The sequence below is a fragment of the Antribacter sp. NEAU-D49 genome (genome assembly GCF_057158775.1).
Genome location: NZ_JBXTSN010000016.1, coordinates 50,625 through 104,048 on the forward strand (window position 1 = coordinate 50,625; position 53,424 = coordinate 104,048).

At 71.7% G+C, this 53,424-nt stretch carries 60 protein-coding genes and 1 riboswitch (1 of these 61 cut by a window edge); of the genes, 33 read left to right on the forward strand and 27 right to left on the reverse strand.

Features of this window, described 5'->3' with window-relative positions; all coding sequences use genetic code 11:
* Positions 1 to 162: 162 nt before the first annotated feature.
* Positions 163 to 576 (reverse strand): hypothetical protein, encoded by a 414-nt coding sequence (locus tag AC060K_RS13505; RefSeq protein WP_483765911.1) that lies wholly within the window; start codon positions 574 to 576, stop codon positions 163 to 165.
* A 70-nt stretch (positions 577 to 646) separates the two neighbouring features.
* On the opposite strand from AC060K_RS13505, the gene AC060K_RS13510 reads away from it, so the two are divergent.
* The 4 genes from AC060K_RS13510 (at position 647) to AC060K_RS13525 (ending at position 2,561) form a co-directional block, all read left to right on the forward strand.
* Complete coding sequence (locus AC060K_RS13510) at positions 647 to 826, forward strand: hypothetical protein (protein ID WP_483765912.1); 180 nt, start codon at positions 647 to 649, stop codon at positions 824 to 826.
* Between the two features lie 63 nt (positions 827 to 889).
* Positions 890 to 1,078: a hypothetical protein gene (locus AC060K_RS13515; protein ID WP_483765913.1), complete on the forward strand. Its 189-nt coding sequence runs from the start codon at positions 890 to 892 to the stop codon at positions 1,076 to 1,078.
* Between the two features lie 35 nt (positions 1,079 to 1,113).
* Positions 1,114 to 1,320, forward strand: coding sequence for a hypothetical protein (locus AC060K_RS13520; protein WP_483765914.1), 207 nt, complete (start codon positions 1,114 to 1,116; stop codon positions 1,318 to 1,320).
* A complete protein-coding gene (locus AC060K_RS13525; RefSeq protein WP_483765915.1) occupies positions 1,317 to 2,561 on the forward strand; it encodes a M28 family peptidase in 1,245 nt (414 codons plus the stop codon). The genes AC060K_RS13520 and AC060K_RS13525 overlap by 4 nt, the downstream gene beginning before the upstream one ends.
* Here AC060K_RS13525 and AC060K_RS13530 read toward each other — a convergent pair.
* The 11 genes from AC060K_RS13530 to rpmB form a co-directional block, all read right to left on the reverse strand.
* Positions 2,558 to 5,740 carry a choice-of-anchor M domain-containing protein gene (locus tag AC060K_RS13530; protein ID WP_483765916.1) on the reverse strand — a complete coding sequence of 1,061 codons (3,183 nt, stop codon included), beginning with the start codon at positions 5,738 to 5,740 and terminating at the stop codon, positions 2,558 to 2,560. The genes AC060K_RS13525 and AC060K_RS13530 overlap by 4 nt on opposite strands.
* A 90-nt stretch (positions 5,741 to 5,830) precedes the next feature.
* Positions 5,831 to 6,382: a hypothetical protein gene (locus AC060K_RS13535; RefSeq protein WP_483765917.1), complete on the reverse strand. Its 552-nt coding sequence runs from the start codon at positions 6,380 to 6,382 to the stop codon at positions 5,831 to 5,833.
* Between the two features lie 92 nt (positions 6,383 to 6,474).
* A complete protein-coding gene (locus AC060K_RS13540; RefSeq protein ID WP_483765918.1) occupies positions 6,475 to 7,398 on the reverse strand; it encodes an anchored repeat-type ABC transporter permease subunit in 924 nt (307 codons plus the stop codon).
* Positions 7,395 to 8,303, reverse strand: a complete 909-nt coding sequence (locus AC060K_RS13545) for an anchored repeat-type ABC transporter ATP-binding subunit (protein ID WP_483765919.1) — start codon at positions 8,301 to 8,303, stop codon at positions 7,395 to 7,397. The genes AC060K_RS13540 and AC060K_RS13545 overlap by 4 nt, the downstream gene beginning before the upstream one ends.
* On the reverse strand, positions 8,300 to 9,256 hold the full coding sequence (locus tag AC060K_RS13550) for a choice-of-anchor M domain-containing protein (RefSeq protein WP_483765920.1): 957 nt from the start codon (positions 9,254 to 9,256) through the stop codon (positions 8,300 to 8,302). The genes AC060K_RS13545 and AC060K_RS13550 overlap by 4 nt, the downstream gene beginning before the upstream one ends.
* Entirely contained in the window at positions 9,253 to 10,917 is a 1,665-nt protein-coding gene (locus AC060K_RS13555) for an anchored repeat ABC transporter, substrate-binding protein (protein ID WP_483765921.1), read from the reverse strand. The genes AC060K_RS13550 and AC060K_RS13555 overlap by 4 nt, the downstream gene beginning before the upstream one ends.
* Positions 10,918 to 10,928: 11 nt before the next feature.
* On the reverse strand, positions 10,929 to 12,842 hold the full coding sequence (locus AC060K_RS13560) for a TIGR03773 family transporter-associated surface protein (protein WP_483765922.1): 1,914 nt from the start codon (positions 12,840 to 12,842) through the stop codon (positions 10,929 to 10,931).
* A 47-nt stretch (positions 12,843 to 12,889) separates the two neighbouring features.
* Entirely contained in the window at positions 12,890 to 13,057 is a 168-nt protein-coding gene (gene rpmF / locus AC060K_RS13565; RefSeq protein WP_125776148.1) for a 50S ribosomal protein L32, read from the reverse strand.
* 21 nt (positions 13,058 to 13,078) lie between these two features.
* Complete coding sequence (gene ykgO, locus AC060K_RS13570; RefSeq protein WP_069387640.1) at positions 13,079 to 13,201, reverse strand: type B 50S ribosomal protein L36; 123 nt, start codon at positions 13,199 to 13,201, stop codon at positions 13,079 to 13,081.
* Between the two features lie 25 nt (positions 13,202 to 13,226).
* The gene (rpsN, locus tag AC060K_RS13575; protein ID WP_483765923.1) at positions 13,227 to 13,532 is read right to left on the reverse strand and encodes a 30S ribosomal protein S14; all 306 of its coding nucleotides are present in this window, start codon (positions 13,530 to 13,532) and stop codon (positions 13,227 to 13,229) included.
* Positions 13,532 to 13,768 (reverse strand): 50S ribosomal protein L28, encoded by a 237-nt coding sequence (rpmB, locus tag AC060K_RS13580; RefSeq protein WP_483765924.1) that lies wholly within the window; start codon positions 13,766 to 13,768, stop codon positions 13,532 to 13,534. The genes rpsN and rpmB overlap by 1 nt, the downstream gene beginning before the upstream one ends.
* 150 nt (positions 13,769 to 13,918) lie before the next feature.
* Between rpmB and AC060K_RS13585 the strand changes: the two genes are divergently transcribed.
* From AC060K_RS13585 to AC060K_RS13595, 3 genes are all read left to right on the forward strand, one after another.
* Complete coding sequence (locus AC060K_RS13585; protein ID WP_483765925.1) at positions 13,919 to 15,061, forward strand: GTP-binding protein; 1,143 nt, start codon at positions 13,919 to 13,921, stop codon at positions 15,059 to 15,061.
* Positions 15,062 to 15,087: 26 nt separating this feature from the next.
* Complete coding sequence (locus tag AC060K_RS13590; protein WP_483765926.1) at positions 15,088 to 15,516, forward strand: NUDIX hydrolase; 429 nt, start codon at positions 15,088 to 15,090, stop codon at positions 15,514 to 15,516.
* Positions 15,517 to 15,739: 223 nt separating this feature from the next.
* Complete coding sequence (locus AC060K_RS13595) at positions 15,740 to 16,387, forward strand: HNH endonuclease family protein (RefSeq protein ID WP_483765927.1); 648 nt, start codon at positions 15,740 to 15,742, stop codon at positions 16,385 to 16,387.
* A 62-nt stretch (positions 16,388 to 16,449) separates the two neighbouring features.
* On the opposite strand, the gene AC060K_RS13600 is transcribed toward AC060K_RS13595, so the two are convergent.
* The gene (locus AC060K_RS13600; protein ID WP_483765928.1) at positions 16,450 to 16,887 is read right to left on the reverse strand and encodes an AAA family ATPase; all 438 of its coding nucleotides are present in this window, start codon (positions 16,885 to 16,887) and stop codon (positions 16,450 to 16,452) included.
* A 69-nt stretch (positions 16,888 to 16,956) separates the two neighbouring features.
* Between AC060K_RS13600 and AC060K_RS13605 the strand changes: the two genes are divergently transcribed.
* Together AC060K_RS13605 and AC060K_RS13610 are read left to right on the forward strand one after the other, a co-directional pair.
* Positions 16,957 to 17,463: a VOC family protein gene (locus AC060K_RS13605; RefSeq protein WP_483765929.1), complete on the forward strand. Its 507-nt coding sequence runs from the start codon at positions 16,957 to 16,959 to the stop codon at positions 17,461 to 17,463.
* 10 nt (positions 17,464 to 17,473) lie between these two features.
* Complete coding sequence (locus AC060K_RS13610; RefSeq protein ID WP_483765930.1) at positions 17,474 to 18,322, forward strand: MerR family transcriptional regulator; 849 nt, start codon at positions 17,474 to 17,476, stop codon at positions 18,320 to 18,322.
* 28 nt (positions 18,323 to 18,350) lie between these two features.
* Here the strand turns inward: AC060K_RS13610 and AC060K_RS13615 are convergent, their stop codons facing one another.
* Entirely contained in the window at positions 18,351 to 18,953 is a 603-nt protein-coding gene (locus AC060K_RS13615; RefSeq protein WP_483765931.1) for a TetR/AcrR family transcriptional regulator, read from the reverse strand.
* A 95-nt stretch (positions 18,954 to 19,048) separates the two neighbouring features.
* Between AC060K_RS13615 and AC060K_RS13620 the strand changes: the two genes are divergently transcribed.
* Both AC060K_RS13620 and AC060K_RS13625 read left to right on the forward strand, forming a co-directional pair.
* Positions 19,049 to 19,801 carry an SDR family oxidoreductase gene (locus AC060K_RS13620; protein ID WP_483765932.1) on the forward strand — a complete coding sequence of 251 codons (753 nt, stop codon included), beginning with the start codon at positions 19,049 to 19,051 and terminating at the stop codon, positions 19,799 to 19,801.
* 171 nt (positions 19,802 to 19,972) lie between these two features.
* On the forward strand, positions 19,973 to 20,974 hold the full coding sequence (locus AC060K_RS13625) for an IS481 family transposase (RefSeq protein WP_483765933.1): 1,002 nt from the start codon (positions 19,973 to 19,975) through the stop codon (positions 20,972 to 20,974).
* Here the strand turns inward: AC060K_RS13625 and AC060K_RS13630 are convergent.
* Both AC060K_RS13630 and AC060K_RS13635 read right to left on the reverse strand, forming a co-directional pair.
* The gene (locus tag AC060K_RS13630) at positions 20,971 to 21,858 is read right to left on the reverse strand and encodes an SDR family NAD(P)-dependent oxidoreductase (protein WP_483765934.1); all 888 of its coding nucleotides are present in this window, start codon (positions 21,856 to 21,858) and stop codon (positions 20,971 to 20,973) included. The genes AC060K_RS13625 and AC060K_RS13630 overlap by 4 nt on opposite strands.
* 106 nt (positions 21,859 to 21,964) lie before the next feature.
* The gene (locus AC060K_RS13635; protein ID WP_483765935.1) at positions 21,965 to 22,804 is read right to left on the reverse strand and encodes a helix-turn-helix transcriptional regulator; all 840 of its coding nucleotides are present in this window, start codon (positions 22,802 to 22,804) and stop codon (positions 21,965 to 21,967) included.
* Positions 22,805 to 23,024: 220 nt separating this feature from the next.
* On the opposite strand from AC060K_RS13635, the gene AC060K_RS13640 reads away from it, so the two are divergent.
* From AC060K_RS13640 to AC060K_RS13650, 3 genes are all read left to right on the forward strand, one after another.
* A complete protein-coding gene (locus tag AC060K_RS13640) occupies positions 23,025 to 23,969 on the forward strand; it encodes an SDR family oxidoreductase (RefSeq protein WP_483765936.1) in 945 nt (314 codons plus the stop codon).
* Between the two features lie 84 nt (positions 23,970 to 24,053).
* The gene (locus tag AC060K_RS13645; protein ID WP_483765937.1) at positions 24,054 to 25,445 is read left to right on the forward strand and encodes an MFS transporter; all 1,392 of its coding nucleotides are present in this window, start codon (positions 24,054 to 24,056) and stop codon (positions 25,443 to 25,445) included.
* 55 nt (positions 25,446 to 25,500) lie between these two features.
* Entirely contained in the window at positions 25,501 to 26,445 is a 945-nt protein-coding gene (locus AC060K_RS13650; protein WP_483765938.1) for an SDR family oxidoreductase, read from the forward strand.
* Positions 26,446 to 26,584: 139 nt separating this feature from the next.
* Here AC060K_RS13650 and AC060K_RS13655 read toward each other — a convergent pair whose 3' ends face one another.
* Both AC060K_RS13655 and AC060K_RS13660 read right to left on the reverse strand, forming a co-directional pair.
* Positions 26,585 to 27,769 (reverse strand): oxygenase MpaB family protein, encoded by a 1,185-nt coding sequence (locus tag AC060K_RS13655; RefSeq protein ID WP_483765939.1) that lies wholly within the window; start codon positions 27,767 to 27,769, stop codon positions 26,585 to 26,587.
* Positions 27,770 to 28,004: 235 nt separating this feature from the next.
* Positions 28,005 to 28,427, reverse strand: a complete 423-nt coding sequence (locus tag AC060K_RS13660) for a winged helix-turn-helix transcriptional regulator (RefSeq protein WP_483765940.1) — start codon at positions 28,425 to 28,427, stop codon at positions 28,005 to 28,007.
* Positions 28,428 to 28,439: 12 nt separating this feature from the next.
* Here AC060K_RS13660 and AC060K_RS13665 point away from each other — a divergent pair, with 12 nt between their 5' ends.
* Positions 28,440 to 29,327 carry a Rossmann-fold NAD(P)-binding domain-containing protein gene (locus tag AC060K_RS13665; protein ID WP_483765941.1) on the forward strand — a complete coding sequence of 296 codons (888 nt, stop codon included), beginning with the start codon at positions 28,440 to 28,442 and terminating at the stop codon, positions 29,325 to 29,327.
* Here the strand turns inward: AC060K_RS13665 and AC060K_RS13670 are convergent.
* Positions 29,266 to 30,357, reverse strand: coding sequence for a S41 family peptidase (locus AC060K_RS13670; RefSeq protein WP_483765942.1), 1,092 nt, complete (start codon positions 30,355 to 30,357; stop codon positions 29,266 to 29,268). The two genes, AC060K_RS13665 and AC060K_RS13670, sit on opposite strands and share 62 nt — an antisense overlap.
* A 57-nt stretch (positions 30,358 to 30,414) precedes the next feature.
* Between AC060K_RS13670 and AC060K_RS13675 the strand changes: the two genes are divergently transcribed.
* A complete protein-coding gene (locus AC060K_RS13675) occupies positions 30,415 to 30,888 on the forward strand; it encodes an ArsR/SmtB family transcription factor (RefSeq protein WP_483765943.1) in 474 nt (157 codons plus the stop codon).
* A 34-nt stretch (positions 30,889 to 30,922) separates the two neighbouring features.
* Positions 30,923 to 31,693, forward strand: coding sequence for a formylglycine-generating enzyme family protein (locus AC060K_RS13680; RefSeq protein WP_483765944.1), 771 nt, complete (start codon positions 30,923 to 30,925; stop codon positions 31,691 to 31,693).
* Positions 31,694 to 31,780: 87 nt separating this feature from the next.
* Here AC060K_RS13680 and AC060K_RS13685 read toward each other — a convergent pair whose 3' ends face one another.
* A complete protein-coding gene (locus AC060K_RS13685; protein WP_483765945.1) occupies positions 31,781 to 32,398 on the reverse strand; it encodes a TetR/AcrR family transcriptional regulator in 618 nt (205 codons plus the stop codon).
* 100 nt (positions 32,399 to 32,498) lie between these two features.
* Here AC060K_RS13685 and AC060K_RS13690 point away from each other — a divergent pair, with 100 nt between their 5' ends.
* From AC060K_RS13690 to AC060K_RS13700, 3 genes are read left to right on the forward strand one after another with little or no spacing between them, the layout of a single operon-like run.
* A complete protein-coding gene (locus tag AC060K_RS13690) occupies positions 32,499 to 33,944 on the forward strand; it encodes an MFS transporter (protein WP_483765946.1) in 1,446 nt (481 codons plus the stop codon).
* A 9-nt stretch (positions 33,945 to 33,953) separates the two neighbouring features.
* Positions 33,954 to 34,385: a hypothetical protein gene (locus AC060K_RS13695; RefSeq protein ID WP_483765947.1), complete on the forward strand. Its 432-nt coding sequence runs from the start codon at positions 33,954 to 33,956 to the stop codon at positions 34,383 to 34,385.
* On the forward strand, positions 34,382 to 35,386 hold the full coding sequence (locus AC060K_RS13700) for a hypothetical protein (protein ID WP_483765948.1): 1,005 nt from the start codon (positions 34,382 to 34,384) through the stop codon (positions 35,384 to 35,386). The genes AC060K_RS13695 and AC060K_RS13700 overlap by 4 nt, the downstream gene beginning before the upstream one ends.
* Positions 35,387 to 35,862: 476 nt before the next feature.
* Here AC060K_RS13700 and AC060K_RS13705 read toward each other — a convergent pair whose 3' ends face one another.
* Positions 35,863 to 36,924 carry a flavin-containing monooxygenase gene (locus tag AC060K_RS13705; RefSeq protein WP_483765982.1) on the reverse strand — a complete coding sequence of 354 codons (1,062 nt, stop codon included), beginning with the start codon at positions 36,922 to 36,924 and terminating at the stop codon, positions 35,863 to 35,865.
* Positions 36,925 to 36,972: 48 nt separating this feature from the next.
* On the opposite strand from AC060K_RS13705, the gene AC060K_RS13710 reads away from it, so the two are divergent.
* From AC060K_RS13710 to AC060K_RS13720, 3 genes are all read left to right on the forward strand, one after another.
* Positions 36,973 to 37,317 carry an ArsR/SmtB family transcription factor gene (locus tag AC060K_RS13710; RefSeq protein ID WP_240644043.1) on the forward strand — a complete coding sequence of 115 codons (345 nt, stop codon included), beginning with the start codon at positions 36,973 to 36,975 and terminating at the stop codon, positions 37,315 to 37,317.
* A complete protein-coding gene (locus tag AC060K_RS13715; protein WP_483765949.1) occupies positions 37,314 to 38,027 on the forward strand; it encodes a cation efflux transmembrane domain-containing protein in 714 nt (237 codons plus the stop codon). The genes AC060K_RS13710 and AC060K_RS13715 overlap by 4 nt, the downstream gene beginning before the upstream one ends.
* Before the next feature lie 91 nt (positions 38,028 to 38,118).
* Positions 38,119 to 38,862 carry a DsbA family protein gene (locus AC060K_RS13720; protein ID WP_483765950.1) on the forward strand — a complete coding sequence of 248 codons (744 nt, stop codon included), beginning with the start codon at positions 38,119 to 38,121 and terminating at the stop codon, positions 38,860 to 38,862.
* A 173-nt stretch (positions 38,863 to 39,035) separates the two neighbouring features.
* Here AC060K_RS13720 and AC060K_RS13725 read toward each other — a convergent pair whose 3' ends face one another.
* The gene (locus tag AC060K_RS13725; protein WP_483765951.1) at positions 39,036 to 40,382 is read right to left on the reverse strand and encodes an NsdA family TPR-like regulatory protein; all 1,347 of its coding nucleotides are present in this window, start codon (positions 40,380 to 40,382) and stop codon (positions 39,036 to 39,038) included.
* Positions 40,383 to 40,595: 213 nt separating this feature from the next.
* On the opposite strand from AC060K_RS13725, the gene AC060K_RS13730 reads away from it, so the two are divergent.
* The 3 genes from AC060K_RS13730 to AC060K_RS13740 all read left to right on the forward strand — a co-directional run bounded on the left by AC060K_RS13730 (position 40,596) and on the right by AC060K_RS13740 (position 42,447).
* On the forward strand, positions 40,596 to 41,015 hold the full coding sequence (locus AC060K_RS13730; RefSeq protein ID WP_483765952.1) for a hypothetical protein: 420 nt from the start codon (positions 40,596 to 40,598) through the stop codon (positions 41,013 to 41,015).
* A gap of 101 nt (positions 41,016 to 41,116) precedes the next feature.
* On the forward strand, positions 41,117 to 41,692 hold the full coding sequence (locus AC060K_RS13735) for a DUF305 domain-containing protein (RefSeq protein ID WP_206074513.1): 576 nt from the start codon (positions 41,117 to 41,119) through the stop codon (positions 41,690 to 41,692).
* Between the two features lie 434 nt (positions 41,693 to 42,126).
* Positions 42,127 to 42,447 carry a C40 family peptidase gene (locus AC060K_RS13740; RefSeq protein WP_483765953.1) on the forward strand — a complete coding sequence of 107 codons (321 nt, stop codon included), beginning with the start codon at positions 42,127 to 42,129 and terminating at the stop codon, positions 42,445 to 42,447.
* A 66-nt stretch (positions 42,448 to 42,513) separates the two neighbouring features.
* Here the strand turns inward: AC060K_RS13740 and AC060K_RS13745 are convergent, their stop codons facing one another.
* Complete coding sequence (locus AC060K_RS13745; RefSeq protein ID WP_483765954.1) at positions 42,514 to 43,434, reverse strand: F510_1955 family glycosylhydrolase; 921 nt, start codon at positions 43,432 to 43,434, stop codon at positions 42,514 to 42,516.
* A gap of 317 nt (positions 43,435 to 43,751) precedes the next feature.
* Between AC060K_RS13745 and AC060K_RS13750 the strand changes: the two genes are divergently transcribed.
* Positions 43,752 to 45,917, forward strand: coding sequence for a heavy metal translocating P-type ATPase (locus tag AC060K_RS13750; RefSeq protein ID WP_483765955.1), 2,166 nt, complete (start codon positions 43,752 to 43,754; stop codon positions 45,915 to 45,917).
* Between the two features lie 49 nt (positions 45,918 to 45,966).
* Here AC060K_RS13750 and AC060K_RS13755 read toward each other — a convergent pair whose 3' ends face one another.
* Positions 45,967 to 46,512: a DUF305 domain-containing protein gene (locus AC060K_RS13755; RefSeq protein ID WP_483765956.1), complete on the reverse strand. Its 546-nt coding sequence runs from the start codon at positions 46,510 to 46,512 to the stop codon at positions 45,967 to 45,969.
* A gap of 1,190 nt (positions 46,513 to 47,702) precedes the next feature.
* Between AC060K_RS13755 and AC060K_RS13760 the strand changes: the two genes are divergently transcribed.
* On the forward strand, positions 47,703 to 49,058 hold the full coding sequence (locus AC060K_RS13760) for a copper resistance CopC/CopD family protein (protein WP_483765957.1): 1,356 nt from the start codon (positions 47,703 to 47,705) through the stop codon (positions 49,056 to 49,058).
* A gap of 75 nt (positions 49,059 to 49,133) precedes the next feature.
* Here the strand turns inward: AC060K_RS13760 and AC060K_RS13765 are convergent, their stop codons facing one another.
* The gene (locus AC060K_RS13765) at positions 49,134 to 49,334 is read right to left on the reverse strand and encodes a heavy-metal-associated domain-containing protein (protein ID WP_125776170.1); all 201 of its coding nucleotides are present in this window, start codon (positions 49,332 to 49,334) and stop codon (positions 49,134 to 49,136) included.
* 321 nt (positions 49,335 to 49,655) lie between these two features.
* Positions 49,656 to 49,825, forward strand: a riboswitch (cyclic di-AMP (ydaO/yuaA leader).
* Here AC060K_RS13765 and AC060K_RS13770 point away from each other — a divergent pair.
* Positions 49,824 to 50,588 (forward strand): C40 family peptidase, encoded by a 765-nt coding sequence (locus AC060K_RS13770; protein ID WP_483765958.1) that lies wholly within the window; start codon positions 49,824 to 49,826, stop codon positions 50,586 to 50,588. Its footprint overlaps the riboswitch before it by 2 nt.
* Before the next feature lie 134 nt (positions 50,589 to 50,722).
* Here AC060K_RS13770 and AC060K_RS13775 read toward each other — a convergent pair whose 3' ends face one another.
* Together AC060K_RS13775 and AC060K_RS13780 are read right to left on the reverse strand one after the other, a co-directional pair.
* Entirely contained in the window at positions 50,723 to 51,223 is a 501-nt protein-coding gene (locus tag AC060K_RS13775; protein ID WP_483765959.1) for a DUF2269 domain-containing protein, read from the reverse strand.
* Between the two features lie 5 nt (positions 51,224 to 51,228).
* Complete coding sequence (locus tag AC060K_RS13780; protein ID WP_483765960.1) at positions 51,229 to 51,396, reverse strand: hypothetical protein; 168 nt, start codon at positions 51,394 to 51,396, stop codon at positions 51,229 to 51,231.
* 103 nt (positions 51,397 to 51,499) lie between these two features.
* Here AC060K_RS13780 and AC060K_RS13785 point away from each other — a divergent pair, with 103 nt between their 5' ends.
* The 4 genes from AC060K_RS13785 to AC060K_RS13800 all read left to right on the forward strand — a co-directional run.
* Positions 51,500 to 52,183 (forward strand): TetR/AcrR family transcriptional regulator, encoded by a 684-nt coding sequence (locus tag AC060K_RS13785; RefSeq protein WP_483765961.1) that lies wholly within the window; start codon positions 51,500 to 51,502, stop codon positions 52,181 to 52,183.
* Between the two features lie 100 nt (positions 52,184 to 52,283).
* Positions 52,284 to 52,430, forward strand: a complete 147-nt coding sequence (locus tag AC060K_RS13790; protein ID WP_483765962.1) for a hypothetical protein — start codon at positions 52,284 to 52,286, stop codon at positions 52,428 to 52,430.
* A 192-nt stretch (positions 52,431 to 52,622) separates the two neighbouring features.
* Positions 52,623 to 53,024 (forward strand): four-helix bundle copper-binding protein, encoded by a 402-nt coding sequence (locus AC060K_RS13795; protein WP_483765963.1) that lies wholly within the window; start codon positions 52,623 to 52,625, stop codon positions 53,022 to 53,024.
* 96 nt (positions 53,025 to 53,120) lie between these two features.
* On the forward strand, positions 53,121 to 53,424 hold the 5' portion of the coding sequence (locus AC060K_RS13800; protein ID WP_483765964.1) for a DUF305 domain-containing protein. It continues 290 nt past the right edge of the window; only the first 304 of its 594 coding nucleotides appear in the window; it begins with the start codon at positions 53,121 to 53,123; the stop codon falls past the right edge of the window.

Consider the following 53,424-nt stretch of genomic DNA (forward strand, 5'->3'; position numbering starts at 1 on the left):
GGGGGCCCGGCCCCCCCCTCACCCCCCCCCACCCCTGCCCCGCGGGCGCGGGGGGCGGGGGGGGGGGCGCCCCCCCCCCACGACTCAGCCGAGCAAGAACCCCACCACGCTCTTGCCTGAGCGAGCACGTCGCCAGGACTCGCTGCTGAGCCGCAGGTCACCTCAGCCGCGGAGCTCGTCGTACTCCGCGAGCGCCACGATGCCCTCCGCCGCCGCCGCGATGCGCTGGTCCCCCGCGACGAGGACGTCCGCCTGGAGGCTGGCGACGGCCAGGTACTCGGCCGGCATCGTGTCGTCCCAGTCGAGGCGGCGGGCGAGCTTCCAGGCGACGGCGCGGGACACCCGGTCCCCGAGCAGGCGGATCTTGAGGGTGGCGAGGTCCTCGAGCTGGCGACGGGCAGCTTTCTCGTCCAGCAGCCCCTCCCGGACCTCGTGGTGCAGGAGCGACAGGACGTGGCTGCGCAGCACCGCAGGACCGACGAGCGGGCGACGGGAGCCGAGGCTCGGGTCGTCGCGCACGATACGGAGCGCCGTGACCGCGTCGATCGCGAAGCGCGTGCCGTCGCCGGAGCTCATCGGACTCCCTCTCGCTCAGCCGGTATCAGTCCTCAAGACATTGATACCGGCTGAGCGACCGGGCGGCGAGGTGCAGCCTGGACCACCGGGTGCGACCCGGCTGGGACACCTCGGCGAGGTCGACGTCGCGGAGCAGTGCACGCTGCTCATGCTCCCGGTGGTCGAGCGGATGCGCCTCCTGTTCGGCACGGTGTCGACCCGTGGCCGACGTCCGCACGAGCCCGTACAGAGGCCCAACCCGACGTATTGACACTTGTCGATCTGGATGCCAACCTTCATGCATCGACATCCTTCGATACGACGAGAGTTGGCCATGAGAAGCATGCTTGACAAGGGACGACGTACGCGGGCGACACTCGCCCGGCTGTTCGGCGGGCGACACGCGGAGGTCCTCACCTACTGCGACCGGTGCGCGGAGCTCTGCGACCGACGGTGCCGCGGTGAGGCGGCCCGGGAGCAGGCGCGAACCCAGGCGGCACACCTCCTCATGCGCCCGTTCTGACCCGCACGCACCGACACACCACAGAAGGAGAAGTCATGACTGAGACGACGACCACGGGCGGTTTCGACGGCAGCCCGCTGGAGGCGCTGACCCCGGTGGCAGAGACCGGCGGCTGTTGCGGCGGAGCCTCCGCCTCCGCCGAGGACTCCGCGCAGCCCGCGTCCGGCGGGTGCTGCGGCACGGCCGCACCCGAGACGGCGGCGCCGTCGTCGGCCCCCGCGAGCGGCGGATGCTGCGGGTGACCCAGCCGGACCCGGCGCGGCTGCGCGCCGTCGTCGACGCCCTCGCTGCCGGCCCGTTCGCGGGCCGGCGCGTGGGGACCGACGGCGGCCGCGCGGCCGCCGGCTACCTGGCCGGCGTCCTCGGCTCGGCGGGCGCCGAGGTGTCGTCCCAGGAGCTGGCCGTCGCGGGCGCGGTCCGCGAGCTGTACGGCGTTCCGGCCCTGTCGTGGTGGGCCGGCGGCACCCGGCGGGACCTGGCCTTCCGCCGGGAGTTCTGCGAGCACCTGGCCTCCGCCGACCAGCCCGCGCTCGTCACGGGGCCGGTGGCCGAGACACCCGGGACTGCAGGGTCCTGGACCCTGCACGACGCCTGCTCCCCCGACGCGGTGACCGCCGCCGCTGCGGCCGGCGCAGCAGGGGTGCTCGTCCCGCGCGGCACCGACGCCGCCGGCTGGATGCCCAAGATGATCGCCGCGCGCACGAGCGCGCCGCTGCCGGTGCTGGCCCTGCGCCAGGACCTGCACGACCTGCTCCGCGGGTCGCGCGGAACCACCGTCAGCGCGTCCGTCCCGCTGCGGACCGTCGACGTGCACGGCCGCAACGTGCTCGGCACGTTCCGCACCCCGCGGCGCGGCCGCCCGGCCTTCCTCCTCACCGCGCACTACGACGGCGTCGGCGACGACCCGGCGGGTCGCGACCCCGCGGCCGCCCGCTTCCCCGCGGCCTGCGACAACGCGTCCGGGGTCGCCTCCGTCATCGAGGCCGCCCGCCTGCTGCACTCCCTCCTGCCGCCCGACGTCGGCCTCACCGTCGCGCTGCTCGACGGCGAGGAGGCCGGCGCGCACGGTTCCGCCGCCCACGCCCCGACCGTGCCCGCCGGGACGCAGGTGATCAACCTCGACGGGGCCGCCGCGCTCAGCGAGGCGCACGTCGAGGCCGGTGGCCCGGCCGAGGGCCTGCTCGCGGCGCTCGACGGCGCCGCACGGCAGCTGGGTGTTCCCCTGCGGGCGCGCGCCATGCCGTCGGACAACCGCCGGTACGCCGCGGCCGGTCTCGCCACGGCCGGGATCGGCATGGGTATGCCGGGGTACCAGACGCCGCTCGAGACGCCGGACCGGGTAGAGACGGCGACCCTCGTCACGGCGACGTCGCTCCTGGTCGGCACCGTCGAGCGTCTCGCAGGACCGCCGCGCCCGACGACCAGGCAGCTGTTCCCCGTCTCAGCGTCGGACGGGGAACAGCTGCCTGGCCGGCGCTCCTAGCGCTGCGCCCGCGCGGCACGCCGCCGCGACACCAGCACCGTCAGCCCGGCGGCCACCAGGGACAGCGCCGTGAGGACGGCCCCCGCCGGCCCGAACCCGGTCGAGGCGAGCGTCCCGCCCGGTCCCGTGAAGGCTCGCGGGCCGCCTGCACCAGGGCCGGCCCCGCCCGGGCCGCCCGCCCCGGGCCCGTTGCCGAGGTTCGGCCCCCCGGCCGACGGCGCCCCCGACGCCCCCGGCCCGCCCGCGGTGCCCGGCGTGGACGACGGCGACGCCGTCGGCGACGCCGTCGGTGACGGTCCACCACCTCCGAGGACGGCGCCCACCTCCTCCGCCGTGAGACCGCAGTGCTCCTCCGTCACACGCCCGGCGTCGACCCCGACCGCGAAGAGCAGCGTCGCGGCGTCGGCCACGCCCGGCACGGCCTGTCCCCCGGCGTCCACGGCCGCGATCCCCAGGTCCAGGCAGTAGACGCCCGCGGCGCCGAACGCCCACGAGCCGTGGCCGTGCTCGTCGAACGTGAAGGAGGCCGCGTCCTTCCCGAGGAGCACGCGGGGCGCACCCCAGGCGTCACCGCCGCTGTCGAACAACGCGAACCCACCCGGTCCGTCGAGCTCGCGCAGCGTCCACCGGACCGCTGGAGCCCGGGCCCCGGCTGCCGCCTCGAGGCTCCAGCCCGGCCACACCATCCCGCTGACCTGGGTCTCCGGCAGCACCCACACGGGCGTGCCCGCCTCCCCGAGGAACCCGTACGCCCGGTCGGCCGGGACGGTGACCCGTGCGGCCGGTGGCACGTCGAACGTCACGTCGGACGCGTCGTGCTCCGTGGCGGGCACGGTGCGGTCGTCCCGCACCACCACGTCGAGGGAGCCTGCGCCCACGCGCGCCAGCACGTCGACGTGGCCGCGGTCGAGCACGGCCCGGCCCGACGTGCCGGGCCCCGGTTCCGACGGCGTCGGGCTGGGGCCGGCCGTCGGTGTGGGCGTCGGCTCGCCGGAGCGTGTGCACGGCTGCACGTCCGCCGGGTCCACCCCGGCGGCGATCGTGAGGGTCGTCGCGGCGGACAGCGTCTCGCCGTCCGCCGTCGTGCCCGAGAGCGTCGTGCGCACGCAGTACCGGCCGGGGGCGGTGAACCACCAGCCGAGGTGGTTCGCGCCGCCCGGCGCGACCGCCGTGCTCCGCGGGGCCGCGGCGAGCGTGCTGAGCAGGGTCGTCGGCCGCCCGTCGGTCAGCCGGTGGCGGTCCTGCACGACGACCCCGCCCGGCCCGTCGACGGCGTCGAGGGTCCAGGTGAGGTCGCCGCGCCAGGCGGCCGGGTCGAGCCCCGTGAGGTTCAGGTTGAGCGCGTCGTGGGCGCCGTTGGTAGGCAGGAAGGCGTGCGCCGGCGAGCCGCCCGCGAGGCCCGGGTCCGTCAGGGTGGCGGCCCCGGTCGCGAGGACCAGGTCTGCCGCGGCGTAGCGGGTACCGTGCCCGCGCTGGTCGCCGCGCAGCAGGTCCAGCCGCAGGTCGCCGTCGGCCAGGCGCGGCGCGAGGTCGGTGAAGCCGACCCGCTTGCCCGGGTCGGGAGCCTCGGCGCGCGAGACCACCCCGGCGGGCGCCTGCTGCGGCGCGGCCGCGTGGCTGCGGGCACGGGCCACGTCGCGCTGGGCGCAGGTGGGGGCGCTGGCCGGGTCGTACCTCGCGCCGCCCACGACGAACGTCAGCACGAGGTCGTCGTCCGCGCGCTGCCCCGTCGTGGTGGTCGCGAGGGAGGCGAACCGGACGCAGTAGGTCCCCTGTGCGGTGAAGTCCCACGTGAGGTGCGAGTGTCCGAACGACGCCATGGGGTACGCCTGGGGCAGCCCCTGCCGGGTGGAGAACCAGGGCGCGCCGCCGATGCCGGGCACCGGTGGCTGCTGGGAGGCGCCGAGCAGGAAGTGGCCGGGGGCCGGGCTGCCGTCCGGGGCGGTGACGCTCTCCAGCCGGAGGGACGGCAGGTGGGCGTAGCGGGACGGCGTGAACGACTCCGAGGAGACGCCGAGGTAGACGTTGCCGTCGGCGTTGCGGGGCAGCCGCCAGACGGTGGACCCGGCAGGAGCGATGAACGTGTAGTCCAGGCCGGCGGGCGGTGGCACCGTGGTGCGGACCGCGTCGGACACGTGGATCACGAGGTTCTCGGAGGCGTGCCAGCGGTCCACCGTCCCGTGCTTCTCGTGCACGCCCAGCTCGAGCCGGCCCGCGACCTCGCGGAGCGCCACGTCGGTGTGCTCCGGCGGCAGCAGCACGTTGTTGCGGGGGTCGGTGAGGTCGCCCGGGACGGGCTCGCCGGTCGGGTCCGGGGTCGGTGCCGGGCTGGCGATGGGATCCGGCGTCGGTTCGGCGGACGGCGTCGGGCTCGGCGTCGGCTCCCCGCCCGCGGGCGTGCCGCACGGAGCGTTCGCCGGGTCGGCGACGTCACCGACGGCAAGGCGGAGCTCGGCGGTCGCCGGCCCGACGGGCGTCTCGACCGGGTCTCCCCCGCCCAGGAGGTCGAGGTCGACGCGGGTCCCGGACACCGTCACCGTGAGGCAGTGCAGCCCCGGCTCGGTGACGTACCAGTCCCGGACCGGCCGCGTGCCCTCGACGAGCTGCTGCGAGTACCCCGGCTCGGACCGCAGGCCCGCCCCGGCGAACCAGGTCATCACCCGAGGTCCGGTGGCGTGGTCGTAGCGCTCGACCGCCCCGACCCGGCCGGGCCCCTCGTGGGCCAGGGCGAGGTCGAAGGAGTGGGACACCACGCCGTCGAACGGGTTCTCGTCGAGCGGGAAGTCGCTCAGCGACACGCCGAGCCGCAGACCGGCGCCGGTGGCGGGCAGGCCGAGCAGCGTGTCGCCGGGGTCGGCGATCGGCTGCCAGCTCGCATGGTCGCCCACGAGGAGCTCAGCGGGTTCGGGCACGGACAGGACGACGTCGTCCAGCGTGTACCGGGTGCCCGCCGCGTCGGCGGGCTCGCCCGGCGCGACGGCGTCGAGCGCGAGGCCGAGACCGCCCTCCTGGGTGAGGGCGACGTACGCGGTGCCCGCGTCGATCACGGTGCGGCCGGAAGCGGCCGACGACACTGCCGGTACGGACGACGCCGCCGCGGACAGCCCGGCCGGCACGACGGCGGGCACGGCGGCGAGGGCGAGAGCGGCGAGGAGCACGCCCTGGCGGGAGGGGTTCATGTGGGGAGTCCCTGGGGTGGGGTCTGCTGGGGAAGGGGACCGCGCCCGGCCGAGGAGTTCCGGTCCCGGCCGGGCGCGGTGGTCAGGTGGTCAGGACCGCTTGAAGGGCACGGCGGCGGAGGTGACCGTCCCGTAGCCGGCGACCGTCACGTCGAACGGCAGCAGGTACGTGCCCGTCGAGGAGAAGCCCCACGACACGTCCTCGTGGCCCGCGGAGGCCAGCGTGACGCTGCCCGACGCCGACGTCTTGCTCGACGTGAGCCAGCCGCCCGAGCTCACGCCCGCCATGGTGCCGCCGGTGCTGGTGGAGAGGAGCCGCTTGGGCTTGAACTGGACCGACACCGGGTCGCAGCCGTCGGCCTCGACGGCGAAGCCGACCGCGGGGCCGGAGCCGCTCGAGTAGGCGAGCCAGTCACCCGCCGGGAGCTCGACGTGGTTGCCGTTCACGTGCTCGTGGACGCCCACCTCGACGTCGACGACGTTGCCGTTCATGTCGCAGGTGATCTCGGCGGCGACGTCGAAGTGCCCCGAGGTCCGGTCGGCCGCGGCCGCCGGGCCGGCGAGCGCCGTGGTGACGCCCGCGGCGAGGACCAGCGTGCCGAGCGTGGCCGCTACGCGGCGGGTCGTTCGGATGGTGCGCATGCGTGTCTCCTCCTTGTCGGCCCGCCACCATGGCGAGTCGTAATGATAATCATTCTCATTCTGTCGGAGCACAAGGCTTCGGCGAACATTTCTCACGATCCGGACACAAGGGCGGGCCGCGGGCGGGGGCGCGGGCGTGCGCCCGGGCGAGGGCGCGCTCCCCGGGCACGCACGAGCGACCGGAGCACCCCGTGCCGCGGCGCGAACAACCAGGCCAGGAGGAACGCCACGGTGGCGACCAGCACGATCGTGCCGCCCACGGGGAGGTCCAGGCTCCAGGAGAGATAGAGCCCCACGAGGGCCGACCCCCCGCCGATCGCGGGCGCGACGAGCATCATCGGCACCAGCCGGTCGGTCAGCAGCCGCGCGGCGGCGGCCGGGGTGATCAGCAGCGCGAGCACCAGCACGTTGCCGATGGTCTGCACCGAGATCACGATCGCCACCGTGACCAGTACGTACAGCAGCAGGTCGAGGAAGAGCACCGGCAGCCCGGCAGCCCGGGCCGACTCCCGGTCCAGGCTCACCGCGACGAGCTCCTTGTGCACCAGGAGCAGCACGGCCAGCAGCCCGAGACCCACGTAGGCCGTCAGGGCGACGTCCTCGTCCGGGATGCCGACGATGGACCCGAACAGGAAGTCCTGCAGCGACCCGCTGTACCCCGGCGCCGCGGAGATGATGACGATGCCCAGCGCGAAGGCCGCCACGAAGAACACCCCGATCACGGAGTCCTCGCGCAGCCGGCGGTGCTGGGAGAACAGCGCCACGAGGACCGCCGTGACCACGCCCCCGACGAGGCCGCCCAGCACGAGCGACCCCTGCAGCACGAACGCCACGGCCAGCCCGGGGAACACGGCGTGCGCCACGGCGTCCCCGATGAACGCCATGCCGCGCAGCACCACGTGGCACCCGATCACCCCGCACACCACCGCCGACATCACGGCCACCAGCAGCGCCTTGGGCAGGAACGCCAGGTCCGGGTTGACCAAGTCGGAGAAGAAGTCCACCGGGGAGATCACGCGTCGTCCTCCGTCGTCGTACGGGCGATGGCCGGGCCACCGCTGGGCACGCCCGCCGCGGCCGCCTGGCCTGCGGTCGAGGTCGCCTGGCCTGCAGTCGAGGCGGCGGCGGCCGCCGCGAGCGCCGCCAGGAGCGGCGACCCCTCGGAGATGCGGAACGCCCGCTGCCAGGGCTCGGGACCGGACAGCTCGGCCGGCGTCCCCGAGGCCACCACGGTGCGGTCGAGCAGGTAGAGCCGGTCGCAGCCGTGGACGGCCCCGACGAGGTCGTGGGTCGTCATCAGTACCGCGGCCCCGTCGCGGGCCAGCCCGGTGAAGAGGTCCATGAGCAGCTCCTGGCTGGGTACGTCGAGGCCGGTGAACGGCTCGTCGAGGAGCAGCACGGCGGGCTCGGTGACGAGGGCGCGGGCCACGAGGACCCGCTGCCGCTGCCCGCCGGAGAGCTCGCCGACGGGCCGGTCGCGCAGGTCGGCCATCGAGACGCGGTCGAGCGCCCGACGCACGGCCCTGTAGTCGGCGACGGCGGGTCGCCGGAACCAGCCGACGGCGCGCACCCGGGCCGCGAGCACCGCCTCGCTCACCGTGACCGGGAAGTCCCAGGCGAACTCGTGCCGTTGCGGCACGTACCCGATGCGGGACCGGGCGCGGGGGGCGGGACGCCCCGCCACCTCGACCCGTCCCCCGGCGTGCGGCACGAGGCCGAGCACGGTCCGCAGGAGCGTGGTCTTGCCGGCTCCGTTGGGCCCCACGAGCCCGACGAGCTCGCCCGGGGCGGCACGCAGGTCGACGTCGTGCAGCACCTGGCGTCCGCCCAGCTCGACGACGAGGCCGCCCACCTCGAGGCCCTTCCCCGCCTCGGCAGGGATCGCGTCCGTCCCGGGCGGCCGGGTCGCCGTGGCGGTCATCGTCCGGCCTCCGGCTCGTCGCGCTCGGCCTCGGCCCGGGCGCGCCGGGAGCGCAGCGTCCCCATCACCGCGACGGCGGCGAGCAGCAGCGCGAGCGGCACGGCCCAGAGCGCCGGCCCGAAGGATGCGGCTGCGCCGGTCTCGCCCGCGCTGCCCGACGACGGCGCGGCCGCCGGGGCGTCGCTCGTCTCGTCCGCGGGCTCGCCGGAGGGCTGCGCCTCGGCGTCGGCCTCGGTCTCGGCGGCCTGGGCACCCGCGGCGAGCACGTCGGCCGGGTCGGTGCCCTCCCCCACGGCGAACAGCAGCCGGGCGGTGTCCTCGACGGCCTCGCCGTCGGCCAGGTCGGCGACCATGGCGACGTCGAGCACGTACGTGCCGGGCTCGGTGAACACCCAGTTGGCGTGCACGTGGGTGTTGGTCTCCATGAAGAGCTCCTGCGGCAGCGCCTCGCCCGACCGCCACAGCACGTTCGGCGGCCCGGACACGCCCTCCTGGAGGAAGACCACCAGGTCGCCCGGCCCGTCGACGGCGTCCAGGCGCAGCCGCGCGCCGTCGGCCAGCCGCTCCACGACGCCGGGGTGCTGGGTGTTCCACCCGAGCCACGGCACGCCTGTTGCCTGCGTCTGCGGGACCACGTGCAGCGGGGTCCCCGGGTTCACGCCCAGGAACGCGTAGTCGGGGCTGTCCGGCGCCGCGAGCACCGACGTCTCCCCGAGCTGGAAGACCACGTCCTCCGGCGCACGCCACACGGGCGGGTACGCACGGTCGTCGCGGGCGAGCATGGTCCACTCCCCCTCGACGAACCGTGGGCCGACGTCGACGTGGCCGTCGGTCACGACCGTCTGCTCGTCGACGATCTCCTCGCCCTCGGTCACCGCGGGCGCGGTCACGAGCGGGACGGCGGCCAGCAGAGCCGCGATCAGGACGCGCGCGGCACGGGTACGGGTGCTCATGGGGTGCTCCTCTCTCGGGTCAGGCACCGGCGGAGCGAGTCCGCGTTGGCGCGCATCAGGTCGACATAGGTGGTGACGCGGTCGTCGAAGGCGTCCGACCAGATGGGGCAGACCGCAACCTCGTTCTCGGCCGCCACCTCCGCGAGCACCTGCGAGCGCGCCGCGACGGACGGCTCGAGGAACACGGCGGGCAGGTCGAGCGACCGGATGGTCCGGGTGAGCCGGACCCGGTCCGCCACGCTGGGCTCGGTGGCGGGGTTGGGCGCCACGAAGCCGGCGATCTCGACGTCGTACGCGCGGCCGAGGTAGGCGAACGCGTCGTGGGTCGTCACCAGGTAGCGGCTCGTCCGCGGGATCTCCGCGATCGTCCTGGCCACGTAGGCGTCGGTCTCGTCCAGCAGCGCCAGGTACCGCCGCGCGTTCGCGTGGTACTCGGCCGACCCCTCCGGGTCCGCGTCGGCCAGGGTGTCGCGGATGACCTGGACGTAGGCCTTGGCGTTGCGCACGTCGTGCCAGAGGTGAGGGTCGATCTCGCCGTGCACGTGCTTGCCGAGCACCGCCTGCGGGAGCAGGTAGACGGGGTCGCCCGCCCGGCCCAGGAACCCGAAGCCGTTCCCGGCAGGCACGGGCGCCAGCGCCTTCGCCGGCACGGACACGACGGTCCTGGCCGGGTCGAGGGCGTGCGAGTGGGGGTGCCCGACGGCGCCCGGGTCGCCCTCTGCGGGGTCGCCGCCGTGGCCCGGGTCGCCTGTGGCGTCGGCCTGGATCACCAGGTCCTGGTCGTCGAGCCGGACGGTGAGGTCGGCGTGCCCGGCGTCGAGCACCTCGACGTCGGTGCCGTCGCCGAGGCCGGCGGCCAGGTCGGCCGCGACCCCGTGCGGGTCCACGCCGACTGCGAACGTGAACGTCTCCCGGCCCAGCTGCGCGGGCGCGCCGAGGTCGTCCGTGAGGAGCTCCGCCGCCAGCTCCAGCCGGTAGACGCCGGGCTCGGTGAAGCCCCAGCTCATGTGCGTGTGCGCGTCCACGGGCAGGGTGACGCTGTCCCGGTCGCCCGCCTGGATGCCGTCGGACGAGTCGAAGTAGGCCCGCGGGTTGCCGAACGTCTCGGTGAGGAAGCCGGACAGGTCGCCCGGGCCCTCGATCGACGTGGCGCTGAGCCGCACCTCGGAGGCGCGGGTGGCACCGAGGTCGTCGCCCGTGCCCGACACCCGCAGCCCCAGCCACACGGTGTCGAGGTTCAGGTTCTCCACCAGCGGGATCACCTCGGCGGCGTACTTGGTCGCCGCCTCCGCGAGGGAGACGTTCGTGGCGTGGTCCGGCAGGTTCGCGTCGAGCATCTTCACCACCGCGTGCTCCTCGAGCAGCAGGTAGTTGCTCAGTGCGACGTCGGCGTAGACCACGTCGCGGACGTCGCGCAGCGTCGGCTCGTACGAGTGGGGGTCCGCGCCGTCGGGCACGATCTGGGTGACGTCCGCGCGGTCCCCCGCCACGTTGCGGGCGAGGTCGGCCAGGATGCCCGTGGTCGCGACCACCTGCACGCGCCCGTCGCCGGGGCCGCCGGCCGGGCCGGGTGCGGCACACCCGGCCGGTACGACGGCCACGACCAGGGCGACGCACGCGGCCCGCCGCGCGCGGCTGCCGTTCGCCCGGCTGCCCGTCACGCCGCCGCCCGTCACGCCGCTGCCGAGACGGCGCGGCGCCGCCGGACGAGGAGCAGGAGGGCTGCGCCGAGGGTGGCCGTGACGACCGCACCCGCCCCCAGCCCCCAGGCGTCCGCGCCGGTGCTCGCCAGCGGACCGCCCGGCGGCTGGTACGTACCACCCTTCTCCTTGATCTCGCTGACCTGGTCGGGGGCCAGCGCGCACTCCGCGCCGTCGGCCGTGCGGCCCACCCACACCTTCTCGGTCGTGGTGGCGTCACCCACGGAGAACTTCAGGGAGGCGGTCGCGCTCAGCGTGCCGCCGCCCTTGACGGGGGCCGACTGCGTGATCGTCACCGTGTACACGCCCGGCTCCGTGAAGACCCAGTTGCCGTGCACGTGCTGGTTGAGCGGCACGTCCATCGACCGCGGGAAGCCCGCCATGGTGCCGAGGTACTTGGTACCCACCCCGCCGAACGTCCCGTTCGCGTACACGCCGAGGGTCCCCGGACCGCTCACGTCGTCGAGCCGGAAGGTGACCGGGCCGGTCGCGCGCTCCAGCAGCGTCGGGTGCTGGGTGTTCCACCCCAGCCACGGCACGCCGTCCTCCTGGACCTGGCCGATCGACCAGATCGGGTTCCCCGGCGTACCGAGGAAGGAGAACGCGCCGTCGGCCGGGACCTCGCGCTTCGCGGCGTCGCTGAGCCGGAGCGTGAGCCCCGCCGGATCCACCCAGGCGGGAGGCTGCGTCCGGTCGTCCTTCACGCGGGCCACGAGCGTGTCGCCCTCGACCATCGCGCCGAAGTCGAGATGGCCGGACGAGATGCCGTCAGCCGGGGCTGCGGGAACCTTGCGGTCGACCTCCGTCGGCGTGCACTGCGGCGCGGTGGGCCCGGGGTTCGTCCCGGGGCCGGGCGGCGTGGTGGGGCCGGGCGTGGTGGGGCCGGGCGTGGTGGGGTCTGGCGTCGTGGTGGGGTCTGGCGTCGCCGGGCCAGCGGCCGACGGCGACGGGTTCGCCCGCGTGGGGGTCGGCGTCGGCGCGCCGGAGGTCGGGGTGGCCGACGGGCTCGAGGTCCGGCTGGGCGTCGGGGTCGGAGTCGGCGTCGGGCTCGGCTCCGGCGTGGGCTCCGGTGTCGGCGTGGGCTCCGCCGACGGCGTCGGGCTCGGCTCCGGCGTGGGCTCCGGCTCCGGCGTCGGGCTCGGTTCCGGCGTGGGCGCCGCGCGCTCGCCGACCCGGACGTGATAGGTCGCCGTCGGGCCGCCGAGGGTGCCGTGCCCGACCGTGGCGAGCGAGGGCGTGACCTCGAACGTGTAGTCGCCCTCGGCGGTGAAGACCCAGTTGGTGTGGACGTGGGCGTTCGCGGCCACGGGGATGGTCCCGCCGTCGGACGTGGTGGTGTCGACGTAGCGGTTGACGGGCTGCCCGAACGAGTTGTTCTGGAAGGTCAGGACGTCGCCGGGCCCGTCCACGACGACGTCGAGCGTCACCGGCTGCCCGGCGGCCGGCTGGATGCCCGTGCCCGCCAGCGAGGCGGTGAGCCGCTCGGTGCTCCACCCCACCCAGGGCAGGTACTCCTGCTCGCTCCCGGTCTGCGTCGCGATCCACGCCTCCGTGCCGCCGTGCTCGCCGAGGAACGCCCAGGCGCCCGTCGCGGGCGGTAGCACCTGGACCGCGCGCTCGTCCTCGTAGGCGAAGGTGGTGCTCTCGGGCCGGTGGAGCATCGTGGCGTCCCCGTAGATGCGGGTGTCGTCCTTGACGGAGAGGACCAGCGCGCCCGACGCGGCGTCGTACGTGGTCTCGAACCCGTCGACGTGGCCGCGGGTGAGGACGATCTCGCGGTCGGCCGGCACCGCGGGGGCCGGCACCGCGAGGGCCGGCACCGCGGGGGTCTGGCCGGCGGGCGGCTGCGCGGCGACCGTCAGCGCCGAGGTCACCACTGCGGCCACGCTCCCGAGCGTGGCCGCAGCGATCCTCCAGCTGGTCCGTCGTCGCATCACTCGGGCACCACCAGGCCGCGGCGCACAGCCGGGACCAGTCGCGCGGGGACGCGCACCTCGCGACCGTCGACCGTCACCGGGACCAGCTGCGGCACCTCGGCCTTCCACTGTGCGCGGCGCGACCGCGTGCGGGACCGGGACATCTTGCGCTTGGGGACCGCCATGTCGGTCTCCTTCCTTCGTCGTCAGCCCTGCCGCGCCTTCCAGCGCGGGTTGAGCTTGTTGATCACGTACGTCTTGCCCCGCCGGCGCACGACCTTCGCGCCGGGCTTGTCCTTCAGGGACCGCAGCGATGCGCGGACCTTCATGGCGTTCCTCCTTCGGTACGGCTGGTCACCAGCTCGACGTGGTCACGCCGGGCAGCTCACCCCGGTGCGCCAGCTCGCGCAGCCGGATGCGGGAGAGCCCGAACTTGCGCAGGTAGGCCCGCGGTCGGCCGTCGACGGCGTCGCGGTTGCGCAGGCGCGTCGGGCTCGCATCGCGGGGCAGGGCAGCAAGATCGCGGACGGCGCGCTCACGGTCGGCCGGGTCCGTCCCCGGGCTCCTGACCAGTGCCTTGAGCTCGGCACGGCGCTCGGCGTACCGCTCGACGACGCGACGTCGGCGCTCGTCCGCGGCGATCTTCGACTTCTTGGCCATCAGACCTTCTCCCCGCGCGCCAGGATCTCGGCCACGACGACCTCGATGCCGCGGCGGTCGATGGTCTTGATCCCCTTGGCGCTGACCCACAGCGTGACGTGGCGTCCGAGCGACCCCACCCAGTAGCGCTTCTTCTGGATGTTGGGGTCCCACCGCCGCTTGGTCCTGCGGTGCGAGTGGGAGATCGAGTTCCCGAACCCCGGCTTGGTGCCGAGTACCTGGCAGTGGGCCGACATACCTGCTCCTCTCAGGGCGCGTCCAGGGCTGTACCGAGGGCGCGAATATGACTATCGTTCTCATCTGGTGCGTTACAGTACACAGGTCTGAGAATGGCTATCAATACTGATCCCGGCCCTCCGGCCGCTCCAGCCCCTCAGGGAGGCCCCATGTCCCGCCCGCACCCCGACAGCCCGAGCTTCCCCGTCGCGGTCCTCGCGTCCACCGACCGGGTGCTCCGCGAATCGTTCGCGTTCGGCCTGGTCATGGAGGCGCCCGGGGTCGTCGTCGTCCGCCACGACGTGCTCGCCGACCAGGGCGTGGTGCGGCGCGTGGTGATGGACGCCTCCGGCGTCGTGGAGGACGAGCGGATCCCGCTGGAGCACGCCTGCCTCTCCTGCGCGGTGCGTGAGGACGCGCTCCCCACGCTCGCGCGCGTGGCGGCCGACGGCCGCTGGACCGGGGCGGTGCTCGCCCTGCCGCTCAGCGCGGAGAGCCTCCCCGCCACGCGCGCGATCGCCGCCGCGACCCGGCCCGGCGGGCTCCTCGCGCACGCCCACGTCGCAACGGTCGCCGCCATCGTCGACGTCGCGACGTTCGAGACCGACCTGCTCGACGCCGACACTCTCGCCGAGCGCGGCCTCGCCCTCACCGACGACGACGAACGATCGGTCGGCGAGGCCCTGGCCGCCCAGGTCGAGCACGCCGACCTCGTCGTCACCGTCGGGGAGGTCGCCGCGTCGCCCACCGGCTCCGGGCTGCTCGACCGCCTCCGGGCAGCCGACTCCCACCGGCTCGACGGGCTCCACGGGCTCACCGCGGCGCACCTCCTGGAGCACCGGCACGACGTCGTGCGCGGGGAGCGCCGCGCGAACCCTTTCGGCGCCCGCGGTGCGATCCGCGGCCCGCTGCTGCCGGGTGACCGGAGCTGGACCCTGGTGCTCACGTCGCGCCGGCCGCTGCACCCCGGGCGGCTCCTCGAGCAGATCGAAGGGCTCGGCACGGGACGGGTCCGCAGCCGGGGCGTGTTCCAGGTCGCGGACCGCCTGGGCACCGCGTGCCACTGGGACGGCGCCGGCGGCCAGCTCTACATCGGCGAGCTCGGCCCGTGGGACGAGGCGTGCGCAGGGGCCCCCGAGCAGAGCCGTCTGGTCTTCGTCGGCTCCGCCGACGCCGAGGACCCGCGCCCCCGCCTGCGCACCGCGTTCGAGGCAGCGCTCCTGACCGACGCGGAGGTGGCCGACGGCGCGCTCGTCTGGCTCGGGCGCGAGGACGCTCTCGCGCCGTGGCTGGGGGAACGGGCGGTCCGCTGAGGCGGGTCTGACGGCAGGATGTGCGCATGGACCTGCGCGTAGCTGCCTATGCCGTGATCACCGACACCGAGGGGCGCATGCTCCTCCCGCACTGGAGCGAGGGCGGCCAGTCCGGCTGGACCCTGCCGGGCGGCGGCATCGACCCGGGTGAGGACCCTGCCGACGCGGCGGTCCGTGAGGTATTCGAGGAGACGGGCTACCACGCGGAGCTCGACGAGCTCCTGGGGATCGACAGCATCGTCATCCCGCTGGAGCGCCGGTTCCTCGGCCGGTCGTCCTCGCTGCACGGGATCCGGATCGTCTACCGCGCCCACATCGTCGGCGGTGAGCTCACCGTCGAGCGCGACGGCAGCACCGACGGCGTGGCGTGGCACTCGCCCGAGGAGGTCGACGCCCTGGACCGTGTGGAGCTCGTCGACATCGCGCGGCGGATGGCGGGGCTGCTACCGGGCTGACCCTTCGGCACGCGAGTCCGCTTCGAGAACGTCATCAGGTGCCGTTACTTCCGCGGTAACAGCACCTGATGACGTTCTCGAAGCGGACCGGGGGCCCGTCGTCCCGAGAGTGTCGGGTTCGCCCTGATTTCACCCCCGCGCAACGGCCGGGTCATGGACAGGCATAAATATGGGCATATCGGTCATTCGACCGGTCGCAGATCCCTCCCCAGGAAGGACCTCCATGCCCACCACCCTCACCCGGCCCACGCTGCGCGCACTGCTCGCCGCCCTCGCCGTGATGCTCCTGCTGACCGCCCAGACGCCCACCGCCCACGCCTACCCGCCGGACGTGCCGTCGAAGTCCCAGGTCCAGTCCGAGCTGAACGCCCTCACCGTCCGCGCCGAGGGCACGACGTCCGGCTACTCGCGCGACCTGTTCCCCCACTGGACCACCGCCAACGGCTGCACCACGCGCGAGACCGTCCTCAAGCGCGACGGGAGCAACGTCCGCGTCGGCTCGGACTGCTACCCCACGTCCGGCTCATGGTTCAGCGAGTACGACGGCGTCACCCGCACCGACCCGTCCACGATCAGCATCGACCACATCGTCCCGCTCGCCGAGGCGTGGCGTTCCGGAGCAGCGTCGTGGACGACGTCGCGCCGCCAGTCCTTCGCGAACGACCTCACCGGGCCGCAGCTCATCGCGGTGACCACGGAGATCAACTCGGCCAAGGGCGACAAGGACCCCTCGGCGTGGAAGCCGCCGCTCACCAGCAAGTGGTGCGCCTACTCGAAGTTCTGGATCCACACGAAGTACCGGTGGGGGCTGTCGCTCCAGGCGTCGGAGAAGACCGCGCTGCAGTCGATGCTCGACCGCTGCACGTACTGACGCGGGGCTGTCGCGTGCTGCGCCCTGCCGCCGGGTAGTGGCGGCAGGGCGTGGTGCGGCGGTCACATGAGCCCTTCGACGACGTCCGCCAGCTCAGCGACCGGGCGGCGGCCGTCGAGCTCGATGGTGGCGCCACGACGGAGCAGGGGCTCGATCTCGATAACGTACCCACGGATCTCGGCCTGCTGGTCCGCCGAGCGCCCGTACGGGTTGTTCGTCCGGGTCGCCACACGCTCCAGCAGCACCTCGACCGGGGCGCTCAACAGCACGACCTGTTCGAACCGGTCGTAGAAGCGGCCCTGGTTCTCGACCGTGCCCGAGACCACCACGTCGTCGTGCCGGGCAAGGAGCTCGCTCATCCGAACCTCGTCCCACACGGAGCCCGGCAGCTCCCAGCCGTCGTAGTCCGTGTCGACAGTTCGGTACCCGCGCCGGGCGAGCTCTGCCAGGAGCGTCGACTTCCCGGCGCCCGACATGCCGGTGACGAGGATGCGAGCCATGGCCCGAGCGTACGCAGCGTCGGCGTTCGGGCTTGAACCTCACGCGGCGTGAGGACACATGCTGGCGTCATGACAGACACATTCCCCGCCTTCGACCGGGGCCCGGTTCCCCTGCCCGCCCTCGACGCCGAGCCCGCTGAGCTGTTCCGCGGCCTCTACGGCATGCCGATGTTCGTGACTCTGCCCACTCGCGACATGGCCGCCTCCGTCGAGTTCTGGACGCACGGGCTCGGCTTCTTCGAGCTCTTCTCGGCACCGGATCGGGTGACCCATCTGCGGCGGTGGGCGTTCCAGGACGTCCTGCTCGTCCCGACGGACTCACCGGACGCCCCGCCGGCCGTCTCCGTGAACTTCGCCTGCGTGCTGAAGCAGGTGGACCAGATCGCCGCGGCCTGCGAGAAGCTGCTCCCCGGCAGCGCCACCGGTCCGCACCGGACGCTCTGGAACACCGTCGACGTGGAGGTGGTCACTCCGGAGAACGCACGCGTGATCATGACCGCGGCGCGGCCGTACGACCCTGCGAGCGTGGAGGCCCAGAACCTGCGTGACCTGGGCATTGAGGGACCCCCGGCGTGAGGTCGCCCCGGTGACCAGCACGGCTGCAAGACTGGTGGTGATGGCACGCCCGGGAGCGACCGACGCGGTGCCGCCGGACGGGCTGACCGTCGGCGGCGCCGCGTCCGCCGTGGGCGTCACGGTCCGCACCTTGCACCACTGGGACCAGGTGGGCCTCGCCCGCCCGTCCCAGCGCACCTCCGGCGGGCACCGGCTCTACGACGCGGCCGACGTCGCCCGGCTCCACCGCGTCCGGCTCTACCGCGAGCTCGGTGTGCCGCTCGCCGAGATCGCAGGGCTGCTGGACGCCCCGGCCGACTCCGCCGAGGCCTCCCTGCGCCGACAGCGCGACCAGGTCCGCGAGCACGTCCGGCGCCTGGAACGGTCCGCGGATGCGCTGGACCGGCTGCTCGAGGCCCGCAGGTCCGGCATCCTGCTCTCCCCGGAGGAGCAGGCGGAGATCTTCGGTGAGAGCTGGGAGCCGTCCCGGCAGGCTGAGGCGCGGGAACGGTGGGGTGACACCGCGCAGTGGGCGCAGTACGCCGAACGTGCGGCAGGACGGAGCCCCGAGGACTGGCGCCGCGTCATGGCGAGCGTGGAGGAGCTGCACACCGACCTGGCCGCCGCCCTCCACGAGGGCGTGCTCCCGGGGAGCGACCGGGCCGCCGCTCTGGCGGAGCGGCACCGAGCGTCCATGGGCGCCTACTTCGACTGCACCCACGCGATGCACGTCTGCCTGGCACGCACCTACGTCGACGATCCCGGCTACCGAGCGTTCTACGACGGGCTCACGCCAGGCCTCGCCACCTGGCTCCGAGACGTCATCGAGGCCAACGCTCGCTCCCACGGGGTGGACCCTGAGACGGCGACGTGGGCGTGAGGCGTGAGACGTGAGACGTGACGATCCGTCACTCGCCGGCCGTCCCGGGCCAGGCCTCCATCGCCACCTCGGCTACCGCCGCCAGCTGCGCCCGCGTCGCGCCGTCTCGCGCGGACTGCGACATCCCCTGCAGCACGGTCGCCGCGTAGCGGGCCAGCGCGTCCGCGTCGGTGCCGGCCGGCAGTACGCCGCCGGCGATGTCGGCGCGGACCCGGGCAGCGAAGCGGTCGACGTTGGCGTTGCGAAGGTCGCGCAGCAGCGCCTCCACCTCGGCGTTGGTGGTGTTGGTACCGGCGCTGATCACCAGGCAACCCCATGGGTGCGCGGGTCGCGTGTACTCGACCGCGGCCTCGCGCAGCATCCGGGCGATCGCCCGCTCCGCGGTGGGCTCTTCCTCGAGCGCTCGGCGGATGAACTCGCCGTAGCGTGCGCCGTAGACCTCCACCGCCTCGGCGAAGAGCTGCTCCTTGCTCCCGAAGGCGGCGTAGAGGCTGGGGGCGGCGACCCCCATCGCGGCGGTCAGGCCGCTGATCGAGGTTGCCTCGTAGCCCTGCTGCCAGAACAGCCGGATCGCCCGGTCGAGCGCGGCGTCACGGTCGAACGAGCGGGGACGACCTCGGACGGTAGGCATGTCACCCACTCTACCGTCTTTCTGTAGCGCTCACTAGGTAATGGGTGCTACGTTGCGTCCGATCTTTAGCGATCCCTACAGAAAGGACTCGAATGATGGGACAGCTGGCAGGCCGGACGGCCCTCGTCACGGGCGGCAGCCGAGGGCTCGGCCGCGCGATCGCACGACGCCTCGCGGCCGACGGCGCACGGGTGGGTGTTCACTTCCACGCCGACGAGGCAGCCGCGAAGGAGACGGTCTCGGCGATCGAGGCCGACGGCGGCGCCGCGTTCACCGTCAGGGCGACGCTGGGCGAGCCCGGCGACGCAGAGCGGCTGTGGACGGCGTTCGACACGGAGGCCGACGCCCTCGACATCCTGGTCAACAACGCCGGGGTCGCCGACGTCCGGGTACCTATCGAGGCGACCAGCCGGGCCGACTTCGAGCGCCTGGTCGCCATCAACGTGGCCGCGCCGTTCTTCGTCACCCAGCTCGCCCTGGAGCGGCTGCGCGACGGCGGCCGCATCATCAACCTCTCGACCGGCCTGACAAAGGGCGCGGCTGCTCCCGACCTGATCGCTTACAGCATGACCAAAGGCGCGATCGACGTGTTCACCACCACGTTGGCCAAGCAGCTCGGCCCGCGCGGCATCACGGTCAACGCCGTCGCGCCGGGGGTCATCGACACCGACATGAACGCGGACTGGCTGCGCAATCCGGACGCCATGACCGCGGTCGCCCAACTTTCACCTCTGGGCCGGGTGGGCCAGCCGGACGACGTCGCCGGCGTCGTCGCCTTCCTGGCCAGCCAGGACTCGGGCTGGGTGACCGGCCAGTGGATCGACGCGACCGGTGGCGCGCTGCTGTGACGCAACCGTCCGATCCGAGCCCGCAGGTCGTCGCGATGCGCTAGGTGTGATGTCCAGGGAGGTTGTTCCGAGCCCGTGATGTCGACACGGGCTCGGGTTACCGGATGAGGAAGGCCTCCGGTTGTGAAGTGGAGCTGTCGAGGAACCGCTTCGCACCAACCGGAGGCCTTCGTGTCACACGCTAACGCCCTGCTCACCCCGAAGACGCGCTTGAGGCTCGCGCGGTTGGTCGTCGAGACCGGCTGGACCTATGCCGCGGCCGCGAAGATGTTCATGGTCTCGCCGCGCACCGCGAAGAAGTGGGCCGACCGGTACCGGGCGCAGGGCGGGGCCGGGATGGTCGATCGCAGCTCGCGCCCGCACCACAGCCCGACTCGGACCCCGCAGCCGGTGGTCAAAGCGATCGTGCGGCTGCGGTGGCGGCACCGCCTCGGCCCGGTCCAGATCGCCGGGATCCTCGGCATGCCGGCCTCCACGGTCCACGCGGTCCTGGTGCGATGCCGGGTGAACCGGCTCTGGCGTATCGACCGGGTCACTGGTGAGCCGTTGCGGCGTTACGAGCACGACCACCCCGGATCGTTGATCCACGTGGACGTGACCAAGTTCGGCAACATCCCTGACGGTGGCGGCTGGCGCTACGTCGGTAAACAGCAGGGCGATCGCAACCGCGCCGCCACCGTCGAGCGCACCGGCGCTCCTCGCAGCCGCTCGCGCGGCCCGCTGGTCGGCCGGGCCTACGTCCACACCGTTATCGATGACCACTCCCGCGCCGCTTACGCCGAGATCTGCGCCGACGAGACCGCAGCGACCGCGATCGGTGTGCTCGAGCGGGCCGTAGCCTGGTTCGCCGAACGCGGCGTGACCGTCGAGCGGGTCTTGTCCGACAACGGCTCTGCCTACAAGTCCCACGCATGGCAGGACGCCTGCAGCAGGCTCGGCATCACGCCGAAGAAGACGCGCCCCTACCGGCCCCAGACCAACGGGAAGATCGAACGGTTCCACCGCACCCTCGGTGACGGATGGGCCTACGCCCGCTTCTACGCCTCAGAGGCCGAGCGCCGCGACACGCTGCCCGGGTGGCTGCACTTCTACAATCACCACAGGCTCCACAGCGCCATCGGAAACCAGCCACCGATCAGCCGACTGACCAACCTCCCTGGACATCACAGCTAGGCCACCTCGGTCGGCTGACCGACCAGGCGGGCGCTCTCCTCCCACAGCCGGTCGCAGCGGGCGACGTCGGTGGTGTGCGGCGCTGTCGTGACTGCCTTGCGCTTCACGAAGAACTGACCCGTCACGCCGTCGACGTCCGGGGATGATGCCAACCAGGTGGGGGTGTCTGCCCCGGCGTCGACGTCGCCGGGCGAGAACAGCAGCTGTGACACCACGGCGAACGCCCGGTTCAGCCCACGGCGCTGGTCTGCCCCGAGACGGGTTCCCCCGATGATGCCGGGGTGCGCGCCGTTGACTGTGATCCCGGTGCCGCGAAGCCGGCTGGCCAGGGCATAGACGAACATCGCGTTCATGTTCTTGGTGCGCGCGTAGGCCACGACCGGCTGAAAGCTGCGCACCATGCCGAGGTCCTGCGTGGTGTTCCGAGCCAGGTCGTCGACGTCCACCGGCATCCGGGCCAGCCCTCGCGGCGAGGCGCCGACCACCACGAAGCGCGCCCGGCGGGCTCCGATGGGCTCGACCAGGGAGCGCAGAAGGAGGTAGGGCGCGAGGTGGTTGGTCGCCAGGGTGCGCTGGTGGCCTTCGGGGGTGCGGTCGGCGATGTCGGCCATGACCGCCGCGTTGGTGACCACGACGTCCGGCGGCAGACCGGCCAGCCGCTCGGCGAGACTGCGGACCTCCCCGAGCAGCGACAGGTCGGCGCGTTCCAGCCTCAGGTCAGCGTCCGGAACGTCGGCCAGGATGCGCCGTCGCGCCTGCTCGAGCCGGTCGTCGCTGCGGCCGACGAGGGTGACGCACATCCCCTCCGCTGCGAGATTGCGGGCGATCGCCTCCCCGATGCCGGACGTCGCTCCGGTGACCACAGCGTTCTTCGTCGGCCGCACGGCTACTCCTCGTCGGCGGTTCGCGAGACAGCACATCAGGTTGACGAGGTCAACCTAGGTCTCGGAGCTCGACGGCGTCAACCGACGGACGCGGCTGCGAAGCAGGTCAGCGCAGCACCTGCGCGCCGATGACGGACAGGACCTGGAGCTTCTCGTAGCTCTCGCTGCCGGGTGCGGCGGTGTAGACCATCAGGGCGTGGGCCTGGCCCGGGTCGATCAGCCGCTGGCAGTTGAGCTCCAGGGCACCGACCTCGGGGTGGACGAAGTGCTTGACCTGGTGCGGGTGTATCCCGATCTCGTGGTCGTCCCACACCCGCCGGAACTCCTCGCTGCAGTCCAGGAGCAGACCGGCCAGGTAGGCAGCACGGGAGTCCGGGCCGCGGAGGGTGACGAGACCACGCAGCCCGGCGGCATACATCCGGGTCATGAACGCGTGCTCCTCCGGGGCGTAGAGGTTCCGGGCGTCCGGGTCGGTGAACCACCGGTAGCCCATGCTGCGGGCCGGCCCGGTGTACCGGGTCGTGTCACCGGTGAGTGCGACGCCCATCGGCGTCTGCCGCAGGGTCTCGCCCAGCTCGTTGACCACCTCGGCGGGGGTGTCCTCCAAGCGGTCGAGGATGCGCAGCAGCCCCGGGCTGATGTGCTCGCTCGAGCTTCCCCGGGGCGGCGGGTTGTGACCGGCCAGCCGGAACAGGTGGTCGCGTTCGTCGATCGACAGGTGCAGCCCCTGGGCGATCGAGGCGAGCATCTGCTGCGACGGCTGTGGCCCGCGCTCCCGCTCCAGGCGGGAGTAGTAGTCGGCCGACATGTTGCACAGCGTCGCGACCTCCTCGCGCCGTAGCCCGCTGGTCCGTCGGCGCTGCCCGCGAGGCATGCCGACGTCCTCCGGCTGCAGCGCCGCACGGCGGTTGCGGAGAAAGCTCGCCAGCCCGGCGCGATCGATCATGACGCTCCCCCCTTCTGGAGTACTGCCTCGTTTCTACCCCGTGCGAGACGCCGTAGCCACGGCCTGCCGATCCCCCCATGAGCGGAACCGTGACCTGGCCAGCCTGTGACCGGGAGGTCCTGGATGGGTCTCCGCCGTCCGCCGATGATCGGTACCAGGCCGAGCGCCCGGGACCAAGTGGCCACCGGCCGGCCCATGATCCGCACAAAGGAGCAGAGCAATGCCACGTACACCGATCGAGATCACCGTCCCCGACCTGTCCGGCAAGCGCGCGCTGGTCACCGGAGCCAGCGACGGCATGGGTCTGAGTATCGCCGGTCGCCTGGCCGCCGCCGGCGCGGAGGTCCTCATGCCCGTACGCAACCCCGCCAAGGGCGCAGCCGCGATCAGGAGGATCAACCAGGCCTCGCCCGGCGCGAACGTCTCGCTGCGCACCCTCGACCTGGCCTCGCTGGCGTCGGTGGAAGCCCTGGGCGACACCCTGCGCGACGAGGGTCGCCCGATCCACCTCCTGATCAACAACGCGGGCGTGATGCGGCCTCCGCAGCGGCTGAGCACGGTCGACGGGTTCGAGGTGCAGCTCGCCACCAACCACCTGGGCCACTTCGCCCTGGTGGCCCATCTGTTGCCGCTCCTGAGCGCCGGACAGGCCCGGGTGACCTCACAGCTCAGCATCGCCTCGGCCAGCGGCTCCATCAACTGGGCTGACCTGAACTGGGAACGCAGCTACTCCGGGATGCGCGCGTACATCCAGTCCAAGATTGCGCTCGGGCTGTTCGGTCTGGAGCTGGAACGGCGCAGCCGGGCCCGCGGCTGGGGCATCACGAGCAACCTCGCGCATCCCGGCATCGCCCCTACCAGCCTGATGGCCGCCCGTCCGGAGATCGGTCGCAGCGAGGACACTCCCAACATCCGCCTGACCCGCGCGCTGTCCGCCCGCGGGATCCTCGTAGGCACCGCCGACTCCGCCGGGCTGCCGGCGCTCATGGCAGCCACAGGGCCTGCCGCCAGGCCCGGCACCCTGTACGGCCCCAGCGGCCCTGGCACCCTGGGCGGACCGCCTGCCGAGCAGCGGATGCACCGGACCCTGCGCAGCCTCACCGAGGCCGCCCGCGTCTGGCAGGTCTCCGAGGAGCTGACCAGCACGGCCTTCCCGACCGCGTGACCCCGTGACCCCGTGACTCCGTGACCGCCTGAACCGCGCCGCCGACGACCGCGAGCCCCCGAGCCGAGCCGCAGGAGAAGCCACATGAGTTCTGTCACCCAGCCCGCCGTCCGACAGCGAAGCCCCTGGTGGGTGGTCGTCGGTGCCGGTACGGCCAACGCCGTCGGCCCGCAGATGTACCTGGCCACGACCGGTCTGTTCGTGCTGCCGATCGTCGAGGACACCGGCTTCAGCCGCACGACCGTCACCGGCGCGTACTCGGTCGCCGCGGTCGGGATGGTCATCGGCCTGATCATCGCCAGCCGGCTCGTGGACCGGTACGCCGCCCGGTACCTCCTTGTGCCGGCGTTCGTCCTGTTCGCCGCGTCGATGGCCACGATCGGTCTGGCGCCTCCCGTCGAGGCCATCTACTTCGTCCCGTGCTTCTTCGTCGGGTTCTTCGGCGGCGGGACCGCGGTCCCCGCCACCCGCGCCGTCGTGAGCTGGTTCGACAACAACCGCGCGCTCGCCGTCGGCATCGTCACGGGCATCATCGGCCTCGGCGCCGCACTCGGCCCCCTGCTGGCCGGCTCGCTCATCGAGAGCGTCGGATGGCGGCAGGCCTACGGCTACCTGGCACTGATCGCCGCCGTCGTCTCCGTCACCATGGCCACCCTGTTCGTGCGGGGGCGTGCCGAGCGGCACGTGCGCGGGCGGCTCGTCCACGAAGCCCACGTCGGGGACCGCGACGTCAGCCTCGAGCTGCCGGGCCTGACCTTCGGCGAGGCGCTGCGCACCCGCCAGTTCTGGGGCATCGCGCTGGGCCTGGGCATGGTCGGGGTCGTGATCATCGGGCTCCAGGTCCACCTCGTCCCGATGATGACCGACCGGGGCCTGAGCAACGACCAGGCGGGCCAGCTGCTCGTCATCTTCGGCTTGGCCTCGCTCGTCGGCCGGGTGGGCGGCGGCCTCATCATCGACCGCGTCCACGGAACGATCGTCGGCCCGATCGTGATGCTCGCCCCCATCGCGGGCATGTTCTTCCTCGAGCCGCCCTTCTCCACCGCCGCCCTCGCGGTCGCCTTCATCGGCGTCGCCTTCGGCGTGGAGGGCGACCTGCTCGCCCTGCTCATCACCCGGTACCTCGGCATGCGCAGCTTCGGCCAGATCATCGGCCCGGTGCAGGCCATGTTCATCCTGGGCAGCGCCGTCGGTCCCCTGCTCCTCGGGCTGGGCTACGACCGGCTGGGCTCCTACGACCCGGTCATCCCGGTCCTGATGGGCATCCTCGTGGTCGGCGCCGTCCTCATCGCGACGCTGGGACGTTACGTGTACCCGGCCGTGGACGGCTTCGACCGGCTGGCCGCGCGGGACGAGCTCGCCGCCGCCGAGGTGCTGAGCGACATCGCCGAGCGCCGCGAAGCCCCTGGCTCGCCGGGCCGCCCCCACGCTCACGCCGACCTCTCCGTCAAGGGGGGATCGTCAGACCCTGAATAACCGGCCTGCGATCCACGAGTGTCGGTCCCACGGACAACATCAAGGAGCGAACCACATGTCCCGCACACCGATCGACATCGTCATTCCCGACCTGACCGGCAGGCGCGCCGTCGTCACCGGGGCGAGCGACGGCATGGGCCTGGTCATGGCCCGCCGGCTCGCCGCAGCCGGGGCCGATGTCGTCATCCCCGTCCGCAACCCGGCCAAGGGCGACGCGGCGGTCGCCACGATCAAGCAGTCCGTGCCCAACGCGGACGTCTCGCTGCGCAGCCTCGACCTGTCCTCCCTCGCGTCCGTCGCCGCCCTCGGCGACACGCTGCGCGCGGAGGGCAACCCGATCCACCTCCTGATCAACAACGCCGGCGTCATGACCCCGCCCGACCACCAGACCACGGCCGACGGGTTCGAGCTCCAGCTCGGCACCAACCACCTGGGCCACTTCGCCCTTGTCGCGCACCTGATGCCGCTCCTGCGCGCGGGACGGGCCCGCGTGAGCTCACAGGTCAGCGTCGCCGCCCGCAGTGGCCGCATCAACTGGGACGACCTGAACTGGGAACGCAGCTACGACGGCATGCGCGCCTACCGGCAGTCCAAGATCGCGTTCGGGCTCTTCGGCCTGGAGCTGGACCGGCGCAGCACGGCGCACGGGTGGGGCATCACCAGCAACCTCTCCCACCCCGGCATCGCCCCCACCAACCTCCTGGCCGCCCGCCCCGAGCTCGGCCGCGCCCAGGAGACCGGCGGACGCCGGATGATCCGCTGGCTCTCGGCCCGCGGCATCCTGGCCGGCACCGTCGAGACCGCGGCGTTGCCCGCGCTCCTGGCGGCCACCGGTCCGCAGGCCAGGCCGAGCGCCCTGTACAGCCCCAGCGGGCTGGGCAACACCAGCGGCGCACCGGCTGAGCAGCGGCTGTATCCCCCGCTGCTCAGTGCCGAAGAGGCCGCACGCGTCTGGGACGTCTCGGAAGAGCTGACCGGAACGACCATCTCGGCGGCCTGACGTCCGGCTGTCTCGGCGCGCGGGGCGGAGGCGAGGTCGACCGCCCCGCCCCCGCCCTCACCGGGCCGCCCCGTCACCGGGTCGCCCCGTCACCGGGCCGCCCCCCACCACCGGGCCGCCCGACGGGGCGGCGAGGACCTCACGGGGTGGCGACGTGTTCCTGGTAGGCGGCGTCTCCACCGGCGGTGACCGCCGCGATCACGCGACGGAACCCGAGGACGCCGTCGTCCACGGCCCGCTCCACGGCTCCGGGAACCTGAAGCTGGTAGGCGCGCGCCCTGGCCTCCCCCGCCGCGAGCAGCGGCAGCATCGGCGTGAAGGGCGACTCCGGGATGCCGAACGCATCGGCGGTGTCACCGTGGTAGCGGCGGGCAAGGGCATCGAGCAGGTCCCGCCAGCCCGAGACGTCCATCGGTGACTGCGGCAGGGCGGCAAGGTTGGCGGTCGCGGCGTCGAACAGAGCGCCGACCAGTGCGCGGCTGTTCTCGTCCGGCGGGGCGGTGGTCGAGTCGAGCAGATCGAGCAGCTCGCGAGCCTGCTCATGGTCCTGGATGCCGAGGAAGAACTGGTCGTCCAGCCCCAGCAGGTGGCCCACGTACCACCAGTACCGGTACAGGCAGGACTGCTCCTCCTCGGTGAGCCGGTAGCCGACGCCCTCCAGGAACGTGAACGGCACGACCGTGAAGTCGAGCCACGTGCGGGCGACATCAGCCTGGTTGATCGGCACACCCCACTGGCCGGTCTCCCAGCCGTGCGCAACGGCGGAAGCCCGGACGCGCGCGTGCAGCAACCGGACCTGCACGGTCTGGACGTAGCCGGGAGCGCCGAGGCGCAGACCTCCGGGAAGGATCGTCGAGGCGTTCCACAGCCCGGTCTCGGCGAGCCTGCGTGGTGCCGTGGACGTCAGCCGGCCGGTTCCCGCAAGCAGTCTCGCGATGGCGGGAGACCGGTACGTGTGGGCCAGCGAGCCGCCGGCAAAGGCCAGCCCGCGCCAGTGCATGGGCACCGCGAGGGACGTCCGGTCGCCCGCGTCCAGCAGGTCCTGCGCGACCCAGGCGGGCACGGTCTCGGCGTGGGCGAGCAGAGCGTCGACGGCGGGCGGAAGGTCCGGCACGCTCGCCCGGCCCTCGGCGAGACCGCTCTGGAGCGCGGTGCGCGCGGGCCGGCCGAGCCTGTCGAGCTCGACGATGACGGCGTCTGCGAGCGGGTCCCCCACCTGCAACATCCGGAGCATGAGGTCGACGCGGTCGCCGTGGCGGGTCCGGGCCTCGGCAAGGTTGACGATTCGCTCGGGCACCGCCGAGGCGTTCTTCGAAAGGGTCATGCCGCCATCCAAGCCGCCTGGCGGGACGGCAACCACGGCCTGCTGATCCCCCTGTCGACTCCTGCCCGCGACAGCGAGAAGCAGTTCGCATCGGTCGACGACGTGATGGGCCGGCTGAGTCGCCGGCCGGGTCCGCCGGTGGCCCGCGTTCCTCGACGTGACCGCCTTGGCTTCGGCGGCAGCGAGGTTCGTGGCAGCGAGCGAGGAAGTCAGCGCGTTCTGACGCTCGCCGAGGTCATCGGCTCTCGTTCTGGGGGTGTCCGGCGTCGTAGGCCTGCCGGGCGCGGGCGATACCGTCCCGGTGCTCGAGCGACCAGTCGGCCAGGGCCTTGACGAGGTGGGTCAGGCTCGTACCGGTCTCGGTGAGCCGGTAGTCCACCTGAGCAGGCACCGTCGGATAGACGGTTCGACGGACCAGCCCGTCGCGTTCCAGCCGGCGCAGGGTCAGGGTCAGCATCCTCTGGGAGATCCCGTCGATCGTGCGCTGAAGCTGCCGGAAGCGGCGTGTGCCGTTCGCGAGCTCGACGATCACGAGGACCGACCACTTGTCGCCCACCCGGTCGAGGACGTCGCGGATCCCGCAGTCGGGGTGGCCAGGCTGTCCGCACGGGTCGAGCTCTGCCGGCCCTGTGGTTACCTCGGTGTGCGTCACTGACATGGAACTGCCTCCTTGTCGGCCGACCTGGACCGGCCGAGACTCATCGTAGTTACTGATGAGAACCACCTAGGAGAGCAAACCTCGATGATCATGGTGACCGGCGCGAACGGACAGCTCGCCTCACTGACGCTGCAAGACCTGGCCGACCGGAACATGCCCGCCCTGGGTGGCAGCCGGGCTCCCGGCGACGGGCAGCGCCGCCTGGACTTCGACGACCCCGCCAGCCTGGACCTGAGCGGCATCTCGACGTTGGTGCTGGTCTCTGCCGGGTACGCGGAGGACGACCGGGTCATTGCCCGGCATCGAGCCCTCCTGGAAGCGGCGGTCCGGGACGGCGTGGTGCACGTGGTCTACACCAGCCTGACCGGTACCGGGGACCATCTCGCGTTCGCGCTGGCCCACCGCGTCACCGAGGAGCTGGTCGTGGCCAGCGGCCTCGGCTGGACGATCCTGCGCAACGGGCTCTACGCCGAGCTCTTCGGTGCGCTGCTGACGTGGACTCCGGACGGTCTGGAGTCAGCCTTCGGCGACGGCGGTCTTTCTGCGGTGGCCCGGGCGGACCTGGCTGCCGCAGCAGCCATCGTCGCCAGCCACCCGGCCGCGCACGTCGGCAAGACCTACGACCTGGTGGGTGAGCCGATCACCGCCGCAGACATCGCCGAGCGCCTCGACGTCGGCCACCGGGGCATCGGGCTCGGCGAGTACCGTTCTCGGCTCCTCGCCGACGGCGCACTGCTGCCGTTTCAGGCGCCGATGCTCATGTCGATCGCTTCCAGCGTGCGCCATGGGCGCCTCGGCGGCTCCCGTCCGGACCTCACCAGCCTGCTCGACCGGCCGCTCACCGACGCGCTGACCGTAGCGGCGGACACGGCGGCCGCGATGCGTCCGGCCGTTCGCTGACCTGGGTTGCGACGGCGTGGCCGCGAGCGTCGGCCGGGGAGACGGCCACCTCGAACCGGAGCACGCCCGTTCCGGCACCGCCTCCAGCACTGTCAGCCGGGCTACGCGGCCACCCGCGATCAGGCGATCGTGCAGCCTCTGCGGCCCATTTCGCTGCACGATCGCCTGATCGTGGTCTCGTCACCGGCCTCTGTCGCGTCGCTACCTCGAGCGCCTGGTCGGCGGGGCACGGCAGGTCGGGGACGACGCCGACGCCCTCCCAGCTCGTCCCCGTCACGGCGTTGACCGGCCGGGCGACCGGAACGCAGAGCTGCAGGGTCGCCGTCAGGGCGAAGCCCTCGCGCGGGTGGGCGCCGCCGACCGTCGTCTCGCCGACGACGGTCGCGCGGCCGAGCGCCTGCAGGGTGTAGGCGAGCGCCTCGCCGCCGCTGAACGTGCGGCCGCCGGTCAGGACCAGCACCGGCGTGGTGAGGGGCAGCCGCGGCGAGACGGACGGCGTCGTCCAGGACGGTTCTGACCGGCCGTCGCGGTGGACCATGTCGAGCAGGTGGACGGGTTCGTCGCCGAGCACGTGGCTGACGACGAGGTCCACGGACTCCGGCACGCCACCGAGACAGCCGCGCACGTCCAGGATGAGGCGATCGACGCCGTCGAGCAGGGCGAACGCGCCCGCGAGGGCGGGCCGGAGGTCGTCGGGCAGCAGGACGACCGGGCCGAGCACGATGAGGCCCGTGTTGTCGGCCAGCCTGCGAACCTCCGTGATGCCGGGGCCGTCCCGGCGCGCCGACGCGGCGAGGTAGGCACGCTGGTCGTCCTCGTCCTCCTCGGGCGGCACGCCGTCGGGGAAGTGGCGCACCCGCAGGTGGCGGTCGCCGTTGACGGACTGCAGCACACTCGTGAGCTGCTCCGCCGCGAGGGCGTCGTCGGCCGGGAGGGGGGCGACGTCGTCGAGCGCCACGACAAGACGCTCGGCGACGTCCGGGAAGATGTAGTGCTCGCGGAGCAGGTCCTGGACCCGGGAGATCGTCATGGGAGGACTTCAGCGGACCTCTTGACGCCGCGTCCACGACTCTTGACGCTTGGCACCGTGACCCGCACCGAGACGGCGACCTCCGACCAGGTACGCGCGTTCGCGCACCCGCTGCGGCACCGGATCTGGCGCGAGCTGCGCCACGAGGGAATGACGGTCAGCCAGCTCACGAACCTCCTCGGCGTCAACAAGGGCAACGTCGCGCACCACCTGCGCGTCCTGGCCGACGTCGGCCTGGTCCGCAAGGACCGGACGCGCACCGTGCGCGGCGGGACCGAGCAGTACTACGTCCGCACCGCCGACCGGCTCGTCGTCGCCGACGACGAGGACGCGACCCGGGCCATGCTCACGTCGGTCACCGAGGAGATCGTCCGGTCCACGGACCCGCTCCTCCACCACCGCACCGTCCACCTCACTCCGCAGCAGGCGGACGCCCTCGCCCAGCACCTCGGCCGCCTTCTGGAGGACCTGCCCACCGGGACCGAGCGGGAGGCCCGGTACGGCCTCCTCGTGAGCCTCTACCGGCGCTGACCGCGCCGCGGCGGCCCCACCGTAGGCTTGAGGGGTGCGTGTTCCCCGTCCCGAGACAGTCCGGGTTCCCGCCGGATCAATGAGCTTGCGGGACGCGAGGACGAGGACGACCCGGCACGTCGAGCTGCGCAGCTTCTCCCTCGCGCGAGATGCGGTGACCTGGGAGCTCTACTCGGCCGTCCGCGGAACTCCCGTCCCCGACGGTGAGAACCCTGACTCACCTGTCCACTCCGTCTCGTGGCTGGACGCGGTCGAGTGGTGCAACGAGGCTTCCCGCGGGTTCGACCTCACCCCGGCATACGTGATCGACGGGACGACGGTCGCCTGGGACGTGAGCGCTGAAGGCTTCCGCCTGCCGACAGAAGCCGAGTGGGAGTGGTCGTGCAGGGCAGGTACGAGCGGTCCCACCTACGGTCCGCTGCCCGACGTCGCCTGGACCGAGGCCGACGACGTGGAGGGTCCGCAGCCCGTCGGGCTCAAGCGGCCCAACGACTTCGGCCTGTACGACATGCTCGGGAACGTGTGGGAGTGGTGCTGGGACTACTCCGACCCTGCCCGCTACGCGGACTACCGGACCCTGCGCGGCGGAGGCTGGGCAGACAGGCACTGGAGCACCCGAGCCTCCGTCCGTCGCGGAAGCATGCCCGGAGCGCGGCTCGACGACGTCGGGTTCCGTCTGGCGGAGGGCGCAACAGGGAACGCTGACGATCATGCTGCGCAGGGCTGGTCCCGCCGGGCTGACCGCGAGCGGGCAGCGATCAGCGGCCCGGTGCCCTTCGGGTGGACGCCGCTGCGCCACACGTAGGGCGCGTCTCGGGAGCGGTTGCCGTGCACGCCCGCTCGCACGCATCGCTCGACGCCGAGGACGGCGTCGGTCAGGACTTCGGTCGGCCTACCCACCCGCCCGCGGGGTGTACGCGGCGAGCAAGGTCTGCACCACGGCCCCGCCGGCCTCGTCCGGGTCCAGGCGGCCGGCCTGGACCTCCTCGGCGGCCGCGTGCATCAGGGCGTATGCCGTGGTGACGAGCCACTGCTCGGGCAGGTCGGTCCGGAAGGCGCCGGTCTCCCGTCCGCGGCGGACCACAGCCCTCATGCGTGCCAGGTGGGCGCCGTGGTGCCCTCGGATGCGCTCCGGGGAGAGCTCGCGTTCCGCGGCGACGAGCAGCGCGCTCGTCGGGTGGACGAGCCGCCACGTCGACTCGACGAGGCGGGTCAGCGCGTCGGCCGGTTCGCCGCCGGTGTCGACGGCGTCCAGCACGGCGGACGCCTCCTCGCTGACCTGCTGGAACACCGCGTCCACCAGGTCGGCCCGCGTGGGGAAGTGCCCGTAGAGCGTGACCCGCCCGACGCCTGCGCGACGGGCGATCTCCGCGACCGTCACCTCCGGGTCGCGCACGAGGCACTCCCTGGCTGCGTCGAGGATCGCGGCGACGTTGCGCTGCGCATCGGCTCGGGGCGCACGGGAGCGGGCGGGCCGCGGGTCGTCGCTGGTGCGAGCTGGTGTGGTCATGGGGGCGAACTCCGATCTTGAACGCACGTGTACACCTTATGCTATCGTCTCGATTAACTCGAACACGCATGTTCAAGTTAATCGAGACAGGAGGACCCTGATGACCACGACGACGCCCGCTCCAGGCCGGACGGAGGACACCGCCCGGCCACCACGCCGGCCGCTGCTCGTCCTGTCCCTGCTGGCGACCGCACAGATGATGCTCGTCCTCGACGTCACGGTGGTGAACGTCGCGCTGCCTGCCATCGGTGCCGCACTGGACCTCAGCCCGGGCATAGTGCCGTGGGTGGTGACCGCCTACATCGTGGCGTTCGGCGGCCTCATGCTGCTGGGCGGTCGGCTGGCCGACCACTTCGGCGCCCGCCGCACCCTGATGATCGGCCTGAGCATCTTCACGGCCGCCTCCGTCGTCTGTGCGCTGTCCGGCAGCGCGACGACCTTGATCGGTGGCCGAGTGGTCCAGGGGATCGGCGCAGCGCTCGTCTCGCCAGCAGCCCTGGCGCTCGTCACCGCCGCCTTCACCGGCGCCCGCAGGACCCGGGCGCTCGGCGTCTGGGGCGCGGTCAGCAGCGGCGCGGCCGCCCTCGGAGTGGCTCTCGGCGGGCTGCTCACCTCGACCGTCGGCTGGCAGTGGATCTTCGCGATCAACGTCCCCATCGGCGTCCTCGTGCTTGTCGCCATCCCGCTGCTGGTTCCGGCTCCTCCCCCGGGACGCACCGCCTCGCGGCCCGACGTTCCCGGAGCCCTGCTGGTCACCGCTGGCACGGCCGGCGTGATCTACGGGCTGATCAACGCCGGCAGCGACGGCTGGGCTGCGCCCGCCACCCTCCTTCCACTGGCTGGCGGGTTCGTGGGATGGACGCTGTTCGCGCTCGCCGAGCGTTCGTCGCCCGCACCGCTGCTGCGGGTCAGCCTCCTGCGCCGAGGCCCCGTCGCTGCTGGGGCGTTCCTCATGGTGGTGACCACCGGACTCATGGTCGGCGGGTTCTTCCTCGGGTCGTTCGCACTGCAGCGCGCGCACGACCTGGGGGCGCTCCAGACCGGGCTGCTGTTCCTCCCTGTCGCGCTTGCCACCCTCGTCGGCTCGCACGCCGCCGGGCGGCTGCTCGGACGCTTCTCGGCCAGATCAGTCGCCGGGACAGGCCTGGCCCTGGCCGCCGCAGGAGAGGCCCTCGCGGCAGCCCTCCCGGTCTCCGCCGCCCTCGTCGCAGGACTCACCGTGGCGGCCCTCGGCATCGGCGCCACCTTCGTCACCGCCTTTACCGCCGCGCTGACCGGGGCGGAGCCCGACGACGCAGGCCTGCGGGCCGCCGTCGTCACGACGTTCCACGAGCTCGGCGGCGCGCTCGGCGTCGCGGCTGTCGCCACGGCGGCGGCCACCGCACTCACCAGCGCGTCGCCCGAGCCAGGTGCCTTCACCGGCGCCCTGACCCTCGCAGCTGTGGCGGCCGCCCTCGCAGCGGTCGTCGCGGTCCGGCTGGTCCCTTCGGCCGCCCATGCACCGTTGCACGGCAACCCTCACGCCCACGCCCACCCGCACCACTGAGGAGTCACCATGTCCCACCCGTTCCTCTACATCACCACTCACAGCGTCGACCGCGAGCGCCGGCCCGACCTCGACGCCCTCACCACGCGGTACACGAACCACGTCCGCGCCCTGGAAGGCGACCTGCTCGCGCACTACGCCTACCTCGACGACAGCCGCTCCGAGCTGTCCCTCGTCCAGGTCCACCGCGACGCGGCCTCCGCGGAGCGCCACATGCAGCTCGCCGGACCGTTGATCCAGGAGGGGCTGGCTCTGACCCGGACCATCCGGATCCAGGTGTACGGCGAGCCGGGCCCGCTGGTCCGCCGGGCCCTGGAGGCGAACGCCGAGGCCGGGGTCCCGGTCGTGGTCGCCCCCGGCCTAGGCGACGGGTTCACGCGCCAGGCGTGGCAGGCGAGCGGCGCTGCGGGCGCCCGGACGGACGAAGGGAGCGCACCATGAACGGCTACGTGTACCGGAGCGTCGGCGCCCGGGTTGCGGTGCTCGGCGCCTACGGGTCTGTCGGCCGGCACGTCCTGGCCGCGGCCGCGCGCCGCGGTTCCGTCACCACGGCAGTCGGCCGCGACGGGCAGCGCCTGCTCGGCACGCTCGCGGACGCGCACGAGGTGGCCGGCGTCGGCGAGGCGGAGGCGATGCGCGGCATCGCCCGGAGGCACGACGTCGTCGTCAACGCGACCGGTGTCGAGTCACCGGAGCTCGCTGAGCTCGTCACAGATGCCGGTGCCGCGTTCGTGGACCTCAGCGCCGACGACGCCTACCTCCGTGCGCTGGCCAGGCTGAGGCCCGCGGCGCCGGTGCTCGCAGGCACGGGGCTCGCGCCGGGGCTGACCAACGTCCTGGCCGACGCCGTCCCTGGCACCGGACCGCTGCAGATCGGCATCGTGGCGGGCGTCGGCGCGGAGCCGGGTGCAGCCGGGCGCGACTGGATCTGGCGGACGGCCGGCGACCGGATGGGCAGCGACACGTCTCAGGTGGTCTACCGGGCCGCGCGCCGGTTCCACCTGCCGGGCCTGGGCCGTCGGACGCTGCTTCGCGCGGCCTTCGGCGAGCAGGTGCAGCTCTCCCGGACCAGCGGACGGGAGGTGACGAGCTGGCTCGGGCTCGACCCGCCCCTCGCCACGTCGGTGCTGCGACTCGCCGGCGCAGCACCGGGCATCGCCCGGCACCTGGACCGCCTCAGCGGGCCGCTCGCCCGGCTCAACCGGTCGCGCGACCGGTGGGTGGTCGTCGTCGTGCACGACGGCGCGACGGTCGCCTGGGCCTCGGGCACCGACCAGGCCGTCGCCACGGCAGCCATGGTGTCTCTGTCGGTCGGTCCGGTTCTCGCCGCCGACCCCGGCGTGTGGGCCGCGCACGAGCTGCTCGGGCTGGACGCCATCGTTCCGGCCCTCAAGACCGAGGGGATCTCGGCGGGGACGGCGTCGTCGATGCCCGTGCGGTGACGCCCGTGGGAGGGCCGGCCGCCGGGGGGCCGAATCGCGACGAAGGCGCCCCCTGAGCAATGCGAAAACCCCGTCTGATCCGGGCTATTTGGCCTGGTCAGACGGGGTTTTCAAGTGTGGAGCTAGGGGGATTCGAACCCCCGACCTTCTCTGGGAGTTCTGAGTCCCGCGCGCTCCTTCCGGACCGTGTGGTTCAAGATCTGATGACGGGCCCGCGACCAGCAGAATCGTTGGAATCCTGCCGTTCGTGAGGCTCGCTGATGAGTCTGGCACCGGTGCGCAACGATGCGCAACCCGGCCCGTTCGTGTCCGTTCTGTGCGTGGCACACGCGTGGCACGAGGCCTAATCCGTGGCACATCCGTGGCACGAACTCGTTCGCAATCTCGGCCTCTCCGGGTCATCTGGCGAGCCCATCCGGATCCGACTGTCGGCCGCTGGCCGTCTCGGCGGGACAGCCGGTAGCGACACAACGCACTCACCAGCGTTCCAGTCTCGCCTCGGCAGTGATCGTGGCCGCCAGGCGCTGTGCGTCGTGGCGGACGTAGCCGAGGAGTGCTGAGCCTCGGCTGCGTTGCCAGGGGCGGCCGAGTGCGTACAGGCCGGGCACGGGTGTGGTCGCGTCGTCCACGATGAGTGCGCCGGTGGTGTCGAGCGCGCCGGGGATAGTGATCCAGCGGTCGTCGTGGCGGTAGCCGGTGGCCCAGACGACGGACGCGGCCCTGGCGTCGGTCCCGTCGGCGAACGTGAGGGTGTTTGCCCGGGCGGCTGTCGTGCGGGGCCGGAACGTCACTCCCGCGCGGCGCAGCCGGACTCTGGTGGTACCGATGACGGGTTCGTTCGCGCGTAGGCGCGCCCCGAGGTGCGAGGTCGCCGGGGCGACGATCGCGCCGGTGATGGTCAGCCACCAGAACAGGTCCCGACCGGCTGGGCGTTGCGGCAGCACGCGCGGGCGCGCGCCCCCGGACAGGTGGACGTCACGGCCGGTCCGGGCGAGCTCGAGCGCGATCTGGATGCCGGAGTTGCCCCCGCCGACCACGACGACAGGGCCGGGCGGGACCTGTGCCGGGTTGCGGTAGTCGTCGGTGTGGACCTGGAGCACGTGCGGGTCCAAGCCTGCGGCGAAGGTGGGTATCCACGGGGTGCCGAACGCTCCGGTAACGACGACGACCTGACGGGCGGCGACCACCCGCCCGTCGGTCAGCCGGACGTCGAACGCGTCCCCGCTCCGGTCCAGCGCGGTGGCCTCGGCACCGGTGAGCACGGGCAGGGAGAACCGGGCCGCGTAGCCGGCGAGGTAGCGGGCCACGTCGTCCTTGCCCGGATAGGACCACGGCGGGCCGGGGAACACCGCGCCGGGCAGGGCGTCGTAGCGGGCCGGGGTGAACAGCCGCAACGAGTCCCAGCGGCGTGCCCAGCTGGTCCCGACCCGGTCGGCACGCTCCAGGATCAGCACGTCCAGGCCCGCGCGGGTCAGGTAGTAGCCCAGGGCGAGCCCGGCCTGCCCCGCGCCGACGACCACCACGTCCCGCTTCCCCATATCGTCCACGACGACGGACAGTACACGCAATCGTGTACTGTCCCTCGCGTGGAGACAACGAGTCAGAAGGTGACGCTGACGCACACCGCGGCGCTGGCGCGGCTGGGGCACGCGCTGTCTGACGAGACCCGGGCGCGGATCATGCTGACCCTGCGCGAGGCGCCCGCGTTCCCGTCCGACCTCGCCGACGCCCTGGGAGTCTCCCGGCAGGTGATGTCCAACCAGCTGGCGTGCCTGCGCGGCTGCGGGCTGGTCGAGGCCGTCCCGGACGGGCGACGGACCTGGTACCGGCTGGCCGACCCGCACCTGTCCCCGGCGCTGGACGACCTGCTCCGCCTCGTCGTGACCGTCGACCCCACGTGCTGCTCACCGGAGGGGTGCACCTGCTCATGACCAGCATCACCCTCGGACCGCGCCCTCCGGCCCCCGACCGCCGTGCCGTGCTGCAGCGCCGCGTGCGGTGGATCGTCGCGGCGACCATCGCCTACAACGTCGTCGAGGCGGTCGTCGCCATCACCGCCGGGCGCATCGCCTCATCGGCCGCCCTGGTCGGCTTCGGCCTCGACTCCATCGTCGAGGTCCTGTCCGCCGCCGCGGTCGCCTGGCAGTTCGCCGCCCCCGACCCGCACCGGCGTGAGCGTGTGGCCCTGCGGGTGATCGCGTTCTCGTTCTTCGCCCTGGCGCTGTTCGTCACGGTCGACGCCGCCCGCACCCTGCTCGGGGCGTCCGAGCCGGACCACTCCACCGTCGGGATCGTGCTCGCGGCGGTAAGCCTGGTCGTCATGCCACTGCTTTCCTGGTTCGAACGACGCACCGGCCGCGAGCTCGGGTCCGCGTCAGCCGTGGCGGACTCCAAGCAGACGATGCTCTGCACCTACCTGTCCGCGGTCCTCCTGGTCGGGCTGCTGCTCAACTCCACCCTCGGCTGGACCTGGGCCGACCCGCTGGCCGCGCTCGTCATCGCGGCCGTCGCGGTCAAGGAAGGCATCGAGGCATGGAAGGGCGACGCCTGCTGCACGCCCGTCAGCGCCCTGGTCTCCACCGACGCCGACCCGGCGGGCGGCTGCGCCGACGGCTGCTGCACGCCCCACCCGTCGGCCTGACAGCTCCCGTCCCGCGCGTGCCACACTGCCGTGGGACTCCCGAGCCCGACCTGTCCTGCTCCGAGACGTTCGCACCGTGTAGAGGAATTCCATGCCCGCCAGCCGTCCGACCCCTCGACCGACTGCCAAGGGCCCGGCACCCCGGCGCCCTGCCAGCAAGGGCCCCACTCCGAAGCGTCCCGCTGGACGGGGCCCCACGGCTCGGCGCCTGCTCCAGCTCGCGCTGGTCGTCGGCGTGCTGGTCCTGCTCGGCCTGCTGGTCTCGGCGATCCTGTCTTCCGAACCCGACACACCGGCGTCCGACGCGCAGGTCGTGCGCGAGAACAGCCACGTCCTGAACCAGGCGACCAACGAGAAGGCCGTCCTGGTCGAGTTCCTGGACCTGGAGTGCGAAGCATGCCGCGCCTACTACCCCACGGTCGAACAGCTGCGCGAGGAGCACGCCGACGAGCTCACCCTCGTCATGCGCTACTTCCCGCTCCCCGGGCACACCAACTCCACCAACGCCGCCGTGGCCGTCGAGGCCGCCGCCGCCCAGGGCCAGCTCAAGCCCATGTACCAGCGGATGTACCAGACCCAGACCGAGTGGGGCGAGGCACAGGAGTCCAAGGCCCACGTGTTCCGCGACTTCGCCCAGGACCTCGGACTGGACATGGACGCCTACGACGCCGCCGTCGCCGACCCGGCCACCACCGCCCGCGTCCAAGCCGACTTCGACGAAGGACGAGCCCTCGGCGTGTCCAGCACTCCCACGTTCTTCCTCGACGGCGAACGGCTGGAAGTCACCAGCCCGGCCCACCTCGCCGAAGCCGTCCAGGCCGCGCTGGAAGAGTGAGCACCGAGGGGCGCCCCTCCCCCCCCGCGGCGCCAGCACGACGGCCCGGCTCACCACGAGGACCACGAGGACCACGAGGACCACGAGCAGCAGCACACCCCGGATGTCCCGCAGATGACCAGGTCGGCCTTGCGGGACTACGCCGGCGAATAAGTTGCCGGATGGTGCGTCAGTCACTCAGTGGCGACCAGGTCCCTCACGCGTTCGTTGAAGTCGGCGACCAGCCGGTGGGCGCCCAGGGTGCGCATGCGTCGTTGGATGTCGTGGACGGCTTCAACCGCGCGGGAGGACTTGACTTGCTTGGTGAGGTTGAGGGTCCGGATCCCGGCGGCGTGCGCAGCTTCGAGGTCGTTGCGCTGGACGTGGGAGGCAGCGAGAGCGGCGTAGGACATCGCGCCGCGGCGGGCGCGGTTCTGGCTCTTGGCGTGCTCGATCGACTTCCGGGCGTGCTCGGCTGCGGCGGTCGGGTCGCCGAGGTCTCGGAACGTGTTGGCGTGCTCGCCGTGGAGGTAGGCCGGGTCGATGAAGGTGGCCCACTCGGGTTCGGCCTCGGGCCGTACTCGGGTGTATGCCTTCTCCGACTCGACGACGGCGTGAGCGGCGCCCTTTGCGTCTCCGAGGAGGGCAAGGGCGCGGCCTTCCAGGCACCAGAGATCTGCCAGGCACGCGGGGGCCTCGACGCGTGACAGTGCGACGCGTCCTGCCTGAGCGAGGCGGCGTCCCTCGTCGGGGTCTCCCAGGAGGGTGGCTTGGTCCGCCATGCCGGCGAGGATGTGCGATCCGAGTGCGGTGTTGCCCGACTCCTCTGCCAGGCGCAGGGACTGGATGAGGTATCTCTGGGCGACGCCGTGCTCGCCGTTGTCGTAGGCCATCCAGCCGAGCAGGTAGGTCTGCTCTGCGGCGGCTTCGCACAGCGCCTGCCGGACCTGAGCGCTGTAGGCCCGCCGGAGCAGCGGGTAGACGTGCATGGTCATGTACTCCGCCAGGACCAGTCGGCCCGACCCGCCGCCTTGCAGGACGTCCATCCGCTGGAACTCCGCGAACATGTTGCGCACCGCGGTGACGTCCTCAAGCCGGACACGTGGGCCGGTCTCCACGGTCTGGTCCAGGACGTTCACGAGCCAGTCGCGTGAAGGGCCGACGCCCGCGAGCACCGCGAACGGCACGCCCGCGATGAAGGTTCGACGATCCACGTCTGCCCTCCCCAGGTCTGAAACCGTCTCGACCGCGTCAGCGAACGACGCGTTGTAGACCAGGCCACGCTCGGCGCTGTTGCTCTCGCCGAATCCTAGGTCGTACGTCGTGACGCGGAACCCAGCACAGTCGGAAAACACCGCCGCGATGATGTCCGGCAACGGCTGACGTGGCATCTGGCCCTCGAGCCAGAACCGGACACGTGTCGTGCTCGTTGCGATGTGCGGTTCGTTCCACGCCGTCGCCTTGGCCTTGACACGCCGCGCCAGCTCGCCACGGCTCATCCCCGTCCTGGCGAGCCAGGACGCGAGCTTCTCGTTCGGCATGTCCGGCCTTCCTGCGGTTCGGAAGTGACACTCAACACCGGCTGGAGGAACACCCTCGCGCCTACCCGGACTGGCCTCCCACGCCCGGACGCGGTTAGCTCATTGGCGTTGACCCGGTCTCGTACACTGTTGCCGCAGGGCCAGGAGACCTGTATCCACCACGGCGACGTCGACCCTCCAGGGCTCTGTGACTCGTGAGGTAGTCTCCCAGCCATGGTTCGCGCGCTGCACGCATTTGTCCGCGCGCCACGGCGAGGAATCGCCGTAGCGCTCGGCGTGCTGGCGCTGGCCCTGGGCGTCGTTCTGATGCACGCGATGAGTGGATCACCCATGGCACATGCCGGTCCGATCGCCGTCCTTGAGGTTGTCGCGCACGAGGCGGTCGGCGCCGAGTCGTTGGGGGGCATGACCGAGGTGCCGCACCCGCCATGTGACGGCTGCCACGCTGACGGACACGACGTCACGGGCGCGATGTGCATGATCGTTCTGACGATGCTGCTCATCTTCTCCCTGCCCGGAGCCGCTGTCCGTGTGCCCTGGCTCGCCAGCTGGCTTACGGCTACCCCCTTGCCGGCACTACGCGCCGCGGGCGCGCGCCCCTCCCTGGACGCTTTGGGAATCAGTCGGACATAGACGTCCCCCGCTGCTGGTGCCATCGGCATCGGCGCTCTTGCAGGCACGTCCCCGACGGGCCTGTGGACGGATGACGTCCCACCGACTGAAAGGCAATTCCCATGTCCAAAGTAGCGATTGCCGCTGCTCTGATACCGATCGCAGCACTGGTATTGACCGCATGCGCGGAGATACCCACTACGGGTGAGGCGCAGCCCTCATCGGCAAGCTCGCCGATCTCGGCTGACACTTCCGACACCGTCGAGTTCTCCAGCGCCGACGTCACGTTCGCGCAGCAGATGCTTGCTCATCACGAACAAGCCGTCGCCATGACCGACGTCATCTTGGCCAAGGACGGCATCGCCGCAGAGGTGACTGACTTCGCCCTCAAGGTGAAGGCAGTCCACGAACCGGAAGCCACCCAGCTCACCGACTGGCTGATCGAGTGGGGCGCTTCCTCACCCGAAGTCGCGACGCAGGAGGGCGCGGCGAGCGCCGCCCTGGTGGCAGCTGACGGCGTCGATGCGTCACGTCTCTTTCTTGACCAGATGATCGCCCACCACAACCGTGCGATCGAGATGGCTAAGACAGAGCGCACCGAAGGAGTCGACACTGACGCAGTGTTCCTGGCTCGCTGGATCGTCGAGAGCCGGGCTAGCGACATCCTGACGATGCAGCGACTTCTGGAGGCGATGTGAGCTTCCAGACAAGCGCCAGCCTCGGCTGGGGCCGGCACCGGGCGGCACGCCGTCCGGGCACGGCCGCAATGGTCGCTGTCCGCACGGTAGCCCAGGGACTGGAGGGGTCCGCCCGGCGGGGGGCTGTTGTTGTGGCCGCCTCTGGGGTGCTGCTGTCGACTCTGGCCTCCCCCGCTGGAGCCGAGACCTCGGCCGAGGTAGGGGCCCAGCGGTTGTCGACCGTCGACCTCAACGCTCTGGCCAACGCAGCCCGCGAGTCCCTTCGTGCTGCGCCCGTTGTCACTGTCGCGCCCGACGCCCAACTGGTCGTGGAGCAGGCTGCTGTGGCAGTCACTCCTGCACCAGAGCCGGAGCCCGCGCCCGTGGTGCAACGAAGCTCCACCGCTTCCCGGACCACCGTGCGTGATGCTCCGGCGTTCACCTCAGGATCGTCCGTGGTGTCCATCGCGTACCGCTACCTGGGGGTGCCCTACCTGTGGGGAGGGTCCACACCCGCGGGGTTCGACTGCTCCGGTTTCACGTCCTACGTCTACGCGCAGGTGGGGATCGACCTGCCACGCACGTCGTCGCAGCAGCGCTACGCCGGTACTGTCGTCTCCCGCTCTGCAGCCCAGCCGGGAGATCTCATCTGGAGCCCAGGGCATATCGCGATCTACGTCGGTGACGGAATGCAGATCGAGGCACCGGTACCGGGGTCCACCGTGCGGTACAGCCGGATCTGGCAGTCCAGCCCGACGTTCATCCGAGTCGGCTGACGCTTACGGGCCGGGGTCGTCCCGCGGCCCCGGCCCGTACGTCAGGCCCTGCCGCCACATCGTTCGTCAGTGGCTTGCCGTGGCCACGTCCTCCCACGTGGCACCAAGGTCGCTGGTCGCACTCACTCCAGCTTCGCCGGCCACCAGGAGCCAGCCGGCCGATCCATCGGGGTCGTCGGCGAGATAGGCCATCGCTTGCGGCTTGCCGGGCGCCATGCCGTGGCGCTTCCAGCTGTCGAAGACCTCCGATCCGGTCCACACCAGCCCGGAGGCGTCGATCCCGACGAGCGTACCGCCGGGACCAGGGTCGACGAACAGCAAAGAGGGCGCGTCAATGACCGGCGCGAACGTATAACCCGCGTCGTCGCTGACGTGGAGGCCGTCCTGTGTGGTTGCCAGGATGATGTCAGGCTCCTGCCTGTTCATGAGCAGGTCGATGGCACCGAGCGTCGCGCCAGCAGACCAGCTCGCCCCCTGGTCGTCGCTGACCAGCACTGTCGAGGTCCCTGAGTCGAGGCCGACGATCCGCACGCCCTCACCGAGCGGGGCGGCGTCCAACGCATGGAAGTCGACCTGGCCGAGTAGAGAGACGCTCTGCCATGTCTCGGCTCCGTCGTCGCTTCGCAGCAGTCCGAGGTTGGGCGCTGGCAGATCGGCCTGGTCGCCGGGAGCGGGGTGGCCGGAGGCGTAGAGCCCGCCGTCAGGGGACGCCGTCATGCCCATCGTGTCCTGGAGCCCAGCCCCTACGAGGCTTGGGCCCCGGTCGTCCGTCCGGACGCCTGGTTTCGGCAGGCGCCAGACACCTGCGTGGGTGGCCGCCAGCACCGCCTCGCCTTCGGGGTCGGACGCCAGGGCGTGGATGTGGCTGAAGCCGTCCACCGGCCGATCGACCGCCGGACCTCCATCCCCCGATCCGCTGCAGGACCCCAGCAGCAGCAGCCCTGCGGTCAGGGCAGCAAGGCGAAAGCGCTTGTCAGTGATGTTCATCGGCGAGTTCCTGGGGCGATCGGCGGCATGGGCGCGGTGACGGGCGCACAAGCTGTCACCGCTTGACGAGCATACCCCGGACGGGTATACATTAGCCGTCAAACCGGTACCCCGGGGGGGTATGATTCGAGGGAGTGGCTCATGAACGTCAGCCAGTGCTCGGCTGCGACACCCGTGGTCCGCCTTCGACGCCGACCGAGTCAAGTAGGCCCGTACGGCGTAGCGGCAACCACCGCGTGGTGCCCGCCGGTCTCCGGTCGGCGGACACCACGCCAAGCCAGCGCACACGCATCGAGAGTCGACCCTGGAGCGACATCATGAACGAGTCGCACGACCACCACGCACAGCACGCCGCGACAAACGGGCACACGAGCTCGACCGAGCCACACCGGCACGAGCATGATGTCGGGCATCAGCACGGCGTGGCCTCAGATGCACGTCCTGATGGGCACGACACCGGCGCGAGCCACAGCGGCCACAGGGCCTCCATCACTCATGACCACGGCGACCACGGGGGGCACGTCGAGCAGTTCCGGCGGCTGTTCTGGATCATGCTCGCCTCCGCGGTTCCCGTGGTCGCGTTCTCCGGCATGTTCGCGATGATCGTGGGCTACAAACTGCCAGACAGCCCGTGGCTGGGTGCCGTCTCACCCCTACTTGGCACGGTCATGTACTTCTGGGGTGGATGGCCCTTCCTCAAGGGCGCGCTCGGAGAGCTTCGTTCCCGCAGACCAGGAATGATGCTCCTGATCGGGCTCGCTATCACCGTTGCGTTCCTCGCCTCGCTCGGTGCCAGCGTCGGACTGCTCGATCACCAGCTCGACTTCTGGTGGGAGCTGGCACTCCTGATCGTCATCATGCTGCTCGGCCATTGGATCGAGATGCGGTCCCTTGCCCAGACCACCTCAGCCCTGGATTCTCTCGCTGCGCTCCTGCCCGACGAGGCAGAGCGGGTCGACGCTGGACAGATCGTCAAGATCGCGCCTGCCGACCTCCGGGTCGGCGACGTCGTCGTCGTCCGTCCCGGCGGAAGCGTCCCCGCTGACGGTCGCGTCGTCGACGGACGTGCCGAGATGGACGAGTCGATGGTCACCGGCGAGTCGCGCACCGTGTCCCGCGGCCCCGGGGAGCCGGTCACCGCCGGGACCGTCGCCACCGACTCCGGACTGCGGATCGAGGTGACCGCAATCGGGGACGACACAGCCCTTGCGGGTATCCAGCGACTTGTGACCGAAGCCCAGGGCTCCTCCTCCCGCGCGCAGCGCCTGGCGGACGTCGCGGCTGGCTGGCTGTTCTGGTTCGCGTTGATCACAGCGGCGGTCACGGCGCTCGTCTGGGCCCTTGTGGGGTTGCCCGACGCGGCCGTCGTCCGCACCGTCACGGTATTGGTCATCGCTTGCCCGCACGCTCTCGGGCTCGCGATCCCCCTCGTCGTGTCGATCGCCACCGAGCGGGCTGCACGTGGGGGTGTCCTTGTGAAGGACCGGCTTGCGCTCGAGACCATGCGCACGGTGGACACCGTGCTCTTCGACAAGACGGGCACGCTGACCAAGGGCGAGCCCGTGGTCATCGCCACGCACCGGGAGCCGGACCTTGACGACGACGCGCTGATCGCCCTTGCCGCCGCTGCCGAGTCAGACAGCGAGCATCCGCTTGCCCGGGCAATTGTCCGCGCCGCCCACGAACGTGGCGTCAACGTCCCGAGCGCCGACAACTTCTCCTCGTCACCCGCAGTCGGGGTCACCGCGACGGTGGACGGCCACCAGATCCGGGTGGGCGGTCCTCGCCTGCTGGAACAGACGGGCAGGACTGAGCTCCCCGTTGCGGACGAGTGGCGGCGGGACGGAGCCATCATCCTGCACGTGCTGCGTGACGGCGACGTGATCGGCGCCGTCAAGCTGGCCGACGAAGTCCGCACAGAGTCCAGAGACGCCGTCCGCGCCCTCCATGACCTTGGCATCGGCGTCGTCATGATCACCGGTGACGCGGAGGCGGTCGCACGCGCCGTCGCCGACGAGCTCGGCGTCGACCGCTACTTCGCGGGTGTGCGGCCCGAGGACAAGTCCGCCAAAGTGGTGCAACTCCAGCACGAGGGCCGGAAGGTCGCCATGGTGGGCGACGGCGTCAATGACGCTCCGGCGCTGGCACAGGCGGACGTCGGCATCGCGATCGGCGCCGGAACCGATGTAGCCATCGCCTCAGCCGGAGTCATCCTTGCCAGCGACGACCCTCGATCCGTCCTGTCGGTCATCGAGCTGTCGCGCGCCAGCTATCGCAAGATGAAGCAGAACCTCTGGTGGGCGGCCGGGTACAACCTCATCTCGGTGCCACTCGCTGCGGGGGTCCTGGCGCCGATCGGGTTCGTGATGCCCATGTCCGTCGGCGCGGTCCTGATGTCACTCTCCACTGTCGTGGTCGCCCTGAATGCCCAGCTCTTGCGGCGGCTCGACCTGCGGCCGGGACACTGGAGAGGGCAGGCCTAGGCATTCGTGGACGGTCCCGGCCGCCTGAGGCGGCCGGGCTCCACGCAGGTCACTTGGTCAGGAGGCTTTGCATCTTCTCGATCTCGGCCGTCTGGCTCTCGATGATCGACTCCGCCATCGCGATCGCCTCGGCGTTGGCGCCGTCGGCGACCTCCGTCTCGGCCATGTCCACCGCGCCCTCGTGGTGGTCGATCATCTGCTCGAGGAACAGGTCGCCTGCCGTGGCGCCGTCGGCGTCGGCAAGGGCCTTCAGGTCGTCCTCGTTCATCATGCCGTCCATGCCATGGTCCATGCCGTCCATGTCCCCGGCGGCGGCGCCCCACTCCTCGAGCCAGGCGTTGAGCTTGTCGATCTCCGGTGCCTGCGCGGCCTTGACCTGCTCGGCCAGGGCCGCAATCTCCGGGTCCAGCCCTGACTTGCTCCCGACCAGGTCCGACATCTCGATCGCCTGCTCGTGGTGGGGGATCATCATCTGAGCGAACATCACGTCTGCGTCGTTGAACTCGCCGGACCCGCCCGTGTCTGCGGACGCGCCGCAGGCGGCCAGCCCCAGCACGGTTGTGAACGAGATGAGGGACGCGAAAATGCGCTTCATGGAATTGCCTCTCGGTAGTACGTCGTAGGTCACCGCCCAGTCGGTGGGCGCGCTGCAACTGCCGATGCGTCAGAGGGGCACCGGCAGGCGGCGGACTCCTACGTCCGGCTGATCCCGAGGGCGATCAGGGACGGCCCTGCGACGAGTGCGAGCCGAGGAGAGACCGGCGGCACGAGCGTGCCCCGGGCGAGGGTGGGGACGCCCCACGGAAGCGGTCGGCGGTGCAGGCACGCCCCCCGGACGACCGTGACGAGAATCATCAGGCACATCGCCGTCAGCAGGGAGTCCGCGCTACAGCCGTCGTCGCACCATTGGCTGGGGACCGGGTGGGCCTCTGCCGTCTCCGGCGGGAGCACCAGGGGCTGGATGGTGGAGGCGACAGGTGCAGGATGCGCCGGAGCCGGTGCGCTGTGGTGCGACGAACCGTTCATCGCATGCATGACGATCACACCGAGGACCAGGCACGCAACCAGTGCCACGAGAGCGGCACGGTGCGATTGCACCGTGCCGGCCATAGGCCAGGTTCCGTGGATGTGCGCCCGCCTCGATGTCACCCGCTCGCCCTTTTCCATCTGTCGTCGCCGGTGATACTAGCGGGTTCTCGGCACCACCCGGCCGTACCGGCCTAGTGACAGTGCAACGGCTACGCTGCGCACGACATGCCGACACTGACCGCGCTTCGATCATTCCTCCCCGCACCGCAGCGAGGAATCATCCGCGCGCTCATCGTCGCCGTCGTGGTCGCAGGTGCAGTCTCCATGCACGCCATGGCCGGGCACGCATCGGTTTCGTCCGCTTCGCCAGGAGCCGTCGATCTGCCAGAACGCGTTCAGGCCCCGCGGGGACCGGTGATCGAACCGCTCTCGCAGCTCCGCGGGGACGGGTCAGGGCATTGCATTCAGGCTTGCGAGTGCCACGAGTCGACGGTGACGTGCCTGATGGCACTGACGGCCGGCCCCTTGTCCCCGGCCCGCCCGCCCGGCGGTGCCCCCGGCCGGGTCCTGCCCCGGCTCGTCCAGGTCTGTTGTCCGGTGGGGACGTCAACAAGGGCGCGGTGTGAACCGTCGTTGGACGCCCTGGGGATCAGCCGCACGTAGTGACGCCGCGGACCACCCCGACAGCGCCTGGTTCGCCGTCCCGCGGGGATGCCGCTGTGTGTTCATCACTACGAGACGGAAGGCCGCTCGGCCATGCCAAGTACCCTCGCGCTGAGACTCGTCCGCACTCTGCTCGTGGCGACCGCTCTGACGATCTGCTGCGCCACGCCTGCTTTTGCCCATACGAAGCTGTCCTCGTCCGATCCTGCGGACGGGTCGACGTCGACGGGACCGGTCGCCACCGTGACCCTGACCTTCACGCTCCCAGTGACCCCCATCGGCGAGGCGGTCGAGATCGCCGGACCCGAAGGCACCATCGAGACCGAAGTCACCCAAGCCCAGGACGGCGTCCTCGTCGTCGCTACGCCGGGCACGCCATTGGCTGACGGCAGCTACACCGTGGTCTGGTCCGTCGCGGCGCAGGACGGTCACACGATCGAAGGGCGCCTGGCTTTCACCGTCGGCGAACCGACAGCCACGGCGGGCGGCTCCAACGACAGCCCTTCGACGTCGCACTCGGGACACACCATGGCGTCGATGCAGGATCACCCCGTGCCGCCCTTCATCGATGCGGTAGGGAGGTCCGGCAACGCGGCGACGCTCTGGGGGTGGCTCGTTGCAGCAGGCGGCCTAGCGTTCGCCGGTCTCGTTCTGCGCGGACGCGACGCGGAGGACATCCCCGTCGCGCTCTCCACCGTGCGCTGGACCGGTGCGGTGATCCTGGTCGGGCTGATCCTGCGTGTCGCCTCTCGGGCGATGACGCTCGCCCACGGTGGCACCACGGCCGCCGTCTCGCCGTCCGCCGTCGCCGACTCGCTCACGGGCTCGACAGGTTGGGTGATCGGGCTGCAAGCGGCCGGAGCCTTCGCCGTCCTGGCCGGAGCTCGCCGCAGCCTGCGCACCTCGGCCGTCGCCATGGTCGGCGTCGTCCTGGCCGCCGCAGGCATCGTCCTCGACGGTCATAGCAACACCGCAGATCCACGCTGGCTCGTTCTGACCGCCGACGTCGCCCACCTGGCGGGTGCGGCGACCTGGCTCGGAGGTGTGGTCATGCTCACCGTGATCCTCCGCCGCCGACAGCAGGAAGGACGACACCTCGACGTCGGGCTGATAGCTGCCAGGTTCTCGGTGATCGCTGGAGCCTCCCTTGCGGTCGTCGGCATAGCCGGCGTCCTTCTCACGGCGACAATCCTCGACCGTGTGCCCCAGCTGTGGGAGACGGACTGGGGACTTGCTCTGCTCGCCAAGGTCGCGGTCGTGGCTGTGGTCGGCCTCATCGGCGCCTACAACCACTTCCACACGCTGCCGCTCTTGAGCGCGACCAACGGACGCCGGCACGGACGCCCTTCCGGGGAGGCTCTGCACCGCAGCGCTACACCCGAAACCGCACTCATGGTGGCTGTCGTGCTGATCACTGGTTGGCTCGTGGGTGCGGCGACCACTGCATGACGGTGGTCGCGGGCCCGTACGGCCGCCGTCGGCGAGTCACGACTTCGCCGACGGCGGCGGTGCTCCCTCGGCGGCTCAGGCGACCTGGTAGCCGAGCTGGGTGATGGCCGCACGGACGGCGTCGTGGTCGGCGCCGGGGCCAACCACCGTGACGGTGCCGGCCGCGAGGTCGACCGACGTGTCCTCGACTCCGTCGACCTGCTTGACGACGCCGGTGACCTTGGCGGCGCAGCCGCCACACGTCATTCCCTGGACCGAGTACGTCGTGGTGCTCATATTGCGTCCTCTCGTATGCGGCGGCGCCTGGTCGGCGACTGCCTCGTGAACGCCCGTGGTGCCGGACGGTGGTTCAGCTGCGCCGCGGGCCCGCTCAGGTCGGCTGGACATATGGAGCGGCGTCCCCGGGAGCACCTTGGGCTGCACTGAGGATACCCCCGCCGGGTATGTCTGGGCTCGGGCCATGCACAAGCCGGATACTTCGGTCACGTCGCAAGAGCGGGACTAGGGGGTCGTGACCTGACTGTGACATCTCGGCGATCCTGGGTTACGGTCGATCCACCTCGCGGAGAATCCGCGGGCGCCCGAGGCGGACGCCGAGCCCTGTCACCGCCCCCAGGTTCGTACGACCAGATGACAGGGACGGGGGACCCATGCAAGTGGGCACCACCGGTGTCCTTGGGGTGAAGCCGCACAGGTAGGAGTGCGGCCGGGTCTGTCTCCGACCCGAACCCGACAGCTCACCTCGCAGGCGGTAGGAGAACCGACGTGACCTCATGCTCGCCCGGGCGCCATCGTGCTGCCCGTAGCCCCATCACCCCGCTGACCCCCCTGTCGCGCGCCGCTGCGCGCAGCGTCGGCGCCGCCGCCCGCCGGGGCGCTGTCGTCGCCGCCGGCTCCGGCCTGATCATGGGGATGTTCAGCGCCCCCGCGAACGCGAACGACCGAACCGTGTCGACCGTCGACTTCCACGCGCTGACCGCGGACGCCCGCCAGTCGCTGGCCTCAGCCCCTGTGGTGACGGTCGCCGCCAACACCGAGTTCATCGTCGAGACCGGCACGATCGCCGTGACCCCGGCGCCGGAGCCGGAGCCGGCCCCCGAGCCGGAGCCCGTCGTCGAGGTCGCCTCGCGCACCGAGACGCGTACCCCCGTCGCGGCGGCGGACGCCCCGGAGGAGGCCGCACCCGTCCGCGCCGGCACCAACTCGGACGTTGTCGCCATCGGCATGCAGTACCTCGGAGTGCCGTACCTCTGGGGCGGCTCGACCCCCGCCGGGTTCGACTGCTCCGGCTTCACCTCGTACGTCTACGCCAAGGTCGGCATCACCCTGCCCCGCACCTCGTCGCAGCAGCGCTACGCCGGCACCGTGGTCTCGCGCGCCGAGGCACAGCCCGGCGACCTGATCTGGAGCCCCGGCCACATCGCCATCTACGCCGGTGACGGCATGCAGATCGAGGCCCCCGTCCCAGGTCAGACCGTGCGCTACAGCAGGCTCTGGCAGGACAGCCCGACCTTCATCCGCGTCGGCTGAGCCCTGCTCCGCAGGCCTCGACACCCCGTCGACAGTCTGAACTCCAGGGTGACATCCCGGTGCGCCCGGTCCCTTGTGGACCAGGCGCACCGGCGTGTGGGCTGCTAGAGCGGTCATGACTCACTCGCTACACGTCATCCAGCAGGAGGTCGCTGAGCGCGGCGCCAGCCGTACCGCGTCATCCCGCGCGGCTTGTAGATGTTGAGAGCCAACGGGACGAGCAGCACGACCATCCCACCGACCGCGTGGAACAGATCCCCGCCGAGCTGGTCGACATCGCCGGCGGGGTCCGCCGCGACTGCGGCGATCGCCTCGACCGCGGGCAGGTGGAGCACCAGGATCACGAACGCGAAGGCCGTCAGTACCAGGCTGATCACCACCCAGTAGTGTCGCAACAATCCCCAGGGTGTACCGAGGGCCTGGACCATCCCGGTCACGAGCGCTATCGCGGCGAGCGGGATCAACGCATACCGCAACACTGGTTCCATCATCACGTACGCAGCCCGCACGATCTGCTGGTCGTCACTTGCATAGATGGGCACGTTCAGGGCGATGTAGGCGACGATGGCGCCGAGCCAGCCCACTGAGCTGGCGATGTGAACCGTCAGCATCAGTTTCCGGATCGCCGGAGACATCGGCATCAGCCGTGCACACCAGGGCCGTGCTCGCCGCCCACGAGCAGCATGACCAGCACGAGCGCGACAGCTGCTGTCGCAGCGCCTATCGCCAGCAACTTGACCCAGCGGGGCAGCCCCGGATGGGGCTCTCGAGGCTTGCCGGGCGCCGCGTCCGATGTGTTCTCCGTCATGGTCGTCTCCTCGTGTCAGCTGCCGGGCAGATCAGATCCTGTATACAAAGTGTATTGGCTACTGTCAGAGTGTCACGACGACGACGAGCCGTACTATTGGCTGATGCCGAAGCTGTGGGAGGAATCGATCGACGGCCATCGCCGATCAGTGCGGGACGCCATCACGGAGGCGGCCTGGCGTCTGGCCGAAGAACAAGGCCCGTTCTCGCTGACCATGTCGCAGGTGGCAAAGGCTGCTGGGATCGGTCGCGCGACCCTCTACAAGTACTTCGCAGACATCGAGTCGATCCTCGTGGCGCACCATACGCGGCACGTCGAGGACCACCTCCGGACCCTCGAGGACCTGTGCGATGCAGCGGAGCCGACGGGCGCTCGGCTTGTGGCCGTCGCCACCACCTACGCGTCGATCTGCTTCCACCGCGGAAAGCACTCGTCCGCCGATGTCAGCCCGCTCGTTCATCGCGGCCCCGAGGTCGCGGATGCTGAGCGTCGTCTACACAGCGTGTTCGCCGGCCTCATCGCGCAGGCCGCGGCCGAGGGCCTTGTCCGCACAGACCTCGACCCGGACGACCTCGCTGAGTACTGCCGCCGGGCCCTGGAATCGTCCAGCAGTGCCAAGGACCTCGCCGGGGTTGCCGCATTCACGTGCGTGGTTCTGGACGGACTCGCATACTCACCGCAGGCCCGGGACGGCAAACCGAGCGCAACGACCCCGACTCATCACGAGCCTCAACGCAACCATGGTGACCGCCAACAGTTGCCCAGACGCGTCGGCAAGGACGAGTAGCGCGCGGTTTTGACCTGCACGTATGGTTCGTGTGGCACGGTGCTGCGCATGACCCGCGTGAGACCGCCCGCCAGGCCACGCACCGCGACCCGCCGCGCGCATGGCGTCCCTCCTGGCGGGCGAGGTCATGGGCGCGTTGTTCGATGAGTTCGGCGCGGGCGTGGAGGGCTTCGCGGAGGTCGCCCGGAACCGGCCCGAGAGCTTCGGCGACCAGCACGGCGACCAGGCGTGGCCGGTGGGTTGCTGAGCCGGTGGTGGCGTGCTCGGTTTCCGTGCAGGACGGCGGCGACGTCGTAACCGCAGGCGAGGCCACGATATACGGGTCGTTGTACTGGCCGACGGCCCAGACGTGGTGCGAGCACCGGTCTTCGCTCCTAGCGTCGAGTGGGCATGCCCACGACCGGAACGGTCGCGCGACCCCGTCGATGCTGGAGGAATCATGAAGACCGCCGAGATGCTCGAGACCTACCCCGCCACGATGAACGTCGACCGCCAGATCCTGGCCCGGGTGATCGACACGTTGGTCGAGTGCTCGCAGGCGTGCACCGCATGCGCCGACGCGTGCCTGAGCGAGGATATGGTCGCCGACCTGCGCAAGTGCATCCGCACGAACCTCGACTGCGCCGACGTCTGCGCCACCACCGCTCGCGTGCTGTCCCGCCACACCGGCTACGACGCAAACATCACCCGCGCCCAGCTCGGGGCGTGCATCGTTGCGTGTCGCGCCTGCGGCGACGAGTGCCAGCAGCACGCCGGCATGCACCAGCACTGCGCCGTGTGCGCCGAGTGCTGCCGCCAGTGCGAGGCCGCGTGCCAGGAGCTGCTCGCCGCGCTCACCTGAGAAGGACCGAGCAACACGGCCCGGGACCACTCAGTTCACGCTCCCGGGCCGATCCATCAAACGCGCAGTCAGACCGAGAGGGCGGAAACGGTGGCCATGGAGAACCAGGACGAGCGCAAGCACGAGCACGGCCACGACCGGGGTGCCTCGCACTCCACGAAGATGTACCTTCGCTTCGCGGCCATGCTTCTGACGGCCATGGTGGTCATGTACTGGGTGATGTTCATCGGCTCGTGGCAGTGGGACCACGTGCGCTTCAGCCAAAGCCGCATCTTCATGGCCATCACCATGGGCGGCACCATGGGGCTCGTCATGCTGGCCTGGATGCTGAACATGTACAAGAACACCAAGGCCAACATCGCCGTGGTCGTCGCCAGCGTCCTCCTCCTGGCCGGAGGCA

Excerpts from the sequence above, each read along its gene's own strand:
- AC060K_RS13505 (WP_483765911.1), bottom strand. The coding sequence starts at position 576 with ATGAGCTCCGGCGACGGCACGCGCTTCGCGATCGACGCGGTCACGGCG.
- AC060K_RS13515 (WP_483765913.1), top strand. The coding sequence starts at position 890 with ATGAGAAGCATGCTTGACAAGGGACGACGTACGCGGGCGACACTCGCC.
- AC060K_RS13520 (WP_483765914.1), top strand. The coding sequence starts at position 1,114 with ATGACTGAGACGACGACCACGGGCGGTTTCGACGGCAGCCCGCTGGAG.
- AC060K_RS13530 (WP_483765916.1), bottom strand. The coding sequence starts at position 5,740 with ATGAACCCCTCCCGCCAGGGCGTGCTCCTCGCCGCTCTCGCCCTCGCC.
- AC060K_RS13535 (WP_483765917.1), bottom strand. The coding sequence starts at position 6,382 with ATGCGCACCATCCGAACGACCCGCCGCGTAGCGGCCACGCTCGGCACG.
- AC060K_RS13545 (WP_483765919.1), bottom strand. The coding sequence starts at position 8,303 with ATGACCGCCACGGCGACCCGGCCGCCCGGGACGGACGCGATCCCTGCC.
- AC060K_RS13550 (WP_483765920.1), bottom strand. The coding sequence starts at position 9,256 with ATGAGCACCCGTACCCGTGCCGCGCGCGTCCTGATCGCGGCTCTGCTG.
- rpmF (WP_125776148.1), bottom strand. The coding sequence starts at position 13,057 with ATGGCGGTCCCCAAGCGCAAGATGTCCCGGTCCCGCACGCGGTCGCGC.
- ykgO (WP_069387640.1), bottom strand. The coding sequence starts at position 13,201 with ATGAAGGTCCGCGCATCGCTGCGGTCCCTGAAGGACAAGCCCGGCGCG.
- rpsN (WP_483765923.1), bottom strand. The coding sequence starts at position 13,532 with ATGGCCAAGAAGTCGAAGATCGCCGCGGACGAGCGCCGACGTCGCGTC.
- rpmB (WP_483765924.1), bottom strand. The coding sequence starts at position 13,768 with ATGTCGGCCCACTGCCAGGTACTCGGCACCAAGCCGGGGTTCGGGAAC.
- AC060K_RS13585 (WP_483765925.1), top strand. The coding sequence starts at position 13,919 with ATGTCCCGCCCGCACCCCGACAGCCCGAGCTTCCCCGTCGCGGTCCTC.
- AC060K_RS13590 (WP_483765926.1), top strand. The coding sequence starts at position 15,088 with ATGGACCTGCGCGTAGCTGCCTATGCCGTGATCACCGACACCGAGGGG.
- AC060K_RS13595 (WP_483765927.1), top strand. The coding sequence starts at position 15,740 with ATGCCCACCACCCTCACCCGGCCCACGCTGCGCGCACTGCTCGCCGCC.
- AC060K_RS13600 (WP_483765928.1), bottom strand. The coding sequence starts at position 16,887 with ATGGCTCGCATCCTCGTCACCGGCATGTCGGGCGCCGGGAAGTCGACG.
- AC060K_RS13605 (WP_483765929.1), top strand. The coding sequence starts at position 16,957 with ATGACAGACACATTCCCCGCCTTCGACCGGGGCCCGGTTCCCCTGCCC.
- AC060K_RS13615 (WP_483765931.1), bottom strand. The coding sequence starts at position 18,953 with ATGCCTACCGTCCGAGGTCGTCCCCGCTCGTTCGACCGTGACGCCGCG.
- AC060K_RS13620 (WP_483765932.1), top strand. The coding sequence starts at position 19,049 with ATGGGACAGCTGGCAGGCCGGACGGCCCTCGTCACGGGCGGCAGCCGA.
- AC060K_RS13635 (WP_483765935.1), bottom strand. The coding sequence starts at position 22,804 with ATGATCGATCGCGCCGGGCTGGCGAGCTTTCTCCGCAACCGCCGTGCG.
- AC060K_RS13640 (WP_483765936.1), top strand. The coding sequence starts at position 23,025 with ATGCCACGTACACCGATCGAGATCACCGTCCCCGACCTGTCCGGCAAG.
- AC060K_RS13645 (WP_483765937.1), top strand. The coding sequence starts at position 24,054 with ATGAGTTCTGTCACCCAGCCCGCCGTCCGACAGCGAAGCCCCTGGTGG.
- AC060K_RS13650 (WP_483765938.1), top strand. The coding sequence starts at position 25,501 with ATGTCCCGCACACCGATCGACATCGTCATTCCCGACCTGACCGGCAGG.
- AC060K_RS13655 (WP_483765939.1), bottom strand. The coding sequence starts at position 27,769 with ATGACCCTTTCGAAGAACGCCTCGGCGGTGCCCGAGCGAATCGTCAAC.
- AC060K_RS13660 (WP_483765940.1), bottom strand. The coding sequence starts at position 28,427 with ATGTCAGTGACGCACACCGAGGTAACCACAGGGCCGGCAGAGCTCGAC.
- AC060K_RS13670 (WP_483765942.1), bottom strand. The coding sequence starts at position 30,357 with ATGACGATCTCCCGGGTCCAGGACCTGCTCCGCGAGCACTACATCTTC.
- AC060K_RS13685 (WP_483765945.1), bottom strand. The coding sequence starts at position 32,398 with ATGACCACACCAGCTCGCACCAGCGACGACCCGCGGCCCGCCCGCTCC.
- AC060K_RS13690 (WP_483765946.1), top strand. The coding sequence starts at position 32,499 with ATGACCACGACGACGCCCGCTCCAGGCCGGACGGAGGACACCGCCCGG.
- AC060K_RS13695 (WP_483765947.1), top strand. The coding sequence starts at position 33,954 with ATGTCCCACCCGTTCCTCTACATCACCACTCACAGCGTCGACCGCGAG.
- AC060K_RS13700 (WP_483765948.1), top strand. The coding sequence starts at position 34,382 with ATGAACGGCTACGTGTACCGGAGCGTCGGCGCCCGGGTTGCGGTGCTC.
- AC060K_RS13705 (WP_483765982.1), bottom strand. The coding sequence starts at position 36,924 with ATGGGGAAGCGGGACGTGGTGGTCGTCGGCGCGGGGCAGGCCGGGCTC.
- AC060K_RS13715 (WP_483765949.1), top strand. The coding sequence starts at position 37,314 with ATGACCAGCATCACCCTCGGACCGCGCCCTCCGGCCCCCGACCGCCGT.
- AC060K_RS13720 (WP_483765950.1), top strand. The coding sequence starts at position 38,119 with ATGCCCGCCAGCCGTCCGACCCCTCGACCGACTGCCAAGGGCCCGGCA.
- AC060K_RS13725 (WP_483765951.1), bottom strand. The coding sequence starts at position 40,382 with ATGCCGAACGAGAAGCTCGCGTCCTGGCTCGCCAGGACGGGGATGAGC.
- AC060K_RS13730 (WP_483765952.1), top strand. The coding sequence starts at position 40,596 with ATGGTTCGCGCGCTGCACGCATTTGTCCGCGCGCCACGGCGAGGAATC.
- AC060K_RS13735 (WP_206074513.1), top strand. The coding sequence starts at position 41,117 with ATGTCCAAAGTAGCGATTGCCGCTGCTCTGATACCGATCGCAGCACTG.
- AC060K_RS13745 (WP_483765954.1), bottom strand. The coding sequence starts at position 43,434 with ATGAACATCACTGACAAGCGCTTTCGCCTTGCTGCCCTGACCGCAGGG.
- AC060K_RS13750 (WP_483765955.1), top strand. The coding sequence starts at position 43,752 with ATGAACGAGTCGCACGACCACCACGCACAGCACGCCGCGACAAACGGG.
- AC060K_RS13755 (WP_483765956.1), bottom strand. The coding sequence starts at position 46,512 with ATGAAGCGCATTTTCGCGTCCCTCATCTCGTTCACAACCGTGCTGGGG.
- AC060K_RS13760 (WP_483765957.1), top strand. The coding sequence starts at position 47,703 with ATGCCAAGTACCCTCGCGCTGAGACTCGTCCGCACTCTGCTCGTGGCG.
- AC060K_RS13765 (WP_125776170.1), bottom strand. The coding sequence starts at position 49,334 with ATGAGCACCACGACGTACTCGGTCCAGGGAATGACGTGTGGCGGCTGC.
- AC060K_RS13775 (WP_483765959.1), bottom strand. The coding sequence starts at position 51,223 with ATGTCTCCGGCGATCCGGAAACTGATGCTGACGGTTCACATCGCCAGC.
- AC060K_RS13780 (WP_483765960.1), bottom strand. The coding sequence starts at position 51,396 with ATGACGGAGAACACATCGGACGCGGCGCCCGGCAAGCCTCGAGAGCCC.
- AC060K_RS13785 (WP_483765961.1), top strand. The coding sequence starts at position 51,500 with ATGCCGAAGCTGTGGGAGGAATCGATCGACGGCCATCGCCGATCAGTG.
- AC060K_RS13790 (WP_483765962.1), top strand. The coding sequence starts at position 52,284 with ATGGCGTCCCTCCTGGCGGGCGAGGTCATGGGCGCGTTGTTCGATGAG.
- AC060K_RS13795 (WP_483765963.1), top strand. The coding sequence starts at position 52,623 with ATGAAGACCGCCGAGATGCTCGAGACCTACCCCGCCACGATGAACGTC.